The organism is Blautia sp. An46 (assembly GCF_002161645.1).
Classification (GTDB): domain Bacteria; phylum Bacillota; class Clostridia; order Lachnospirales; family Lachnospiraceae; genus Blautia; species Blautia ornithocaccae.
Map to the genome: position 1 here is coordinate 1 of NZ_NFIF01000024.1, position 51,605 is coordinate 51,605.

The window sequence follows — 51,605 nt, forward strand, 5'->3', positions numbered from 1 at the left end:
AAAGTCTAAATGAATAACTGAAGGAGGGATTCTCTCTCCATCAGAAGTTATTGTTTCCTTACCGTGTCTGTGGCTTCCATGATGCACCAAGTCTGATCATGAGGTATAATCACTGAGGCAGGGCGATTGACGACTCCTCCTTGGGACCCGGCCTTACGCCGGAGAAACCTCTTAGAAAGTCTGTCTGTCCATTCGGTGGTGATTTATGGTTTGGCTGGTTGGGAAGCCTCAGGCTATACCTGTATAAGCCGCTAGGTTGTGTATCCGCCTTATGGAAATGGATGCCTGCCGGAAAGGATTTTTATCATGCATTACAAAAGATTACTTTCATTGATTGACAGCGTTTCTTCTTACCTCTCTGTCGGCCTTGATGTTGGCGCCGATTTTACCTGGATGTCGATTGCTCTCCCCAATGGTTCTTTTATAGGGAAGCCTTTTAAGATCATCCATTCTGATCCCAGGTCCAGAGATCTCGCTGTCACAAAAATAAAGGAAGCGCAAGAGACGTATTCTCTCAAAAGCCGCTGCTTCCTTGAGTCTACCGGGATCTACCACATCCCGCTCCTGTGCTTCCTTCGTGATAAGGGTTTTGACTGCTCCGTCATTAATCCTATCATCACTAAGAATAGCACAAACATCAACATAAGGAAACTGCATAATGATAAATTCGATTCAAAAAAGGCTGCCCTTGTTGGCCTGAATGTTTCTCTCAAGACTTCCATCCTCCCGGATGATTCTGTTGTCGATCTGCGAAACCTGGTCCGTGATTATTATTATTTCAAGGACCTCCAGTCTGCTGTCGCCCTGAAGCTCACTGCGGAACTGAAAGTATCTTTTCCCGCTTACGCTAAGGTCTTCAGCAAAGTCACCACACAGTCTTCCTTAAAGCTGTTAAGCTCTTATCCTCTTCCTGAGGACATGCTTGCCGCCTCCAAAGAGGACATTGTGGATATCATCCGCAGTACCGCACGTTTTGGCGAAGCTTATGCCCTGCGTAAGTATGACGCCATCATCTCTGCCGCGCAGGATGCCGCTGTTTTCGGCAGGGCTCTTCCTAGCAATGCTGTCCGCATCCGTCTTTATATCGACACTTACCAGGAATACCAGAAGCATCTGGACGCGCTCCTGAAAGCACTTCATGAGACGGTAGAGAAACTGCAGGATACCTTGATCTACGACCAGATCTGCCTTCTGCAGTCCCTGTACGGGATCGGATTCTTAAGTGCAGTCGTCCTGGTCGCAGAGATGGGGGATTTTAAACTTTTTTCTTCCCCGAAAAAGCTTTACGCCTACTTTGGGCTTGACCCCGCTGTCAAACAGTCCGGAAAGCTCAATGGCGATAAAGTACATATGTCCAAGCGTGGCTCCAGCCTTGCCAGACGGGTTCTTCATATGGCCGCGCTCAATAACGTAAAGGTTGCTAAAGGAAGCGGCACACCTGTGAATCCTGTAGTTTACGACTACTTCACCCGGAAGTGTTCCTGCAAGAAAAAGCCGGTAGCAATGGGCGCTGTCATGCATAAGATCTGCAACATCATCTTTGCCATGCTCCGGGATAACAAACCTTTTGAGATCATCACTCCGGAAGAACACTGCAGACGCTTTGCTGCAGAGCATCCCGATAAGATCAGGAAAGCTGCATAATCAACACAGCATTCTGAATATTTAGTTTCTGACCAGTCCTATATTGGAGAATGGTCTGTTAAGGTTACCCTTTTTTGCTCTATTGTAATAAATTTAATCTTTTTCATATCACCTCTTGACATTTCTTAGCTGGACTTTCCATATATTTCCAGATTTTTCTGGGTTTCGTAAAGTCTGCAGTAGGCGCCTTTCTGCTTCATCAGTTCCTCGTGGGTTCCTGCCTCCCGGATCTCCCCCTGGTCCAGAAGGTAAATCCTGTCAGAAGCCGCCACATTGGACAGTCTGTGGGAGATAAGAAGGACAGTTCTGGTCTTGGCCAGTTCCCGGATCACTTCCATGATCAGATCCTCGCTTTCTGCATCTATGTTTGAAGTAGCTTCGTCAAAGATATATACCGGGGTGTCATGGAGAAGAGCTCTGGCAAGGGCCAGTCTCTGACGCTGGCCTCCGGACAGATTGGCTCCCTGTTCCAGAAGTTTTGTCTCAAGTCCCTCCTGAGCATCTAAAAATCCCAGCAGATTCACTCTGGAGAGCACACTCCTCATTTCTTCCACTTCAGCCTCAGGCTTTGCCATCTGCAGATTCTCTGCCACTGTTCCCTTAAAAAGGTAACTGTTATGCCGTACAAGGGTTATGTGGTCCATCAGTTCCCTTTCCTGGATTTGGGCCAGGGGCTTTTCTCCTATATGGATTTCTCCCTGATAGCCCTGAAGCTTTCCGGTAAGCAGACCGGCAATGGTACTTTTCCCACAGCCGGACTCTCCTACCAGAGACACAAAGGAACCTTGGGGAATAACCAGGCTGACCCCTTTCAGGATTTCTCTGTCCTCTTCGTAAGAAAACCGTATATTTTGCAGTTCTATATCAAAGTTCTCCGGAGACATTTTCTCTTCTCCCTTTTCTGGTTCCTCCAGATCCAGGAGATGAAAAATCTTGTCACTGGCTGTCATACCGTTCATGGCAATGTGGAAAAAGGATCCCAGAAGCCGCAGGGGAATAAAAAACTCTGAAGCCAGAAGAATAATGGCAAGGGTCCCGGAAAATTCCAGTCTTCCTACAAGAAATTCGCTGACAGCCACGATCATCCCCACTGCCGCGCCACCGTAAGCTACAATGTCCATAACGCTGGTAGAATTTAGCTGCATAGTCAGGACCTTCATGGTTATCCGTCTGAATTCCTGAGCTTCCTGGTCCATCTCCTCTGCTTTCTGCTCATCTGCCTGATAGATTTTCAAAGTAGTCAGGCCCTGGAGGTTTTCCAGGAAGCTGTCTCCAAGACCTGTATAAACACCCCAGTATCTGCTCAGCAGTTTTTTTGCAAATTTCTGTACTGCTACAATGGATATGGGAATCAAAGGCACACAGATCAGTAATACCAGGCTGGCCTTAAGGTTTACAAAAGATAAAATCAAAAAAAGAGTCAGAGGTGCCAGAAGGCTGTAAAAAAGCTGGGGAAGGTATTTTCCAAAATATATTTCCAGTTGTTCTACGCCTTCGGTGCTTAGCTGAACCACCTCTGAAGTAGATGTTTTCTCTTTATAAGAAGCTCCCAGCCTCAGGAGTTTTTCATAGATTTTCTTCCGCAGGATCCTCTTTACATCTACGCTGGCTTCATAAGAAGCCCTGGCCGCCATCCGCTCACAGAGAAACCGGACTGCCACAGCCAGAACAAGGAGGAAAACTGTCCTTCCCAGGGACAGTTCTCCCAGGGCCTGGGGCAGATTTTCGGCATCCACCACTTTACCCAAAAGCTCTGCAATGGAGAACACTGCAAGGATCTGAGCCAGAAGTGCGATCCACTGCCAGAGAATGTTATATACTATATATTTTTTTGCGTGAGACAGCAGTCTCACCAGTCTTGTCTTGATCATAAATATTCAGCCTCGTTTTTCTGCGGGAGATCAGGCAGATACACCTTCTCCCTCTCTTACTGTTTTAACTCTGAGGAAGAAGTACAGCAGATGGCATACCCATACCACCGCCAGACAGATCCTTCCTACAGGAACATTGCTCATCATGAGAAATCCTGCCGCCATTACCAAGGTAACCGTTCCCACAATGGTCAGTTTTGTTTTCATAGTCATAGCCTTCTTCTGTACAAAAGATTCCAGATGTTTCTTATACAGACTGGTCCCAATGAACCAGTCGTGAAGTTTTCTGGAGCTTTTGGCAAAACAGAAAACTGTAGCCATATAAAAAGGTACTGTAGGGAGAATAGGGAGGACCACTCCCACAGTTCCCAGACCCAGGCATATAAAACCAAGTATCATCCAAAATAGCTTTAATGGATTTTTCTTCATATTTTTCCTTTCTACCTTGTTAGAGTTTCTTCCTTAAAACTTCTAAATGGTTAGTTATATTTAACTTATAGTCTTAAAAAAAGCGCGGCTTCATAAATGAGTTAGCTGCGTCTACCTTGTATTTATATACCATATTCCCATTATCTTTGTCAATATTTTTCTGCCTCACTTGTGATTTCATCAATCATAATACACAGGATAAAGTCTGTTTTTTCCCCATAAACGATTCCAACATCGTGCTGCACTTCGGAAGTTTTTCTCTCTCCCTCCTTTCCATCTCTCTTCTCTGGAATTCCCGGTCCTGCTGTCTTTTCTTCCTTCTCTCAGAGTCTTCCATTTAAATCTCCCCGTTTCGATTTTTTAAAAAGCCTGCTGTTTTAAGTCCCCCTCTTAAAACAACAGGCTTCATAATCATGTGTACAGATTACTCCGCACCTTATGTTATGGTATTATGCCAGCATCATTCTGTCATTTGCAAATTCTCCGCCGCTGACTTCTTCAAATTTAGCCAGCAGGTCGGATACATGTAATTTCTTCTTCTCTTCTCCCGCTACATCATAGATCACTTTCCCTTCGTGCATCATGATCAGACGGTTTCCGTGGGCAATGGCATCCTTCATATTATGGGTTACCATCATAGCTGTAAGACTGTGTTCCTGAATGATCTTATCAGAAATCTCCAGTACTTTCGCTGCGGTCTTTGGATCAAGAGCCGCTGTGTGCTCATCCAAAAGAAGAAGCTTTGGTTTTTTAAGTGAAGCCATCAGCAGGGTAATGGCCTGCCTCTGTCCTCCGGAAAGCAGTCCCACCTTTGTGGTAAGACGCTCCTCCAGTCCCAGATCCAGTTCTCTTAATTGTTCTTTATAGAACTCTCTCTCTTTTCTGGAAATACTCCAGCGGAATCCTCTGCGCTCTCCTCTTCTGGCGGCAATAGCCATGTTTTCCTCAATGGACATGGTAGAGGCAGTTCCTGTCATAGGGTCCTGGAAAACTCTTCCCAGATAAACGGCTCTCTTATGTTCCGACAGCCGGGTAATGTCCACTCCGTCTACGATTATTTTTCCCTGGTCGATGGGCCAGACCCCGGCAATGGCGTTCAGGGTCGTAGATTTCCCCGCCCCGTTTCCACCGATAATAGTCACGAAATCCCCGGGATTCAGATTCAGATTTACTCCGTCCAGAGCTACTTTTTCATTAATGGTTCCTATGTTAAAGGTCTTGTGAAGATCTTTGATTTCCAGCATATATCCCATTATTTTGCCATCCTCCTTCTTACCAGATATTTTCCTTTGAGATAAGGTGCCGCCAGGAAACAGGTCACGACTACTGCTGAAAACAGTTTCATGTAGTCAGAGTCGATTCCCAGCCACATTACCAGAGCATAGGCAATGTAATATAAGATAGCTCCCACGAAAACGGATGCCAGCGTATAGGCAAAGGCAATTTTCTTTCCTGCACAGAGCTTTCCGAAGATGACCTCACTGATGATCACGGCGGCCAGGCCGATAACAATAGCGCCACGGCCTGCATTTACATCTGCAGCTCCCTGATACTGAGCATATACGCCTCCGCACAGACCTACCAGGCCGTTGGAGATCATCAGGGCGATAACTTTGCAGAAATTTGTATTGATGCCCTGGGCGCTTGCCATCTGAGGATTACATCCTGTGGCACGGATAGAAGCTCCAAGCTCTGTTCCGAAAAGCCAATATACAATAGCCACAAGGACAAGGCATCCCACGATCAGGCCGATGAAAAACAGATAACTATTATCAGATGTAACATAACGGGCAGAAGCTACCAGGCCTTTCTGTCCGATTCCCATACTCTGATTGGCCTTTCCCATGATTCCCAGATTTACAGAATAAAGAGAAATCTGGGTCAGAATACTGGCCAGGATCCCCGGGATTCCCAGGGCTGTGTGAAGAAAGCCTGTTACAAAGCCTGCGGCCATTCCTGCCAGGAAGGCAAAGATCAGAGACAGGGCAGGGTGCATGCCTCCCTGTATCAGCATTACCGCCACGGCTCCTCCTGTAGCCAGTGAACCATCTACCGTCAGATCTGCAAAATCCAGGATCCGGAAGGTGATGTATACCCCCAAAGCCATAATTCCCCAAATAAGTCCCTGGGCCGCATTACCCGGGAGAGACCGCACCAGAGCCATCGGGTCCAGTGCCATCAGCATTGTCATAGTCATGTCATTTATTCCTTTCCAGTGTATTTTTATGTTTTATCAATCTATCACATTTTTCAATACAGCAACAGAGGCCGCCGCATTAAACAAAATGTAAAAGTTTAATGCGGCGGCTCCCTGTCTGTTCTCAGACAGTCCGCTGCCTGCTTTAGCCGGCTGCGGCATATGAAAAACAATTTATTATTCTGTCTCGATAGCTTCGTAATCTTCCGGAATGGTAATTCCTAATTCTTCACAAATTGTAGGATTATACATTTTGGTTACTTCCGGAGCAGTCTGAATTTCCATAGTAGAAATATCCTCGCCTTCTGCCAAAACCTGATAAGCCATTTCGCCAGCTGTGTATCCGATATCATAGTAGCTGATTGACAGAGTAGCAATTCCACATCCGGAACAGATTCCCTGCTCTCCTGCGATTACAGGAATCTTTGCAGGCATACATACGTTATTTACAATCTGTGTATTGGATGCCATAGTATTGTCTGTAGGAATATAGATCGCATCGCAGGTTTCAATGGCGCTGGTCACTACTGTCTGGATTTCATTGGAGTCGGCTGCAGTATATTCTTCGTATTCAATTCCGTCTTCTTCCAGAGCTTCCTCAAAAAGCTGTGCCTGGTACTGGGAATTAGGTTCTGCAGAACAGTAAAGAATTCCTACTTTCTTGGTATCCGGCAGCAGCTCTAACAGCATATCCTCCTGCTGGTCGATAGGGGCCAGGTCGCTGGTTCCGGAAACATTTACTCCGGTAGCTCCCGTCCAGTCATCAATGCCAAGAGCTGTAGCATAGTCTGTAATAGAAGTTCCCAGGATAGGGATATCTGCCGTTGCCTGGGCTGCTGTCTGTAAAGGCAGCGTAGCGTTTGCCAGGATCAGATCTACATCTGCAGATACAAAGTTATTAATAATGGTAGAACACATAGCCTGCTCGCCCTGAGCATTCTGCTGATCAAATTCTACATTTCCTTCCCCGAAAAGTTCTGTACAGGCATCCATAAATCCCTGGGTAGCCTGATCCAGCGCATCGTGTTCCATCTGCTGGCAGATACCTATAGTATAAGTTTCGCCGCTTCCTGATGACTCAGAAGACGCGCTTTCCTCTGTACCGCTGCTCTCTGAGCCGGAATCAGAACTTCCTCCGCAGGCAGTCATTGCCATACCCATGGTCGCTGCCATCATGATCGCCAATATTTTCTTCAACTTCATTTTCATTTCCTCCCTGTTGCTTTATCACGAAAAACCGTTACGCTTTACTGCGCAAAAGTTCTAATGGTGCTATTATACACCCCAGGGCTATATTCGTCAACTTGAAATATATTTTTATACGATCTCGTCCAGCCAGATTCCCTGGATCTTCTGGATCTTATCTAAATCTGTTCTCATCTCTTCCGGCATATCCGACCACAGAGTCTCTGCTTCTTCGCAGCCAAACAGCCAGGCAGTTAAATCTCCGATATCTGCCTTCAATGTCCACAGCCTCTGGGCTGCCTGCAGCTCCTCCTGGCCTCCGCCCATGCTCAGACTGCTTCCATTTTCATCCAGGCTCCAGAGAAAGCTTCCTTCGTTTTCAGGAATCAGCTTGTCCTCTATTTCCAGCCGAAGAGTAAGAACCCCTGATTCCTTAAGACTAAAAACAGGGAGAAATTCTCTTACAGATGTGATCCTTCCCATAATTCCCTGGTTTTCTTCTTCCCGGACATGCCATTTTTCCTCTGCATACAGAAGTACATGTTTTTTCTCCTGGTCTTCTGCAAAGGCCTGAAGGCCCTGGATCTCTCCGCTGCTGTCCCTGAGGAAATACAGCTCTCTCTTTTCACTTTCCAATTCTTTTTTCATTCGACGTACATAGGCTTCGTCACGGCAGGTATAGACCTGGCTTCTCTTTGAAAGCCACTGTTCCATATATGCTCCGGCAGCCTCACAGTCTTCCCGGCTCTCTGACACCGGGATCTGCTCCAGCTTCTCCCTAGCATCAGAGACCATCTGCAGCTTCTGTCTTTTCCAGATAAACCGGAAATCAAAAGGACGGTAAATGGCCTCTGCCGCAGGCATCAGGAAAGTAAAAGGCCTCCCTTCCAGGTTCATGTCTCTTAACGCCCGGGTCAGCACCTCTCTCATATATCCCTTGCCTCTTTGGCTCTCTTCTGTGGCAACTGCCACGATATAGTCGGCCATCCCCGATTTCTCTCCTATATGGACTTTATAAGGATTTCTGTGAAGCATGGAGACGATCCTTCCCTCTTCTTTTTTCACCAGAATACGGTTGTCCCTGGTCTTCTCCTGATAATAAAAGTCCAGATAAGCATCTGTATCTTCCGGAAAACAGGATTTCCAGAGAGGAATCGTCTCTTTCTTTTCTTCCTGGGGAAGATATTCCGGCAGGTTTTCTGAAGCGGTATTCTCGATTTCTTCCGCCCATTTATAAGATTTTTGTCCGTCCAGAAGCTGTTCTACCAGATATTTTCTTGCAAAGTCTGCCGGATTATAGGACATCTTGGCCTTTCTCAGTCCCTCCAGTCCCATATCGTCTTCCCGGTTCACCCACTGGACCTCCGGGAATTCATGGAGCAGGAACATCTGATTAATAGCCTGATAAAGTCCCGGGATTTCCGGGTTGGCTTTTTCAATATGGATCACCGCCATATCCTCGATCTTGTTGTAGCTTCCCACAGAGAAGGCCTCTAACTGTCCATCTACATAAATTCCTCCCATGTGGATGTTCAGCTCACAGCAGTTTCTCAGAATGTCGTGGATTCCCCGGACTTCATAGTCTAAATGCTCCTCCTGGTCCTCGCCTTTCTGGATCCTCCAGCGGTCCAGGAATTTCCACATGTCATCTTTGTCATCGCATCCCAGAGTCCTGTATTCAAATCTTCCCTCATACTGGCGGAGAAATACATTCAGCCGGTTCTTTTTCTTATGAAGTTTCTTCCCTGAGAGTTTCCGCAGAGGCTCTCCAAGATACAGATAGTCTCTGGAATCCTCCTGCTCTTTTACAAAGTATTTCTCTTCCGGCAGGTTCAGATATTTTACCGCATACTCATCTGCCAGGTTGATCACAAGAGGATAACCCAGTTCCTCATTAAAATACTGCTCAATGGCATGGAATGCGTCCGGCAGGTCCTCCTCTTTACAGAGAGGCATGGCAGAAAAACATTTCCCGTTGTATTCCATAAGCCACAGCAATGCCCTGTTTTCCCAGATTGCATAACGGACATTATAAAATTCTTTCCAGATAAAGCTCTCCAGAAAAACACTGTCGCAGGTGTTGTTTTTACGCATGTTATAATAGGGCATCATCAGAGGACTGTCCTCCACAGTGATTTCCTTAAATTCTAAATTCACGATTTTGTCTCCTTATATTTTCTTTTATCCGGCCCGAAACTGGCCATTTTTGGTCCATATTAGTATATCATATTCTGGACATTTTTCAAGGAGCTGCCGCGGCAGCTCCTCTCTAGTTTTCTCAGAATATATGGAACTGTACTACCAGTGCTGCAAATACAATGGATACCATGGATAGAAGTTTGATAAGGATGTTAATGGAGGGTCCTGAGGTATCTTTGAAGGGATCTCCCACCGTATCTCCAACCACCGCTGCTTTATGCGCCTCGCTTCCTTTTCCTCCGTGGGCGCCGCCCTCGATATATTTTTTAGCATTGTCCCAGGCGCCCCCGGCATTTGCCATGAAAACCGCCATGAGAAAGCCTGTAGCCGTAGATCCGGCCAAAAGGCCGATGACCCCGTTATAACCCAGGATCAGGCCGGTGACCACCGGAGTAACAATAGCCAGCAAAGTAGGAAGGATCATTTCCCGAAGACTGGCCCTGGTACAGATATCCACACAGGTTTCATAATCCGCCTCTGCCTTTCCTTCCATCAGGCCTTTGATCTCTTTAAACTGCCTTCTTACTTCTATTACGATACTCTGAGCCGCCCGGCCTACAGAGGACATGGTAAGGGCCGCAAAGACAAAGGGCAGGCAGGCCCCGATAAAGATGCCGCACAGAACAGTAGGATTCATAATACTCATATCCAGCTCCACAGATGCCCCTCCTACTTCCTGTACCTTCTCCACATAAGAAGCGATCAGGGCCAGAGCTGTCAGAGCAGCAGAACCGATGGCAAAGCCTTTTCCTGTGGCGGCTGTGGTATTTCCCAGAGAATCCAGGGCGTCTGTCCTTACCCGTACCTCCGGATCAAGTCCTGCCATCTCTGCAATTCCTCCTGCATTGTCTGCTATAGGGCCGTAGGCATCTGTGGCAAGGGTAATTCCCAGAGTAGACAACATCCCAACTGCAGAAAGGGCAATCCCATACAAACCTCTGGTAGCTTCGATAAAACCTCCGGAACATACATAGGCTGCCATTACGCAGATGACCACGATCAAAATTGGAAGAGCTGTAGAAAGCATACCCAGACTCAGCCCTCCGATAATAATGGTGGCCGAACCGGTGGCTGATTTATCTGCCAGATTCTGGGTAGGCTTATACGTATCTGAGGTAAAATATTCTGTAAAAAATCCGATCAGCACTCCTGCCAGAAGGCCAGCCAGAATGGCCAGATAAAAACCGATAAATTCTCTTCCAAGAACCAGCCATACTAAAGGAAAGGCCACTACTGCTATTAAAATAGCGCTGGTATTGGTCCCTCTCCGCAGGGCTCCGAGAAGAGTGCTCTGCTTGGTACTTTCTCCGGTCTTCACCAGAAGGCTTCCGATGATAGAAGCCAGAACTCCCACTGCCGCCAGGACCATAGGAATTACCACTGCGTTTACACGATCCACAGACTCGATTTTATTGAAAGCGATAACTCCCAGGGCACAGGCAGAAAGAATGGAGCCTACATAGGACTCATAAAGATCTGCACCCATTCCAGCCACATCTCCTACGTTATCTCCTACATTGTCTGCGATTACCGCAGGATTTCTAGGGTCATCCTCAGGGATCCCAGCCTCCACTTTTCCTACCAGGTCCGCTCCTACATCGGCTGCTTTGGTGTAAATCCCTCCTCCCACACGGGCGAAAAGAGCCATACTGGAAGCTCCCATTCCGAAGGTGAGCATGGTGCTGGTAATATCCTCTATGGGAAGTTTAAAAACCAGGCGGAGCAGAAGGTACCAGATGGAAATATCCAGAAGTCCCAGTCCCACCACTGTAAACCCCATGACAGATCCTGCGGAAAAAGCTACGTTCAGTCCTTTGTTCAGCCCCTGCTGGCAGGCAGCCGCTGTCCGGGCATTGGCCCTGGTAGCGATCTGCATTCCCACAAAGCCGGAAAGACCGGAGAAGAATCCCCCGGTAATAAAGGCAAAAGGCACAAACCAGGTAAGATAGCCAAAAGCCGCCATAGCAAAAAGTATGACGAACATACCTGCGAAAAAGCAGATCAGTATCCGGTACTGCCTCCTGAGGTAAGCCATCGCCCCATGGTGAATAGAAGATGATATTTTCTGCATCTGCTCATTTCCCTGGGGAAATTTCAGCACTCTCGCTGCCCGGCTGGCCCCAAAAGCCAGGGCCAGGATAGAACCGAACAAAGTAAGTAACGCTAATTGGTTGTCCATAAAAAACCCCCTTTCAAGATACTATAACTATGTGCCATTTGTTTATATTATACTTCGTATTCTAAAAAAAGAACAGTATTTTCTGTAAATAATAAGGTAGCGATATCGTTTTCATTATATTTGGGATACTTTACAGAACAGGTATATTTTTTTACATAGATTTGAAATATTTTATATAGAAATCCCCCGCCATCTATAGTACCATTACTATGAAGGAGGAAAACAAATTATGAAATTCAAACTGAATGCTTTAGAGAAAAAATGGATCTTGTATGATGTGGGAAATTCTGCATTTACCCTTTTAGTTTCTACCATCATGCCGATCTATTTCAATTATCTGGCAGGAAATGCCGGAGTATCCGACGTAGATTATCTGGCTTACTGGGGCTACGCCGTATCGGTATCTACCGTGATTGTAGCCATACTGGGACCTGTGCTGGGAACATTTTCTGATTTCCCCGGCTGGAAGAAAAAAATCTTCCTGACCGTCCTGCTTATCGGCGCCCTGGGGTGTGTGTTCCTGGGATTCACCTCATCCTGGCTCTGGTTCCTGCTGGTATTTGTCATCGCCAAATCCGCCTATTCCCTGAGTCTTGTTGTCTATGATTCCATGCTTACGGATATTACAGACAAAGACCGGATGGACGAGGTATCCTCCCACGGCTATGCCTGGGGCTATATCGGAAGCTGCATACCTTTTATCATCAGCCTGCTTCTGGTATTGTTCTATGAAAATCTTGGCATTTCCATGGAGCTGGCTATGGGCGGCGCCTTTCTTCTCACCGCCATATGGTGGGTGTGTATGGCCCTGCCTCTGACTACCTCTTACAGGCAGAAAAACTTTACCCCTGTGACCAAAAGTCCTGTCTCCTCAGGTCTGAAACGTCTGGCCAGGATTTTTTCTGAGCTGAAAGAGAAAAAGAAAATCCTCTTTTTCCTGATCGCCTTTTTCTTCTTTATTGACGGGGTTTACACCATTATCGATATGGCCACCGCCTATGGAACCGCTCTCGGCCTGGATACCACAGGACTCCTTCTGGCTCTTTTGCTGACCCAGATCGTGGCTTTTCCCGCAGCACTGACCTTTGGAAGACTGTCCAGAAAAGCTCCGGCCTCCAGGCTGATCCTGATCTGTATCGGAGCCTATTTCTGTATTTCTCTTTATGGGATCATTCTCTCCAAACAGTATCAGTTCTGGATCCTGGCCGTATGCGTGGGAATTTTCCAGGGAGCTATCCAGTCTCTGTCCCGCTCCTACTTTGCCCAGATCATCCCGGAAGACAAATCCGGGGAATATTTCGGTATTTACGATATCTGCGGCAAAGGGGCATCCTTTATGGGAACCATGCTGGTATCCCTGGTAAGCCAGGTCTCCGGAAGCGTGAATCTGGGCGTGGGTGCACTTTCGGTAATGTTTCTTATCGGATTTCTGATCTTTATAAAAGCAGACAAAATCTAAAAAAATCATAAAAATCTGATAAAATTTTCCTGTTGACATTCTGCTTTTTTGAGATATAATGATAGCGAATTGAGAAAAGCCAATGCGAAGAACAGGACAAGACTTCCCAGGCAGTTATGTTTTCAGAGAGTCTCCGGGCGGTGTGAGGAGACAGCATAGCCAGGGCGGCTATCACCTGTGAGCAGTCAGGGTGAACGTGAAATCAGTAACCCGGACCGGAATTCCTCCGTTATAGGGAAACCTGTTAATTCAGCAGAAACTGAACGACGGGACTGAGAGACCGGTAAATCCGGTAATTAGAAGTGGTAACGCGGAGATCATATCATTCGTCTTCTGACAGAGCAATCTGTCAGGAGGCGTTTTTTTATTTCTGCAGGCAATAGGCCAGGCTTCCTGTACAGGAACTTTCAGGCAGATGGACAGCGCCTGGGACGCTATTTGGCTTGGATCAGAAAATAAGCAAAGGAGACATGAAATTATGAACACACTTGTAATCGTACTCATCGCCGCCGTATGTCTGATCGCAGCTTATGCTTTATATGGACGCTGGCTGGCGAAAAAATGGGGCATCGACCCCAAAGCAAAGACTCCGGCTGTCCTTCATAATGACGGACAGGACTATGTGCCTACAGACGGCTGGACCGTATTTGCCCACCAGTTTTCTTCCATCGCAGGAGCAGGCCCTGTTACGGGAGCTATCCAGGCCGCTGCCTTCGGCTGGCTGCCGGTCCTTCTGTGGATCATCCTGGGCGGTATCTTCTTCGGGGCTGTCACAGACTTCGGGGCCCTTTACGCCAGTGTAAAAAACGATGGAAAATCCATGGGACTTCTCATTGAGAAATACATAGGCAAGACGGGCCGTAAACTGTTCCTGGGATTCTGCTGGCTGTTTACCCTCATCGTTATGGCTGCCTTCGCAGATATGGTGGCAGATACATTCAACGCCTACGTGGTAACAGACGGCGTGCAGACCCTCTCTGAAAACGCCACTGTAAACGGCGCTGCCGGAAGTATTTCCCTGTTCTTCATCCTCTTTGCCGCAGTCTTCGGACTGGTACAGAAAAAGATGAAGTTTACCGGCTGGAAAGAAGTGGTCCTGGGATTGGTTTTTACGGTACTGGCTTTTGTATGCGGAATGAACCTTCCTGTGATCCTTGGCAAGGAAATGTGGATCTATATTGCTTTTATCTATATTTTCCTGGCAGCTGTACTTCCTATGTGGTTCCTTATGCAGCCAAGAGATTATATGTCCACCTTTATGTTTATCGGCATGATCGCAGGGGCGGTCCTTGGACTGATCTTTGCGCATCCTTCCATGAACCTTCCTGCTTTTACAGGATTCCAGAATGAAAACCTGGGAACTCTTTTCCCCATTCTGTTTGTGACCGTTGCCTGCGGCGCCGTATCTGGATTCCACAGCCTGGTATCCTCCGGCACCTCCTCAAAAACGATTTCCAATGAAAAGGATATGCTGAAGGTAGGCTACGGCGCCATGGTACTGGAAAGTCTTCTGGCTGTCATCGCCCTGTGTGTGGCAGGAGCCGCCGCCAGCGCAGACGGAACCGCCGCAGTGGGAACCCCCTTCCAGATCTTCTCCTCAGGAGTTGCAGGTTTCCTGGAAATGTTCCACATTCCTGTATTTGTGGCCCAGAGCTTTATGACCATGTGCGTATCCGCCCTGGCTTTCACTACCCTGGATTCCGTGGCACGTATCGGACGTATGTCTTTCCAGGAGCTGTTCAGTGTGGATGACATGGAACATGCCAAAGGCTGGAGAAAAGTCCTGTGCAACAAATATTTTGCCACTCTGATCACACTGGCATTCGGCTATATCCTGACACAGGTAGGCTACTCCAATATCTGGCCTCTCTTCGGAAGCGCCAACCAGCTCCTCAGCGCTCTGGTACTGATCACCCTCTGCGTATTCCTGAAAGTCACAGGCCGGGAACTGCGGACTCTGGTACCTCCTTTCGTGATCATGCTGGTGGTAACCTTTACTGCTTTGGTGCAGAGATTTATCGCTCTGGTCAATGCCTTTACAGCAGGAACGGGAGTATTTATGGTAGAAGGCCTCCAGCTTATAATCGCCGTGCTTCTGATGATCCTGGGCGTGACTATTGTAGTGACCTCCGGAAAGGAACTTCTGAAGAAAAAGGCAGCTGCCTGATCTTGGAAGTGATTCCTGTATAATTTACAAATTTTCAGCCTCTTTCATATAGTTCCTGCGGATTTCCTCCGGCACCAGGCTTCCTCCTGTTGCCCACAGGACATGAACGGCTCTGTCCATGGAGTCTTCAAGATGATTTTTTCTCAGATATGCTTCAAACTCCGGACTTCCCCAGATTCCCACAGGACCCTGAAATCCTGCGCAGGCACTGGGTTCCAGGAAGATATTCTGGGTATCCAGCAGATCTTTCATATAGCGGTACAGCTTTTCATCTTCCACAGTTACAGCTCCGCTTAAAAGAGGCTCCATAACTTTTCCCACAAAGGCGGAGGGCCGTCCTACGGCCAGTCCGTCTGCCTGGGTCTTTCCGGTAAGGCCCACATCTTCTACAGATATCCGGTCATGAAGCCCTGTAGACATTCCCAGAAGCATACAGGGAGCCTGGACAGGCTCTGCAAAAAAGCAGTGTACATGATCTCCGTAAATTTCTTTCAGGCCGAAAGTGATGCCTCCCGGCGCCCCGCCTACACCGCAGGGTATATAAACAAACAGAGGATGCTCCTGATCCACGGCTATGCCGGCTTCCTGAAGCTGATCTGCGATTCTTTTTCCCGCAGTAGCATATCCTAAAAACAGATCTTTTGAATTTTCATCATCCACAAAATAACTTTTCTCATCCCGGGCGGAAAGCTTTCTTCCCTGTTCCACGGCTTTTCCATAGTCTGACCGGTATTCCCGGACATCTACCCCATAGCTTCTCAGCAGATCTTTTTTCCACTGTTTTGCATCTGCGGACATATGTATGATCACCTTATATCCCAGAACAGCACTGATAATGCCGATGCTCAGTCCCAGATTTCCTGTAGATCCCACCTGAATGGTATAGTCTTTGAAAAATCTCTTTTTCTCCGGGTCACCCAAATGTTCATATCCCTCTCCCGGCTTCAGGAGTCCATGGGCTAAGGCCAGGTCTTCCGTGTGCTTCAGCACCTCGTAGATACCCCCTCTGGCTTTCACAGAACCTGCAATAGCCAGACGGTTGTCTTCTTTAAGGAACAGTCTGCCGCGGCACTTTTTCCCGTATTTTTCTTCCATCCGCTTTTTCATATAAGGGATTTCCGTAAGAGGGGACTCAATAAGTCCATTCCGCTCTCTGGTCTCCGGAAAATATTTCATGAGCAGAGGTGCAAACCGTTCCAGTCTTTTCCTGGCCTCTTCAATGTCCTCCTCTGTCAGAGGAAGATTCTCAGAGGCTTCCTGGAAAGGAATCTTCCCCGGGTTGATCCACAGGACTTCTTTTCCCTTTTTTATTTTCTCCAGCAAGGAATTGTCCTTAATCTGCATTTCCAAGTTTTCCATTCTTTTTCCTCCAGGCAATATGGGACATAATACGGCAGCTTTTCTGAAAGAAAGCTACTCCATAGGACAGCACTGTTTTAAATCCCGATGCCTCTATCTTTTTTCTATACTGCCTTTCCTGTATCTGTACCAGTGCTCTTTCGCATCCTCTCTCCAGTTCACTTTCCTTTCTGGAAACCTTTACCTCCAAAACTGCCGCCCGGCGTTTTACTTTGTCCTTTATTACCAGATCCGGTCTGCCCAGTCCGCTTTCATGGTTGGATTCTACTACATAACCAGCCCCGGAAAATAAGCCTGCCAGAAAGGCATGGTAAAAGCTTTCTGCATAGTCATGATAGCTTATGGTATCAAAAAGTAAATCCGAGATAAGCTCTGTCAGCTTTTCTGAATCCCCTTTCCACAATGCTTCGAAAAGTTCTTTTCTGTCACTATACATATTTTTTTCCTGCAGCCAGTTCAGCACGCTTTTTCTAAAAATATCCTGGATTTCCGCATTGGGAATCTTTAAGGTGATTTTATTTCTTTCCTGGGGCAGCTCTTCCTGTGTTTCCTCTTTCACCTTGGTAAGATAGCCGGTAAGATACAGCAGGCTCCAGAGATTTTCTTCTGTAGAAGTCAAAAAGTCATAGCTCACATTTTCATTGACAGATTCCCGGATGGCTTCGCCGTTCAGCAGCTTTTCAAATTTTTCTGTCACATCAAAATCCCTGCGTTTCAGGAACAATTCTATGATTTTATTGTCACTGGTATGCTCCCAAAAATTTTCCGGTTTTTTCACACCCTCTGTAAGAACCCTCTGCACATAATTCAGCACATCCCAGGGACAGTAGATTTCTATATTTCCGAATATATAGCCGTCATACCATTTGCGGACTGTTTCCTGACAGTCCTGGCATCCGGCTTCTTTTAAAAATTCAGCAACCTCCGGTCTAGTAAATCCAAAAAACTCGTCATAACGTATATCTGAAATCGTATCTGTTGTAAAGTTATTCGTTCCCGTAAAAATACTTTCCTTTGCAATGCGAAGGCATCCCGTGACCACGGCAAATCTCAAAGACTCATTGTCCTTCAATGCCGTACTCATCATTGTCTTGATCACTTCCAGCATCTTTTCATAATATCCATTGCTGCTGGCCTTTGCCATAGGTACATCATACTCGTCCAGAAGGAGTATCACTGGTTTTTTATAATATTCCTTCATCATTCTCATAAGGACAAGAAGGGAGCTCTGCACATCTGTAAAAGTCCCTGTCTGTTCCTTTAATCTGGTAAAAATCTGTTTGTATGCAGGGTTTACCCTGCTGCTCTCTTCCAGATACTGATGCTCTATGCAAATCTGAGAAAGAGTAAATTTCAGCAGCCCCATAGCATTTTCAAAAGTACTTCCGTCTACATCTTTAAAAGAGAGAAACAAAGTAGGCCACTGATTCATCCATTTCCGGCATAGTTCCTGATTCTGAGAAATCTTTAGGCCAGAAAATAAATATCTGCTGTCTTTTCGTATATCCAAAAAATTGTCCAGCATACTCATTCCCAAAGTTTTCCCGAAACGTCTGGGACGGGTAATCAGTGTTACTTCTGTTGCGTCTGTTTTCAGCAGTTCTTCTATCAGACCACTTTTATCCATATAGTAATAGCCGTTTTCCCGGATTTTTCTAAAATCAGACACGCCTACCGGAATCTTCAACTGTTTCAGCATACTACTCCTCCTTTCTATGCTAATCATAACACATATAGGAATTTCCTTACAGACAAATTTTCCCCAGACAAATACTTTACTCTTTCAAAAGTTTTCTCAATATCTCAGCAAACTCTTCAATGTAATAACTGGCATTCTCCTTCACCCAGAAAAGGCAGTAGTTCCGCTTTAACTGTTGTCCTTGCTCCATGACAGGCAGCCGTTTTACGCCTGTTCCGCAGGGAGGAAGAGTCCCTACCCTTTCAACAGGCAGAAATCCCCGGTTTCCTGCCACCATCAAACGGCCCTCCTCCAGATTTTCCGCAAATAAAAAACGTCCTCCAAAGCCCAGGGTATTTTTATAATAATCTTCTTCTATATTCTGCTGTTCTCTGGAAGATATCAGGATACAGGCCTGGCGCTTCAGTTCTTCCATAGTGACCGATTCCTGTTCCGCCAAAGGACTGCGGACAGAAAGTTCCGCATAGCAGCTGCATTTCAAAAGCTGAAAATTGGCATATTTATCGGAAAAAGCTCTCCTCTGATCTGTAAGGACCAGGTCGGCCCCGCCAAAGCGGAGAAGGTCATAGAGTTCCTCATGGGTCCCATTTACGATATGAATGGAAACCTCCGGATAAAGCCTGGAAAATTCTGCCACTGCCTGATGAAGCTCCTGGCCGCTGTAGCACCGCAGATATCCGATCTTAAGCTCCATCTCCTTATCCTTCCCTATGCGGAAAGTTTCTCTGAGGATATCCTCTACTTCATTCAGGATTCCCTTACTTTGTTCATAAAAATATTCTCCCGCTGGAGTAAGGGTAAACCTTCGGTTTTCTCTGTGTATCAGCTCTACTCCCAGTTCCTTCTCCAGAGACCGTATCTGCTGAGAAATGGCTGACTGGGAAATGTAGCACTGCTCCGCCGCCTCTGTAAAGCTGTTGCATTCCACCACGGAAATAAAATATTTCATCTGTCTGAACAGCAAAAAATCACCTGTCCTTTCCCCTATATCTTTTCATGATAAAGAACAAGTCCCCCTTTTCTCCTGTGTCCTGTATCCCACAGGCCTTTCAGGTCAACCCAGAAATATTTCCCATAAGTTACGATCTTTACCATACATTTATCTGCCTGTTTTTCATATCCCACAAGGAGAAACCAATGCCATTCAAACATATCATAGTCTGGATTTCTGTGACGGAGGGTGAGGCAGGGCACAGGGAATCCCTTGTCGATCTGCCCTATAACCGCCTTCTCTGCTATCTCCACAGGTTCTTCTCCGGACAGAGGCTCCATTTGGATGTCTCTGCAGCCCTGGTCTGCCAAAAATTGGCCATATCCTTCCATATAAATATCTAAGGTGTCAATACCGGACCACCTGGGACGGAGATAAGGTTTCATCTTCATTCCAAATTGCATATATTCTGTTTTTGTGATTTTCTGCCTGTCAAAAGGATACAGGTCTGTTCCTTTGTACAAGTCAAAGAAAATACAGCTGTCACATGCTGTGACAGCTGCACATCCTCCCAGGCGCATCATCCGGTCTGAAAACCATTCCTGACTGCCTCCCCAGGCCTCTTCTATTTTAAAATATTGAAGTTCTTTCTTCATGCAGCTGTCCTTTCAGGAATATTAAAAATATACTTTTCATATTTTATCATATTCTCAGACAGTTGTCACAGAAAACTCTTTCTTTCCCAAGTTCCTTTCTCTCATGATTTTTCCGGCTTTAATGGCCCGTAAAAGTAAGACGCCGTTGCTCCGCCGTCGACGAGAAAATCCGCTCCTGTAATGAAGGATCCTTTCTCACTCATAAGCAGCTCTGCCACATTTGCCACTTCATCTGCAGTTCCGGGACGTCCTGCCGGGCATTTAGCAAACATATTTTTGTAGAAATCTCCTCTTGGACCGTTAAACTCATCTATAGCAAGAGGCGTCACTATGATTCCCGGAGAAATGGAATTTATCCTTGCACCCTTTTCTCCCCATTTTACAGATTCTGCCATCACACGTTTCTCATTGCATCTCTTTGCCAGCTGATAAGCATGAAGAGTATCCCGGATATTCTCCGGCTGAAGGACTGCCAGATCCAGCAGTTCTTCTGTTGGGGTACAGGCCAGCAACTCATCTTCTTCAGGTGTAAGGGCAGGCATCCGATGTCCGGACTGGCTGGAAATGGTCACTCCCACACCCCCTTCTTTGATTACCTTTCCCACTTCTTCCAGCAGCACAGCAGTACCGTACAAATCCACCTTCAGAATGGCTTCCACAGGAGCCTGACTGGGAGATACTCCGGCAGCATTTACCAGCATGGCAATATCTCCATATTCCTGAGCCTTTGCTATAAGTCTTTTTATGGACTCTCTGGAAGAAAGGTCCATTTCCACAGCCTCTGTATCAAATCCTGCATCCTTCATGATCTTTGCAATAGTCTGGGCGTTTTCCGGCTTCTTGTCCCCGATAAGGATTTTCATTCCATGGCCCATTCTCCTTGCAATAGCCATACCGATCTGACCTGCTCCTGTTAAAATCATTACCTCTTTTTTCATGATAACCCTCTCCTGTCTCAAAATACTTTCAGATAATATGTTCTCCTCTGTACCAGCTTCTATTTTATGCTCATTTACCAATTTATCAATTTCATTTTCCGGCGTTATAGATAAGTAAAACTTATCTGAACTATTACACTTTAAGAATGGCTTTTTACCCTAAACCATAGACAATGCTCTCATTTCCGAGAGCAGTATTCATGGGTTCCAATGATAAAAATAATGACCAGAGTAATCCCTTCTGCCGCTGCTGCAGAGGCCCACACCCATGTTTCTCCCAGCAGAACCAGTACCAGGAATATGGCTGCGGCCTTAACAAGGATTCCCCTGCTTACAGCGATAATATTGGATTTCCATGTCTGTTTCGTTGAATAATAGTAAGCGGTAAAGATCAGATTCACTGCCATAAACACAAAGGATATAGCAAATATCGGCAGCGCACCGGAGGCCATCTCTACCAGCTCAGGTTCACTGTTGAAGAGTCTCACAACCGGAATACGGAAGAGAGCAAGAATCCCGTAAATCACCACAGATGCCCCCAGATTAATCTTCATTCCTGTCCGGAAATCTGTTTTCAGCTCCTCTTTGTCATTTTTACCAAAAGCCTGCCCCCATAAAGGCTGAAGTCCCTAGGCCACGCCGGATAGAACCCCATTTGCCAGAGAATAGATAAAACTCAGTACACTGAAAGTCGCCACACCCATATCCCCCAGCGTACCAGCCAGTACCCAGTTATAGCAGAATGCAGTGACAGGCGTATTCAACTGGGAAAAGCACTCTGGCACACCACGGTTGCATATTTTTTTAACTAATGCAAAGGAATGTGTAAATTTACCGATTCGCAGGTCTCCTTTTTTCCGGATAAAGTGACTGATCAGGATTACAAAAGAAAGGACCTGGCCCAGTCCGGAGGCGACTGCTGCTCCCATGATCCCCATCTTCATAGGGAAAATAAAAAGCCAGTCCAAAAAAATATTTGCCACAGCCCCTGCGCACATTCCCCCAAATGCCAGGCCCGGAGCGCCGTCATTGCGGACAAAAATGGCAAGACAGTTACTCAGAAGGAAAGGAATTGCAAATGCCGTGTAAAAAATAAATACTCTTTTGCCAGAGGAAGTACCCTTTCGCTGCTTCCGCACAATCGTGCAATCTGCTCCGAAAACGTCATTCCTATGATCAAAAGCAGGATAGAAAGCAGGAAAGTCAGCACCAGGGCAGTCATAAACGCATCGTTCGCCCCTTTCTTATCTCCCCGGCCCAGACGGATGGCAATCACCGTCGAACCTCCCATGGCGAATAAAGTAGAAATGGCTACTAATGCAGTGATAAAGGGTACTGTAATATTAACTGCAGCCAGAGCCAGGGCTCCCACTCCCTGTCCTACGAAAATCCCGTCCACAATATTATACAGATAGGTAACGCACAGTCCGCCTGCCGATGGAAGTATGTAATATAAAATCTGTTTGCTTCTTGAGTTCATAATGGTCCCTCCTGGTAAAATCATGTGCATTCAATATACGCTGTATAGTTACTTGACAGTCAAGTATGTAGAAGCATAAATTCCGTTGACTTTGAAAATCACTGGTGTTACAATAAAAAGCGCTTGTCAGAGGACTTGCAATCAATAAGATTGTTGAAGTGGGATAAGACCATTACTGGTTTTGTTCCACTTTTTTCATTGGATTTTAATGTTCCAGTGTACTTAGTTCCTCTGCAGAAAAGTAGAAAGGAAGGAAAATCATGGAAGAAAATATCAGCAGCAAAATGAATCATTCGGTAAAGCGTCTTGTGTTTTTGTGTCTGGGACTTATTATCATGGCCTTTGGAGTCGCCTTTTCTATTAAGGCCGGATTGGGTACTTCTCCCATTTCCAGTGTCCCTTATGTAACCTCTGAAATTTCCGGACTGTCAGTGGGAACAACTACTATTATCATGAATTTTATTTTTGTTCTAATGCAGATAGCAATTTTGCGGAAACAGTATGACTGGTTTCAGCTTTTACAATTTCCGGCAGCTATTCTATTTGGAACAGCAATTGACTTAGCCCAGCGTATCATACATCCAATTATGTGTTCCAGTTATTTTCAGCAATGGATATTCTGTATTTTAGGAACTTTTCTAATAGCATTCGGGGTCAGTCTGGAGGTGAATGCTGATTTGGTCACCACGCCTGGTGAAGGCGTAGTCCTTTCCATTTGTAAAATAACACCCATTAAATTTGGAAATATGAAAATGATATTTGACATCATTTTAGTCTGCATTTCTATTGTTTTATCATTTCTGTTTCTCGGTGAACTAAGTGGGGTAAGAGAAGGAACTATAGCTGCAGCTGTTTTTGTAGGGCAGATAACAAAGCAGACAAATAAACTGTTCCATTGACAATCTCAGTACAACACTGTATATATACCAGACAGTTTTTGAAAGGATCTTTTAATGAAAAAACAGGAAAAAGACAATTATCTGACCATCAGTGAGTTTTCCCGCATCTCTGAAATCAAAAGAAAAGCTTTGATTTTTTACGACAATACCGGGGTTTTTTCACCAAAATATACTGCCCCTAACGGTTACCGTTATTACACCCATGATCAGATTTATGTGATTGCTGTAGTTAATCTTTTAAAGGAACTGGGTATGCCATTATCTGAAATTAAAGAATATACAGCGAATATCTCTCCGGAAAATGCAATCTCTCTCTTAAAAGAGCAGGAAAGGAATTTAGTCAGTAAAATTGAGGAGCTCCAGTCCATTCAGGATATGCTTGGAATGAAACTGCAGAAACTGGAAGAAGGTGTTTCTGCCAGGGTTGACGGAGTTCAGATACAATACTTCAAAAAAGTTCCCATTTTCATCAGCGATCCTTTCCTGGCAGACCGTAAATCTATTCCTGATGATATATGGCTGAATTTTTATACAAAGTGTAAGCAAAATCATGTTTCTTTTGGCTATCCGGAAGGATATCTCATATAAGGAGAAACGCTTTCAAGTGGACATATATCGAAGGTTTCCAATATTATGGTTTATGTCAATGATATCCGGTATGCAAACAATATGATTTCTGAAGGATATTATGCAACTGCTTTTGGAAAGGGCGGGCTGGAAAATACAGAAGAAATATATGACCGTATATTTACCTTCATAAAAGAAAAAGATTGCCGCATTATAGGGGATGCCTATGAGGAACGTCTCATTGATGAAGTAGGCAGTTCACAAAAAGAGGGGCAGCTTACAAGAGTACGGATTCGTATAGAACAAATATCAGGCAGTTTGTACTCCATGTCCCGTTACAGCCTTTTTCCGGTTCTTTGTATGCGCAATATAGCCTTCTTTTACCAGACACTGGGCCTCGTCTTTCAGCGTTTCTTCATAAGGCCTGGTATGATATCCCAGTTCCCGTTCTGCTTTAGAATAATCAAACTGGTTATTCCTTGCAAGGTTGTACACTGCAAAATTTGTCAACAGAGGTTTCTCTCCGGTCTTTCTGGCCTTCTTCTCCATATATCTGGCAAGTACATAGGCCATACGGATGGGAACGTAAAAATAAGGAGCCTCCCATGCCCACCGGCATTTTTCCGTTCATGATCTTAATAACTGTACCTGTAGTCTCCCCCACCGCATAATCTTTTGGTCCCAGGATACCGCTGGGATGGACTACACAGGCCTTTAATTCTCTTTCCCTGAAAGCATCTAAAACCGCCTGGGTAGCCAGGGCTTTGGACTGACTGTAACAGCCCACCTGCCTGCTTTCATCAACAGGCGTAAACTGGTATGTCTCTCTGATAGGAGTGCCCTTAGGCTGTTCCGGAATTGCTCCTGTAGAACTTACATAGACCATCTTCCTGCACTCCGGATGTTTCAGGCACATCTCGATCATATTTTTCGTTCCGCCAACATTGACCTCCATCAGCTTCTGGTTAAAGTCTGGATTGGTGGTTACCATACTGGCACAGTGGATCACAATGGAGCTGTCCCCTTCAGGTATGGCAAAAAGCCTCTCCAGAGAATCTACATCACAGAGATCCCCTTCTGAAATCTCCACTTCCTTTGGAATATATTTCATAGATTTGTCTCCCGGAAGGACCAGAGCTCTTACATAGTCTCCCCGTTTCAAAAGTTCATCACATACATGGCTGCCCAAGAATCCTGCTGCCCCGGTTACTAAATATACTGTTTTTCCCATAGAAAAGACCTCGCTTTCTTATTTTTCAGTTTTATCACTTGATGAAACTATCATAAAGAAAGCACATTTCCGTTTTATTTACGTATTGTTTCCGTATTATTAAAACCGTAGTTTTGCCGCTTGTCCTGTGTTCCTGTGGAGACAATAGGCTCCACACCTACAGATTGTCTATTGTTATGAAAAAAGTAGCTATAACCCATTTTATAGGATATATAGCTACTCTAGATTTTGTAATAATATGTTTTTGGACAAATCATTAGTTGAATTATAATCGTGTCAGTACACTGGGACTTTATGCTTATTTTTGAATTTTCAACAGCTCTGTATATTGAGAACGGTCCTCTTCTTTTATCTTCAGGGCATCCATAGCTTCCTTAGCTGTCATATTCATGGTATCCATAAGATTTTTAATAGATTCTGTAAGTGCCTGCTGTATGCCCGTCTGTATCCCTTTCTGAAGGCCTATCTGAATGCCCTTCTGTTCTACACCTTCGCTTAGATTACACATATTTGACACCTCCTCTTCAAAGGCCTGACTCATCTGGATATGGAATTCTTCTTCTAAGACCTTCTTTTTCTCCTCTGCTTTGAACTCTGATGAAAACAACACAGAAAGGAGTTTTAATATCCCACATCCTATCTCTGCCTCGGGATTCCCCAGACAGATCATAAATACAGACAAAAGGTCATAGTTTTTCTGCTCCTCTTTTACCTGTCCGACAAAATTGTTTTCCGCCAAGGCATAGCTTGTAATGGTATGTTCCCGGTTCTTTGGGGGAGTGGTGCATATCCAGATAGAATACACCTTTTTAATCTTCTCATAATGACTGCCGGTAAAAACCGTCCCATACTGGCTGGAAATCATCCGGCAGCAATAGTAGACTCCTCTTTTCACCAAGGGATATCCGGGATAAAACTGGTTCTGGGCTTCCACGTTGAGGATCAGGCCTATTTTTTCTCTGTCAGGGCTTCCAGAGCTTTTATAGTCAGAAGGCACAGCAGCAGTAAAGCGGATATCAAAGGTAACTGTGCCTTCTGTTATCGTAGTGTCTTCCACTCCTGTTCCCTGTATCACAGGAGCGCTTTTTCTTTCGTCAGGTGCCACAGGAATCTCTCCGATCTGTGGTTTCTCTTCAATGTACTTTTCTGCAATCTCATTGATTTCGCAGTCCATGTACTCCCAAAGGCAGCTCTTCATGATCCATGTTAGTGTACTGTATCACTCACATTTCGCATAATGACTTGCCTGAACTTCCATCTGCGGCGTTGTCGTCAATCGGCGTAGCCACCACTACGCCTCATTCCTCCGCCTTGCAGAGTGAAAAGTTCATTCGTCGTCATTATGCTGAAAGTAAATGATACAGTACACTAGAATAATCTTTTCTGCCAGAAGGCGTTTGCAGGATGCGTCATAGTTTGCTTTTTCATCAGCGGTAGAAATGTTTTTTGCAATCGTTGTTTCCGTGATGAAGAGCCTCCTTTCTTTGAGACTATTCTAACATAGCACTGCGAAAGGCGTCTATTTGTAATATATTACAAAGATGTAATCTTTTTTCAAGGCGTTTTCTGTATAGAATTCTTACCCGCTCTGACATGGCATATATGTTCTCGGCATGAGGGGATAGCTTCTTTTTTCTCTCCCTCCGGGAAAATGATCTTAAGCACAAAGAAAAAAATCACCATAGACACTCCTCCTGTGATGATGGTTACACTCAGGAAAATCACGATCCATGCGATAAAATACCACATGGCCTGATATCCTACGTTTCCATGGCTTTTAAAGGTGATATTCCTCTGGAGAGCCTTCTTTAATATTCCTACCATATCATCAAAAAAGAAAAAAGGAATTTTTCTGCTCTATTCACCCATGTTAAATGAAACAGAACCCGCACTTCTCCAAAGCATACAGGGCCGCTCCTGCAGCTCCTACGATTTCCGGTTCCTCACAGATATAAAGACTGGCGCCAATCTTCTCTTCCACAGCCCGGACCACACCAGGGTTCTTGGCTACGCCTCCTGTCATCATGAAGTCCGGCTCCATGCCTACCCGGCGCAAAAGCCCGAAGGCTTTGTTGGCAATGGCGTGGCAGACTCCCTCTGCGATGTCTGCCTTCTCTTTATTGTTGGCGATCAGAGAGATTACCTCCGATTCTGCGAAAACAGAACACATACTTGTAATCTCAATCTTCTCTGTAGAAGTCAGGGCGATGGCTCCCAGCTCATCCAGGGAAACTTCCAGAGTCCGGGCGATCATTTCCAGAAAGCGGCCTGTTCCTGCGGCGCACTTGTCATTCATGACAAAGTCCTTTACCTCTCCCTTTTCGTTCAGATGGATGGCCTTACTGTCCTGTCCGCCGATATCCAGGATGGTGCGGATCTTTGGGTTAAAGTAGTGGGCCCCTTTGCCGTGACAGCTGATCTCTGTTACATTTTCATCTGCAAAATCAATGCTGACCCGTCCGTATCCGGTGGAAACGATCCAGGAAATATCTTCTCTGGAAAGGCCTGCTTTCTCCAGAACCTCCTCTAAGGCTTTCTGGGCGCTGACTCCGGATTTTGCCCCGGTGCGCACTACAGAAAATGCCCGGATCTTTCTGTCCTGGTCCATGATCACCGCATTGGTAGAGGTGGAACCGCTGTCTATTCCCATTACATACATTGTCTTGTCTCCCTTTCCTGTTTTTTTCGGCTGTGGTATGTCTGGAGTCAGAGACTCCAGAAAAGCTTCGATTCTGGTCCGTATCTGTCCGCTGCTCTGCCGGGTGTAATCTGTTTCCAGCAGGAGCATGGGGCGGTCCAGCCATTCCTTCACCCAGGCATATTCATAGGCATAATTGTCACAGAACTGCACTGTATGGTAGATAATACCGTCCACACTTCCTGCAAACCGACGGATCAGTTCATCCCGGTTAGATGCCAGTTCCATCCGCATACAGGGGAACTGGCTTAAAAGTCCCCGGACATAGCCGCCCAGGATTTCTTTTTCATCTGCCAGAATCTTTCTTCCAAGTCCGGTACAGGTCAGATCAAAGGCCACATTGGCCCCCTTCTCTTCCAGGATTTTTTTAATACTTTCGTTGGCTCTGGCACCGATAATACCGATATTGACAGAATTGTTTTTTATAGCGTACTGCTGTTCTTCCTGCCGCTCTTTCAGATATTCCAGAAACTTGTCTTCCTGGAATTTTTTCCCGGAAAATTTTTCATACTCCTGGATCATCACCCGGATCCGCTGCTCATAAAGAGCAATTCCCGCCTCTTTGGTAATCCTGGGGGTATCCAGCATATAGATAAACTTCTCAGGGAATTCTTCTCTCAGCACATCATACAGACGGCGGATACTGTCGCAGCAGGTAGTGAGGATAACGCCTTCATAGTCTTTTTTCATGACCTCTTCCAGAACTCCCTTGGCAAAGCTGCAGATATTAGGGTGCATTCGGATCTCCGCCTGGTTAAAATTTGCCACATCGGGCTCAATCCGCTCCATTTCCACTCCCATAGCCTGAAAAATCTCCACAGGAGCATACTTACAAATATATCCTAGCATATTTTCTTCTCTTCCTTCTCAACTGTCTCTTCTGTGTCTCCAGCTCCCAGCATTTCCAGAAATGCCTCCAGCCTGGTCTTGATCTGTCCGTCATGGCTGTTCCTCCGGTCAATTCCGTCTCCGTCCAGAATCAACATAGGAATGTCCATCTCCTGCAGCTTTTCTTTCAGAAGCACGCTGCCTCCGGAAGACTGCTTGCATCCCCAGTGGCAGAACTGAATCACGGCATCTGGCTGGAGGGTCCGGGCCAGTTCCCCTACCATTTCTGCTTTATGAGAATAGGAACCATTATAAAGATTCCGTATAATCTTCTTAGCCAGGGCATGAAATGGCTTTGCTTCGTCCATTTCTTCCATAGAATCCATAATAATGTCGCTGGCAATGATCTGATATTTCCGGCTGGAATTAAAATAGCTCTGAAGAGTTTCCTGATAGAAGGGCAGCAGATGTATCCACAGGATCTTCTTTCCCTCAAACTTAGGATAGTTTTTAATATCCTGGATTATAAATCGGATCAGATCCAGAAATTCCTGTCTGCCAATGAGAAGATGCATGCCCATCATCATATAAAGATGGCTGATCAGCTCTCCGGGATAGTATCTCTCGCTCTGGAGCTTAAAGAATTCCATCAGGGCTCTTCTGGTCTCATTCTCAATCCTTATGGCCTCCCGGAGCTTTTCTTCCTCGAATTTTCTGCCGAAGCGGCTTTCCAGCTCCCTGGCAAAATCTTTTAACTGCTCTGCCAGATACTCTACAGATTCTTCATCATCTCTGTAAGGAACGTCCAGGAAAGTAAAGGGTACGCCTTTCTTCTTCTCCAGATACCGGAAAGTATTCAGGTTTCCGTCACAGGAAAGAGAAGTGGTCACTGCATATTCCGGAACCGGAACTGCGCCGCTGTCAATAGCACCTACAAAGGTTTTGTGATAGGAGCACAGAGTCGGAGCAATCCCCGTATTCTGGGCATAGTCTATAAAAAAATCTTCCAGATGATAACCGCTGAAATAGCAGGAAAGACACTCAATAGAAAGTGTGTTAAGGCCGAAACATCCAATCAGTTCAGAAGGAGCAAAAATATTTCCCCATACATAACTGTCCGGTTTTCCTAAAGAATCAGCCACAAAAGACATCATCATGGCCTCCAGCTTCTGATATCCTTTGGAGATACCTTTTTTAGGAAGGAGCTTTGTACGGAGCTTGTTTGCCTTAAATCCAAGAAGCATCTTTTCCCAGCTTTCCCCGGGATGTTCCATTGTCTGTTCTTTTACATGATCAATGTATTTGTCTGCAATCCACATCCTATATCCTCCAGTCTTCAAATAGTCCATAGTCCTTGCAGCAGCAGGCCAGGCCTCCCTGCCTGTTGGGATAGCTTGGAACAGCTATTCTCCTGCCTGCAAAGAAAAATCTTACAGAATAATGGTATACCACATTTTTGCCGAAATTTCCAGGGGCATGTTCTGCCGCCCCCTCTGAATGGAGTGGCTTGTGTAGCTCATGTAAGTCACACTGGGCCGCAGTTGCCTGGCATTTTCTGCCTCCTCCCCCAAGATTTCCTCATTCCAGGCCGCAGTCACAAAAAATCCCTCAGTCGGACTGTCAGGAAACAGCTCGTCCAACTAAGGGATTCTTATTCTCTCATCTATCAGGGACTAAAATGGCTTTCTCCCACGGCCCCTGCTGTGCTAAAATCTTTTAATTTTTCTTGTGGTAGTTTTTTCAAACTCTGTGTCTCTGACGATCAGACTGTAAATCTTTTTCTGAGGAGCCGCCGTCCTGTTGTACTCATCAATCACTTCCTGAAGACTTGCCTTTACATCTTTGATCCTTTTTTTCTTCACATAATCCTGATCCGGATAAATCTCTGCCTCAATCACACCATTATGCTCGCGAACAAGGACTTCTCCTACCAGGCGGTTGGTGCTAAGGGCATTTTCCAGCTCTTCAGGAGAAACATTTTCGCCGTTTTTCGTGATAATGAGGTTTTTCTTTCTTCCAGTGAGATAGACAAAACCATCCTCGTCTACATAGCCAAGGTCGCCGGTCTTCAGCCAGCCGTCCTCCAGGGTCTCTGCCGTTTCCTCCGGCATCTTATAATATCCCTGCATAACGCTGCTGCCTTTTACCCAGAGTTCTCCGTCTACAGTCTTTGCCTGACAGTTGGGCAGCAGCTGTCCCACTGCATCTTTTCGGATATTCCATTTCTGAGTAGTGCTGATCACCGGAGAACACTCAGTCATGCCATAGCCCTGCTGGATAATAATATCATATTTCGCAAATAAATCTATATAGGAAGGATCCAGGTAAGCGCCGCCGCTGCAGATGGTATGGAACTGTTTTCCAAAGACCTGATTCTTTACGATCTTTGCAGGAAGAAGGGCGGCCTCCTCCAGCTTCTTTGCCATGGTCTCGATCATCAGAGGCACCATGAGGATCATCTCCGGCTTAAACAACTTAATATTCTTAGCCACACGCATGAGAGAATCATTGATGCAGATCACAGCTCCCAGAGATACCCCTTTCAGAATGTCCATACTCAGACAGTATGCATGATGAATAGGAAGCACCGTCATAATAACGATCCTCTCAGGGATCTTCATGTCTAGACAGGTAGCATTTTCCGCTACATTTCTGTGGGTCAGCATAACCCCTTTGCTCTTTCCGGTAGTTCCTGAAGTGAACATAATGGTACAAAGCTGATCAGGGTCCGGCATATAGTCAAAGCTTCCCCTGTGCTCTTCCAGCAGCTTCCAGAAAGCATAGGCCTGCTCATTATGGTCCTGCTGCTGCATAGAGATCAGGATTTTCAGCTGTGGACACCGCTCTTTTGCTATAGCTGCCACATCTTTTCTTGCCTCGTCATAGACCAGAACGGTGGAATCCGACCTGTGTATCAGGTCGCATACATCTTCTGCGGAAAGGTTTACATCCAGAGGCACCACCACGCTTCCGCTGTTCACTGTACCGAAATAAGCAGTCAGCCAGGGGTAAGAAGTGGTTCCGATGACTGCTATATGTTTTCCCTGCTCTCCCAGATCCCTGAGAACACAGGAAAAGCTTTCGCTGTCTTCTCTGAGCTGGGTATAGGTTTTCGATTCTATTTCATTTTTGCTTATTTTATAACGTATGGCATCTTCCGGCCCGTATTTTTGCTCTGTATTGACCAGAATCTGGCGGACAGTACTGCAAAGCATATTTCTTTCCATCCTTTCTCCGGGCAGGGTCAATTCCCGGCAGTGAGTTTTTCAAGATAATCTGCGGCTTCCTGTACAGTACGGATATTCATAGCGTCTGCCTGCTCTACCTCTACATCAAATTCATCCTCAATTTCTCCCAGCATGCTCATAAAATCATAGGAAGTAAATCCCAGATCCTCCATGAACCGGGATTCCGGACGGATGTTATCTTTTTCCACTTCTACATAACTGCAGATAATATCAACTAATTTTTCAAACATGAGCTTTTCTCCTTCTCAATTTATTTTATATCAGCTTGATGATCTCACCAATAGTCAGATCCGGGTTCTCTGTTCCTTTGAACATGATCTTGCACAGATAATAATAGAGATATTCCAGTTCTTCTCTGGACACTGCCTTGATCTGATGTTCAAAATTAAAGTCCAGTCCGTTGTCTTCCGGACGGTGCATAACCGTCAGATACATTCCCTGAGGGCAGGTTCCATTGGGATACCATTTTGTTTTATAGCGGATATCCCCCAGCTCTGTAAGGCCATTTTCCTGAAGGGTCATCGGCTGATAAGTAAGGGAGATTGGTTCATAGGTCAGGCCTGCATGAGGCTGGGGATAGATTTTGGAACGGTAAGCAAAGTATGCCGTAGGGTCATAATTTGCATGGCGGAAAATCTCATTCTGTTTGTCACGGATAGCATAGACTCCGTCAATAAATTTCATATCTTCGGAAAAGACTGTCCGGATAGGGAAGGAATGGATCCTTGTGCCGCCGGATTTTTTCTCCCGAATAGTAGCCCGCCTTGCAATGGCATTATTGATAGACACATCTTCAAAACCGTTCATCTTCTGGAAATATGTACGCAGTCCCATAAGGAGCAGACAGGCCAGAGACACATGATATTTTTCACAGAAATCCATAAGTCTCTTAGTAGGATCTGCTTCCAGATGAAAGATGTCCAGGGCAGACTTTGTATCGTCAGAAGCGTTAAATGCAGTGCGCAGTTTCGGGTCCTTAAACATGGCCCGGGCAGCCTCCAGCTTGTCTGTTCCATGGATGCCGTTGTAAATAGGCTCTCCTTTTTCTATCTCTCTCTGGAAAAATTCTATATCTCTTAACTGTGCCTTGCTTCCCGCTTCATAGGCAAGATCTTTCTTGAGCTGGTCGATGTAGGAAGCCATATCCTTCGGATAAGGAACTCCTTCATATTTTTCATTACAATAGAGCTCAATAATGTCTTTCATAAAGCAGATCAGAGACTGGGCGTCTGCAATCATATGATGTACCAGGAAATAGATTCCGTTAAATCCGTCAGGCATCTGGATCATAACGATCCGGCTCATCTGGGAATCTTCCATCTTAAAAGGTACTGTAGTCCACTGCTGCATGGTGGATTCAGCCTCTTCCATGGTTCCTTTAGAGAAATCTGCAAACTCAATCTTCATCTCTTCCGGGTCTGCCACATACTGATACCAGTTTCCCTCTTTATCTTTTGCAAAGCGGATCCGCATGCCTTCGCTTCTTGCATAAGCCTTATTAATGGATTTTGCCAGAAGGTCCCAGTCGATCTCGATTTCAATCGTCACGCTGGTACCGATATTCAGCACTGCTGCACTGGGGCAGAAAGGCAGGTAGTACAGATGGAATTTCTGTGCTACAGTCAACGGGTATACTTTGTGTCCTTTTCTTGTTCTCATCATTTCATTATTCCTCCGATAAATGAATCAAGGGCCTTTTCATATGCTGCCGTATCCTTATAATAGCTCTCTCCGTGGCCTGCATCTTTTACAATCAGTTTCGTCTTCGGCGCTGCGCAGTTTTTGTAGATTTCCTCACACATCCAGCAGGGAACAAAAACATCTTTTTCTCCGTGGATAAAAAGGAACGGCGTTTTTGCCCTGCGCACTTCCCTGGCGGCATTACACTCATCCAGGCCGTACCCGGCATTTTTCTTATTCAGCTTATCTGCGATCTGGATCATGGGAAAAGCCGGAAGATGATACATGCTGTGCAGTACATGGGTAAATACATCCTTTGCGGAGGTAAAGGCACAGTCAGAGACAATTCCCTTCACCTGGGACGGAAGTTCCATTCCTCCCATCATGCAGACAGTAGCGCCTCCCATAGAATTTCCGTGAAGAAGAATCTGGGCGTCCTGGCCGATCTCCTGGATCATCCATTTGATCCACTCCATTCCGTCATACCGGTCCATGGTACCAAAGCCAATATATGTTCCCTCACTTTCTCCGTGAGCCCTTTCGTCAATCAGCAGCATCCGGAATCCATGTTTCAGATAATAATAAGAAAGACTGCCGTAGTCATTCAACCCTTTGCTGGTATAGCCATGGAAACAGATGACTGCCTTTGTCCCTCCATCACCTTTGAAATAGGTGCCGTGGAGTTTCAGGCCATCTCTGGATCGGATCCATACCTCCTGATGTGGCTGTTCCATCATCCAGGCGCTTCTCTTGTGCATAATGGGAAAATATTGTTCCCAGTCCACACCGGACATCTTCATGGTACGTTCTGTCTTGGCATTATAGCGTTTCATGGTCCTTCTGTAAAAATATGCGGTACCGGCTGCTTCTGCCGCCGCCAAGGCTCCCAGAAGTCCTGCTGCTCCTTTCAGTAAATTACCCATTTTCTTCACCTGCTTTTCTGAACATCCTGTTTTCAGTTACTCAATTATTTTTTGCTGTTCTTCTTTTTTTTACTGTTGATCAGATCTTTCAGTTTTAAGGCTTTGTCAATATTGCCTTCCACTTTTAATTTTCCCAGAGTTACCGCAAGGATAGGATCGGCCTTTCCATCTGCGATCTTAAACAGGGTTTCTGCAGAACAGGTAAACATCGCATCTCTGTCAAAATATTCATAAGGTTCCACATACAGCTTTCCCTCTTTTACCTCAGCATAAAAAATCCCTTCTGCCTCGCCTGTGATATTGAACTGATATGCCAGATGTTCCTGAATGTCGCTTACATCTGCGTCCATCAGCATCCCTTTCACCTTTGAAAACATATCTGCGTAGGTCATAGCATCCTCCTTTTCGACCTTTTTCGGCCCGTTTCGACCAATGGTCATATTTCTTTTTATGTTAGATTAACACTTTTTCGGCCAGCGGTCAACTGGCGGTACTTGCAAAATATTCCTAGGTTTCTTTTGTTTTTTTGTAAGTTTTTATGGTTTGTCCTTTTCATCTGTATGTGTTATATTATCTTTATTATTACGGAAACTCAGAAAGGTGATGTATATGCCAAATCCGGTAAAATACCATAAGATCCTGGATGCCCTTCAGACGCTTCTGGAAAACCAGGAATTACAGAATATCTCGGTCAGTGAGATTGCCCACACGGCTGGGATTGGAAAAGGAAGCATCTACTATTACTTTCCGTCAAAAGATGCAATCCTCCAGGCATTGGTAGAACGCAATTATGAAAAGCCTCTTCAGACAGCAAAAGCTCTGGCATATCAAACCGAAATCTCTCCTTTTACAAGAATGGCGATGATATTCCAGGCCTGCAGGAATTCTTCCTCTGAATTTCTAAAATCAGAGGACAGCACAGACTCCAGCACCCAGTCCAAGATATTCCTTCATCAAAAATATGTAAATCACATTATCACTGAGCTGAAGCCTGTACTGGCGGAAATCATCCGGCAGGGCGTGGAGTCAGGAGAAATTCATTTTGATGACCCGGAATCTCTGGCAGAAATCGTGCTGATCGTTCTGACGGTAAAGATGGATAACACACTGGTTCCTTCTTCAAAAGAAGAAATCGAAACTACCATCAGTGCTCTGATCTCTCTTCTGGAACAAGGCACCGGCAATCCGCCAGGTTCCCTGAACTTTCTGAAGAGCTAGGGATAAAAAGAAAGGGCTGCCCTGCTAAACTTTAACTGTTCAGCGGGACAGCCCTTTCTCTATTTTCATATCTTTTTATTCTTCAAAAAGTCCTTTCAGCACTTTCACGCATCCCTCTACACCCAGGGTTGCTGAGTCAAGGACGATATCATAGTTTTTCTTATCATCCCATACTCTTCCTGTGTTTGCCCGAAAATAGGCAGCTCTCTTTTTATTATAATACTTCCTGGTGGAATCTATGTTCTGAGGGTCAATTCCATACTCTTTTTCAATCCTCTTCTTAACTGCCTGCTCATCACTGGAATAAATGAAGACCTTTGCCACACCTCTTTGATTTTTCAGTGCATATGCGGCACAGTGTCCCATAAAAATCCCCGGTCCATTCTGGGCCAGACGTCTGATCTCAAGCTGCTCGTCCAAAAATACTTTTCCCTCTTCCGGCAGCATGTTAGCATCCCCTGCCTGAACACGATTCATAAGGAAAAGAGAATACATCAGGCTTCCTGTAGCCTTCTCCTCATACTGATTAATCCGCTCTACAGAAATACCACGTTTCTGGGCTACAGTTTCAAGGATTTCCCGTCCGTAGCAAGGCACATTGCAGACCTTTGACAGTTCTTTTCCGATAGTCGATCCTCCACTTCCATATTCTCTTTCAATTGTAATATATCGATATTTCATCCTTATACCTCCTCTATCTTCTAACAGTTAAGCCACATCCGTTGATTAATTCTCACAAATATAATAATGGCTTCCTGTTGATTGTTCATCACTATAGTATTATAATTTAAAAAAGCGATTACAACAATAGACACAGGTTTTTATTTGTGGCTTATTATACATTTTTCAAAAATTGTGGTATAAAGGAGCAGTGCCAAAAGATGAAACAGCATTCAAAACAGGATCTGCGGTTTATAAAAAACGAAAATCTTATACGTGAAACCTTTCGAAAGATGATCTGCGAAATGGATTATTCCAAAATCTCCATTAAAGAGCTTACCCAGAGAGCTCAGATCAACCGAAAAACTTTTTATCTCCACTATTCTTCTCTGGATCATCTTCTGGCTGTACTGCAGCTTGAAATTATGGACCCTGCTGTCCAGATGATAGCAGAGACAAGTTTTCCGGAAGATATAGAGATCATTATCCGGAGAAGCTTTAAAATCATGGCCTCCCTAGATAATGTGGACAAAATTGTCCTTTCTACAAAAGGAGACTTTCCGGAAAAAAAGAGCCCTTCCGATCTGATCCAGGAGCAGCTGTTCAAAAAATATGACCATATTGCGAAATACGGACCTTTTGAGAGCAGCCTTATCATCACCTATTTTTCTGTCTGTCTGGGTGTGATCTTCCGTCAATGGGAAGCCAATGGCCAGCAGCAGATCCCTATGGAAGATATGATTCCTCTGACTACCAATTTGATCCTTCATGGAATGGAGGGGGTGGGGCTGGTTAGGAAGGATTCTTGATGATTACTGAAGTGTTACGTTTATTGCGCACCATTTTTAAAATGCCGAATTTATTTTATAGTGTAATTTGTGTTTCTTGCTTTTCCATTCTGTTTTAGCAAGTTGTTTTTTACCATTTTTCTGATGACTCTGGTAGCCGTGGATGCACTTACTTCCAGTAATCCGACAACGTCATTTTTGGTAATAATTCCATGTGCTCGGATATATTCTAATATTTTCTTTTCTTCATCACTTAATTGTTTTTCCGACTCTACAAAAGAGTTTCTGCTGATTTTTTCTTGAAGCGCAGATTCACTTTCCAACTATGATAAGTTTGGTGAATACCTCGATTAAAAAAGCAAATAACATAGAGTGTGTTTCGCACTAAAATGGTGTTGAATTTATTTTTTTACTTTAGTTTTTAGCACCTCCAGAATATCCCCGTCAATACAGATAGACCTCTCTGCAATCTCTCTTGGCGCTGCCGCGTCTCCATAATTTATGCAGACATAAACCGCCTTGGGATTCTGTGCCGTCATCTGCCAGAAAGGATACTTGATGATCACCGGGGTGTTATATCCCACCCCCAGCTCCAGAAACAGGATTTTCTTTCCCTGATGTTCTCGGATATACCTGCTGTACCGCTCCGATGCTTGATACCAGCCTTTATCCTGAACAAAGGTATCATCGGAACGAAGGTTCATGGTAAGGGGCTTTCCGCAATGAGGGCAGCGGGGCACCAGTTCCGTGGGAATCCGCATCTGTTTCTGCTGCCGGACCATTTCACTGATGACCTCCTCATTATCCCAGGTCTCCTGGCAGCAGGGCTCTGAGCACTGGAACAGTCCGTAGTCTCCCTGGGTATAAAAAAGCCGTTCTTTCTCAAATCCCGCTTTCTGAAAGCAATGGTCCACATTGGTTGTCAGGATAAAGTAATCTTTCTCTTTCACCAGCTCCAGCAAGTTTTCATACACCGGCTTGGGCGGGTCCATATACCGGTTCAGATAGATATACCGGCTCCAATAGGCCCAATGTTCCTCCAGGGTTTCATAAGGGTAAAAGCCCCCGGAATACATATCATGAAAACCATACTTTTGAGCAAAATCTGAAAAATATCTCTGGAATCTCTCTCCGGTATAGGAGAATCCCGCAGAGGTAGAAAGCCCTGCTCCTGCACCGATGATCACTGCCTCCGCTTTCTCCAGCGCCTTCCTGAACCTCTGGATTTTCTGAAAATCCGATTCTTCCTGATCTTTTCTTAATATATTTGGAAACATCATTCCCTACCTCCCAGTCTTTTCACTGCAGATACCGGACACTGCTCGAAACAGCTTCCGCAGTGAAGGCAGTGCTCCTGCTGTATCCGGTAAGGCTGCCCGGCCTCTATACATCCCTGAGGACAGTGCTCTATACATGTCCCACAGCCGATACAGTCTTCTGTGATCTGATACCCTTTCAGTGTAACATTACCCTGTCCTATTGTATAGCTTTCCCGGAAGATTGGCCGGACTCCCAGGTTAAAGTACTCTATAGCCCCGTCTCGGATTTCAAATACAATACCTATTTCTCTTGTATTTCCCGGATATACATTGGCTAGATAGGGCTGCTCCTGAAAAATCTTCTCTATCCAATGGTCCTGTTCATCCCGGGGCGCCGGCAGTGCCTTTGCGCTTAAGCGTATCATCTCCTTGTATCTGGTATAAGCCAGTATCTGTACCCTGCCGTCTTCCAGAAGCTCCCGGCAGAAATCTTTTCCCCGGGCAGTGAAAAAATACAGAGCATCTGGTTCATAATGGATGGCGCTGATATTTCTTATCTGAGGATTGCCCTGGGAATCCACTGTGGCAAAAGCCAGGACTCCCACATATTGTAATTTTTTTAAACATATTTCTGCGTTCATTTGTTATCCTCCATATATACAACAATTTTTCCGTTGACTTTATGTAGAACACTTCAAAGATCGGGTTATCTGCTGTTTCATACTGCCCTTTTACGATAGGGTTGTTCATAGCCCCTTCTTTTACGGCCATGTTGTCTTCAAAAACTGCTGTTCCGTGGATACGGATCCATGCATAAGTGGGATCCGACACACATACTTCAACTTCAGGATTTGCCTGCATATCTTTGTAAACATCTTTTGTGTTATTCGTGCAGAACCAGAGTTTTCCCTCCTGCTCAAAGAGAAACATAAAGGGCCTTACCTTTGCCTTGTTATCTCTTCCCACGGTTGCCAGATACTGTACTGGGTTTGCCTGTAAAAATTCTACTACTTTGCTCATAATGAATTCTCCTTTTCTTTTTGTTGTAATATTCGTTGTTTCATCTTGCAATATTAAAATAGCATTCTTTTATTGTAATATCAATAGTTACATTAAAGTTTTTATTATTTTTTGAGCAAACATTTCCTTGAAGAATCCCTTCCAGGCAATAATGGCAATAACATATCACCGTGTCTGTTTTATATTGTCTGCAGGTTTCCGAGCCTGCAGTTCAACGAGTCAGTCAAACTGCCGGATCACTCTACAGGGATTGCCAACTGCAACACTGTTTTCAGGAATGAAACGTGTGACAACGCTGCCGGCTCCAATCACACTGTTTTTTCCAATGGTGACTCCCGGAAGTATAATGCAGCCTCCGCCAATCCACACATTATCTTGTATTTCAACAGGACGTGCAAATGTCTTGAAAAAACATTCAGGTCCTGTTGTATTCTCAAAAATCAATCTTTCCTGAGGCAATACCGGGTGAGAAGATGTATAAATCTGTACATTAGAAGCAATTAACACATAGTTGCCTATTGTTATCTCTTTGTTATCTACAAATGTACAATTCATATTAATGATCACATGATTGCCAATATAATATTCTTCCCATAGTCACAATGAAACGGCGTATCAATGGCAACATTCTCTCCTATGCCGCCTAATAATTCGGCAAGAATGGCCCGTCTTTCCTCTGTATCTTTATAGTCGGTAGAATAATACATTCTAGTTAATTTTCTTGCATTTGCAATACGATTTAAATCTTCCTCTCTTGCGGTATCAACCAAATCTTCTTGTATGTAATACACAGTCATTCTCCTTTTTTATTTAAAAGTATTTTCGACTACTCCAGGAAGCTGTTTATAAATAGAACCACCTATTTTTTCTTCAAACAGCATCTTGATTTCTAAGATTTTTTTCCAACGTGCAACGGTTACGGGTGGCGTTCCGTAACGGATCGCAACATCCACAAATCGTTTTTCCAAAAGACAAAATCCAGATGGAAGCGCCAGTGCATCGCACAGCTGTACAAGTCGGTCATAATCATCGTAAACAGCATTTTTTATAAAATGCTTCATAAATAAATAGTCCTGGTCAGATACGTCAAATGTTCCAATAGAGGTTTCTATATCCTGTATCATAAAGGCATGGGAAATACAGATCTGTGCCGCCTTTTTCCAGCCCCGTTCCATGCAAAAGCGATATCCGTCTATTAAGTGCTTCTCCGAAGTCACTCCGGCGTATCTCCCGATGTCATGGAGCAATCCAAAACAATATGCCTGATCCGCAGATAAATCTTCACATTGTGCGGCAATATTTTTACAGGCAAGAGCCACAAAACGGGAATGTTCTATCCATTTTCCCGGATTTAATTTCCCTGCCCATTCTAATTCTGTTTCTGCTATTCTACAATTCAGTTCCAATTTCATACTCCTTTCTGGCAACCATCTACCTGTAATCATTATAACGCCTGTGATATATCGTATAATATATTTATTCTGTCTTTTTTTCTCTCTATTCTGCCGTTTTTACCAGACAACGTCCCGATTATACCAGGATTCCCCAGAGCCGGGAATCCTGGTTTACAATGGACCTGTAAAGAAGTTCAGAGTCAGGAACGGAAGAGAGGAGGAAGAAGACCTGGATAAAAATGAAAAGGACAAAAAGAAGCTGTTCTACAGGGAGGCCCTTCTTTCTTCTATTGAAGAATTGAAGGGCTGTGTAGATTATATTGACTGGAAACAGGATTTTTATGATGACGTGCTTTCCGGAAAGCGTCCTTATATCAGCAATCTGATCCCGGCAGAGTAAATCTATGCCGGGTGGAACCGGTATCCTACGCCCCAGATGGTCTGGATCAGCTGGGGATTAGAGGGATCCTCTTCAATCTTATCTCTCAGATTATTGATGTGGACCGTAACCGTAGCCATATCCCCAACAGCTTCCATGCCCCAGACCCGGTCAAAGATCCGCTCTCTGGTAAAAGCAATGTTCGGATTTCGGGCAAAAAGCATCAAGATCTCAAATTCCCGGCCAGTAAGCTCTAAAGGACTGCCTTTCTTTAGTACCTTGTAGGACTCTGGATAGATTTCCAGGTTCCCCGCTTTCAGACAGTTTTCCTTCTTTCTTTCCTTCAGTGACCGATGAATCTGGATGTGGGCCTTTACTCTGGCCACCAATTCCATAGGACTGAATGGCTTTACCACATAATCATCTGCTCCCAGTCCCAGGCCTTTAATCTTATCAATATCTTCTTTCTTCGCAGTGACCAGAAGGATCGGAAGATCTGATTCCTGCCGTATTTCCCGGCAGATTTGGAATCCATTTTTCCTGGCAGCATAAGATCCAGGATCACTGCATCATAATTGTCTTTTTTAAATTTCAGCAGACCCATATTTCCGTCAGAAGCAATTTCCGCTTCCATTCCTTCTGCCAGAAGATAATCTCTTTCCAGGTCTGCGATCAATTCATCGTCCTCAATGATTAAAATTTTCTCCAATATTCTGCCTCCTGTTTTCAAATCTGGATGATTCCCAGCAAATTCAATCCCAGTACGCCAGCTCCCATAAGGATACGGTACCAGCCGAAAATCTGGAAATCATGTTTTTTTACATAATCCATCAAAAACCGGATAACTGCCAGAGATACCAGGAAAGCTGTCACCATGCCTGCAGCCAGTACGGTCAATTCCTGGGAAGAAAAAGACAGCCCATGGTGCAGGACCTGGAGCAGGCTGGCCCCCAGCATTACAGGTACCGCCAGATAAAAAGTAAATTCCGAGGCTGCTGGCCTGGATACCCCAATAAGGAGGGCTCCCAATATGGTAGCGCCCGATCTGGAAGTTCCCGGAAAGACAGCGGCGATAAGCTGAAAAACTCCGATGAGCAGCACTGCCGGTATGGTAAGCTGATCCACCGAAGTCATTTTAGGACTTCTTCCCTTATTCCATCTTTCAATGACAATAAATCCCACACCGAAAATGATCAGGGCTGAAGCCACCGTTCCGCCATGATAAAACAGTCGTTCAAAAACACTGTCAAACAAAATCCCTGCCACAGCGGCAGGAATACAGGCCAGAAGGATTTTTCCCCACAGGATCATTTTGTCTTTTTCGATTACCGGTTTTGTCCGATCACGGAACTGAAAAGGAAAGAGCCTGTTCCAAAATACCAGGACCACCGCCAAAATGGCTCCCAGCTGGATCACTACCAGGAAAAGGCTGACAAAGTCAGGGGAGCCTTCCAGCTTTACAAAAGCGTCCAGAAGGATCATGTGTCCTGTACTGCTTACAGGCAGCCATTCTGTGATTCCCTCCACAATTCCGAATAAAATTCCTTTTAATATTTCCATTTTTTTATTCCTCTCTGAATCCCTTCAGTGTACAAGGGGCCAAAAGCCTTTTATAGAAAGCGGAAAAATGTCCCTATACACTACCCCAGCAAAGCCATGACTACAGTTCCTGCTGTAAGAAGAACAAGGCCCAGGGCTTCTCTCCTGATCAGTTTTTCTCCGAAAACAAAGTAGGAAAAGGCCACTGTCACCAGAACACTGAGTTTATCCACCGGAGCTACGATGCTGGCAGGCCCCTCCTGAAGAGCTCTCCAGTAGCACATCCAGGAGGCTCCTGTGGCTACTCCGGACAGACAGATAAAGGCCAGCTCTTTTCTGGGAATCTTCCGGACCTCTTTTCCTTTTCCCTGGACCCCTACCATCACCCAGGCCAGGATCAGGACCACGCAGGTACGGATGGCAGTTCCCAGATTGGATTCAATATCAGAGATGCCTATCTTTCCCAGGATGGCCGTAAGACTGGCAAACAAAGCAGATCCGGCTCCATAGAAAAGCCAGCCCATCCCTTCCTTTTTTTCATTTTCTCGATTGTCCTTCTTCTCGATCATCAGAAAAATCCCCAGGGCAATGCCCAGAACCGCCACTGCTTTTTCCCAGAAAATTCCTTCTCCCAGGAAGATCAGAGCCAGGAGAATAGTAAGGACTGTACTGGATTTATCCAGAGGGACCACCTTGTTAATGTCTCCTATCTGAAGAGCCTTAAAATAGCACAGCCAGGAGGCTCCTGTAGCTGCCCCTGAAAGAATCAGAAAAACCAGTGTGCTCCCCTTTACGGAAGAAAGCTGTTCCCAGGAGCCGGCGAAAAATACCATAATCCAGGAAAAAATCAGAACTACCACCGTCCGCACCGCAGTAGCCACTGTAGAGTCTGTCTTTCGGATTCCGCATTTTGCCAGAATAGAAGTCACTCCTGCAAAAAAAGCTGAGCCTACAGCAAACAAAAGCCACATAAAAATTCCCTCTCTCCTCTTTTTCTTCAAACAGCCTCCCATATTCCAGTCAGGGCAGAGGCCTTCTTTTCATTCTATGATCAGGCAGCCGGCACTGGTTTACAAATTCAGCCGGTATCCGGCGCCCCACACGGTTTCTATGATTTTAGGATTTCTGGCGTCGTCTTCAATCTTTTCTCTGAGCCGGTTAATATGAACAGATACCGTAGCGCCGTCAGAAATATAGTCATAGCCCCATATTTTTTCAAATAATTCTTCTTTGGAAAAGACAATATTGGGGTTCTCTGCCATAAAACGGAGAAGCTCAAATTCCCGGTTAGGCATCCGGATCTCCTGATCCTTTTTCCATACCTTCCAGGTCTTGGGCTCAATAATAATATCCTGGACCAGGATTCTTCCGGCACTTCCCAGTCCCTCTTCTTTTCCTTTTCCTGTAAGCCGGGCGTATCTGCGCAGATGAGACCGGACTCTGGCTACCAGCTGAGAGGGGTCGAAAGGCTTGGTAATATAGTCGTCTGCCCCAAGACCCAGCCCTCTTATAACATCTACCGACTCTGTCCTGGCTGTTACCATGAGAATGGGGATATCGATTTCCTCCCGGATTCGCCGGCAGATATCATATCCGCTCAATCCAGGAAGCATGATATCCAGCAGCAAAAGATCATAGGAGTCCCTTATAAGCTCCGGGATTACCTTATCACCTCTGTCCACAATCCTGGCCTCATAACCATTGCTTTCCAGATAGTCCTTTTCCAGCCAGGCAATTTTTTCATCATCTTCTGCGATCAATATTCTCTCCATCCTCGCTCCTTTCCGGGAAATACAGGGTAATCTTCAGCCCCTGGTCATTTTCCGCCTTTACCCCGCCATGATGACGCTCCATAATATATTTTACAATGTAAAGCCCCACCCCGCTGCCTTTGACAGTTCTGGCCTCATCACAGCGATAAAATCTCTCAAAAATCCGGGGCAGTTTTTCCTGGACCACTCCTGGCCCATTATCTTTCCATTCCAGAGCCACCCAGGGTTCCGCCCGAAAAATCCGGACGTTGATTCTGACCGGACGTTTCCCGGCATATTTTATGCTGTTTTCCAGCAGGTTATCGAAAATCCTTGGTATTTGCTCAATGTCTATGGAAATCTCAGGAAGCCCTTCCTCTTCCAGAGCAAAAGTCAGCTGTACCCTTTCCGGATCCATCACTGCTTCTTTCTGAGCTATATAAGCAGAAGTAAACTCCGCCAAATCTACCTTTACCATATGAAAAGGAAGCTGGCCGCTTTCCACTCTTGAAAAGTCAAAAAGCTTCTTCAGAAGAACATTCATTTCCTCCGTAGATTCATAGGCAGTCCGAAGATAGAGTTCCTTCTTCTCATCTGTATCTGCAATGCCGTCCAGCACTCCTTTGATATATCCCTGTATAGAGGTAAGCGGCGTCCGCAGGTCGTGGGAAATTCCGGTAATCATATCTGTTCTGGCTCTTTCGTTCTTTTCTCTCTGTCTCTGGTCCTCCAGAATGGTATCCTGCATGGCATTAAAGGTCTGACAGACATGTTCAAATTCTGTCTCCCCCTGATATACGATCTTCTCTTCCAGATTTCCCTGCTGTACCCGCTGTGCAGCCGCTACCAGTTTTCCCACCGGCTCCATGACTACCCGGCTCATCCGCCGGGTAAAAAAAGAAGCCAGAAAAAGAAGGACTGCAATTGCTCCTGTTCCTGTCAGGAGCAATATAATGAGAAAAGTAAGAAAAAGAGGCCTCAAAGAAGAGGAGAGCCGGCTTTCCTCCGGGAAATAGACAGCCACCAGAACAGCCTTTTTTTCTTCTACATATTTTCCTGCTACTGAAGCATTCCCACAGAAATAAATCTCTGTCTCTCCGCTGCTTTCCTCTTCCATAGTGAAATGCTCTGCCAGATCTTTCATATTTTCGCTTTCATCTCCCCAGACAACTGTCCCCTGAGAAATCAATGCGGTCTGGTAACCCCACAAAGACAGCTCCCTGCTTAAAGCATCTTCCTCACCAGGCTGCGAATTCCTCACCAGCCTGGCGGCCTCTTCTATATGGCTGTCCAGTCTGCTCTGATCCAGAGAATGAATCTGGCTTTCAAAAGAGTCCTCAAAAATTATCAATACACCTACCAGAATCAGCATTAATGCCACCAGGGCAGAGAACAAAATCATCATATTGGAACGGAACATCCGCTTTTTTAACGACATGTCTTTTCCTCACTTTATACTTTTTCTACCATCATACATCAGCTTTTCCCCTTTTTCCATATACATTTTAGATTCCAGAAATCCTCTTTCCTTCTTTCCCCGAAAGATTCCTCTTCACTCCTTCCAAAATCAGGAGCAGTACCCAGGAGGCCAGAACACTCACAGCCAGGAATATGAACATTGCCGGCTGAAAACTGGCGACCTCAAAAAGCTGGGGCAGTATCAGCAGAGCGCCAAAGGTACCCAGAACCATTGTAATTGGTGTGGTATAAAAAAAGTTGACAGCTTATTCTCAAGGATTTCATAATAAAACCAAGAGAATAAGGAGGTATTCAAAGTGGCACGTAAATATGACCATGAATACAAAGTACAGGCAGTAAAACTTGCCAAGGAAATCGGCGGCGCTAAGGCTGCTAAAGAATTAGGAATCCCAGAAGGAACCATCCATACCTGGCTGAAAGCTGTTAGAGCCGGTAAGCTGGATATCGGGGAAGGCTCCCATACTCCCACCAGCGCAATGAGCCTGGCAGAAGAAATTACCATGCTGCGCAAACGGGTAAAGGAACAGGATAAGGAAATCCGTCGCCTGAAGGAAGAAAACGAATTCCTGGAGGAAGCCAGTGCTTTTTTCGCCGCCAGCCGTCGGAAGTCGGCAAAAACCAGAGAATGATCTTTCTGGCCCTGAAGACAGAAGACGGCAGGATTACCGGGAAAATCTCGTTTTACTGCAGAATGCTTGGGGTCAGCCGCCAAGGCTTCTATAAATATCTCGCAAATAAAGACCGTCCCTGGAAGTACCAGGATTTGGCAGATGCCATGAAAGAAATCGTCAGTGAAGATGAATGTAACGATACTTATGGTCGAATCCGGATGTACCAGGCATTGTTGCTGAAACAGCCGGAAGGAGTGCATATTCCCAGTGAGAGAACCGTATACCGAGTTATGGATCAGATTGGCCTTAGCCATCGACCTAAGAGAAAACCCAACGGGATCACAAAGGCTGATCGTGAAGCCATGAAATCGGATGATCTGCTAAAACGGGATTTCCGTTCTGATACCCCATTAGAAAAATGTATTACGGATATCACGGAGATTCCGGCATCCAATGGGAAACTGTATGTATCTGCGATTTTTGACTGCTTTGATCTTAGTGTCCTCGGTCTGGCAATGGAAACAAATATGAAAGCCGATCTATGTATCCATACATTGGAAAACGCCCTGACTGCCTATCCTGCGTTGGAAGGCGCTATCATCCACAGTGACCGTGGGACACAGTATACCAGCGAGTCCTACCGTCAGACCATCCGGGAGCATCATATCCATCAAAGCATGAACAGTGCCGGAGGGCGCTGCCATGATAATGCACGCTGCGAGAGCATGTGGGCCAGAATGAAGACGGAGCTTCTTTATGACCGTTATGACACAAAGCAGATGGAAGTAGAAGAACTAAAGGTACTTATCTGGAGATACTTTCTCAGCTACTGGAACAACCGGAGGATCTGCTCTGCCAATGGCGGCCTTCCTCCCATGGTAAAACGCAGGCAGTACTATGAGGCTTTGGAGGTGGCTGCATAGTCAGTGATATCCTTGAGAAAAATGTGTCAACTAATCTTGACAATATCAAATGCAGATAAATCCCCGAAGGAGATTAAATGGTACACAGCTTTTGATAACAGCAGTCATGGAAATAATGATCAAAACCAGATACATAAGGGTCTGTCTCTGAGCAACGGTAAAAGGACCCAAAAGGCTGACCAATATGATCATTCCCGTCACTGTCAGGCCAAAGGGAAGGGCATTCATAAGAGCTGTTTTTAAAAAACTTCCTTTTATCCTTCTAGTGTCAGATTCCACAATGGTAATAAAGGATGGATAAGCTTCTATACATGCGTCAATCAGGGTAATCTGTATAGGAATAAAGGGGAAGGGCACATTGGCCGGTAGTGTAAAAAACTTTGTGGCTTTGGTAAAAAATGGCTCCTTTTTGGTAAGAATTACAGATATGACAATTCTTATCGAAAAGGAGTTTATTTATGGCAGTAGCAAAAGACCAAATCCGACAGATTATTACAGAAAACAACATTACCAGTGTGGCTGATGTTTACTCCCTTCTCAAAGACAGCTTCAAAGATATATTGCAGGAGCTTCTGGAAGCCGAGATGGATGCAACTCTGGGCTATGAAAAAAATTGTAAGGGTGATCTTAAGAGCGATAATAAGAGGAATGGCCACTCTCCCAAAACACTCAAAAGCCAGTACGGGGAATTCCTGAATATTCTGCGGTGGCGGAGCCACCCAATCTCCTGGAATAGAGCCATGGAATCCGTTATCGAGAGCCAATCGTCCGATGGTGGGAGCCATGACCCGTGTCGTGGCTCCCAGTAGGATGATTTAGTTTTTGATCATCCTTTTCCTTTGCCGCATTGAAACATCCCCGTCAATCCGCATGGTATAGGCAGATGGGATGATACGGTCAAGGATGGAATCGGCAAGGGCACTGCCTCCTAATCTTTCGTGCCAGCCTTCCGGCATGAACTGGGAACAGAAGATGGTGGAGACCTGGCCGCAGCGGTATTCCATCAGTTCCAACAGATCCCTTTGCTCCTGCTCGGAAGCAGGGATCAAAAGGAATTCATCAAGAATCACAAGTGGAAGCTTTTGAAACTGCTTCATCACTTGATGATATTTTCCCTGTATCCTCGCTGCTTCCAGTTCGCTGAACAGTTCCGGCAGACGGATATATCTGGTCTTATATCCGGATTGGCAGGCGTTGACTCCCAGTGCATTAGCAATAAAGCTTTTGCCGGTACCTGTAGCCCCGATCAGGATGACATTCAGCCCTTGGCGGATGTAGTCATTATCCGCCAGGCTCTCCAGAAGATCCCGGTTCAGGTGCCGGTCCGGCAGATAATCAATGTTTCCAAGAAATGCAGATGAGTCAGAGAACTTCGCGTTCTTGATCAATCTTTTGATATTGTTATTATGCCGGGAATCGTATTCCGCATCAACCAACAGCATGAGACGTTCATGGAAGGACATGGAGCCGTATTCAGCTTCCTGGTCGATCTGTTTTTCATAAGCTTCCGCAAAGGCAGGCAGCCTCATGGACTTTAACTTTTTCACCGTATCATTTTTCATGGCTGCCACCTCCGTAATAAGAAGCCCCACGGACCAGGGCATAGCTTTCGTCATGGATAGCCTCAAAGGATTGGTTTGATGGGCCAGCAGCCTTGTCATTGCCAGATTCCAGGATCAGGCGGATATTCTTATAACGCGGGCTGGGGATCCGCTCCAAAGCTGCTTTGCAGGCATGTTCCAATCTTTCCGGAGTATATTTATCAGCCAGTTTCAGGAGAGACAGGCAACCCTTATAAGCCTGCTCTTCGATCCGGTAGGAATCAAAGATCCCCTGGATCACCTGATGGGTTGACTCACCGATACCAGATGCCCACTTAAGGAACCTTGCCTTATCCCATTCACTGTACAGCTGATGGTTGACAGGCATGTGCTCCGGGATCGTGGAATACTGCCCGCGGCGTCCATAAAGACGTTTGTGGCTGCAGATCCGATTCCCTTTGTAATAAACCTCAATGCTGCTCTTGGTGTACCGGACATCCACTTTCTTGCGCACATACTCATAAGGGACCGAATAGTTCTGAAAATCTATGGCAATGTGGTAGTTCAGCTGAACGGTAGCGGATTTCCATTGGGCAAACTCATATGGATATCTGGGAAGCGGCTGTAAAAAGGGAAGTTCCTCTTCCAGAAATACAGAGTGACGGGAACCGTCTTTTTTCTGGAAAGGAGCCTCATTGAACCGATCCAGTTCCTTTCGGATCGCTGCATTCATGGTATGGATGTCAAAAAATTTCCGGTTCCGCAGACGGGCAATGATGTGGGAAGTCAGATTCCCAACACTCCCTTCTACAGCTGCTTTATCACGCGGGGCCAATACCCGGGCGGGAAGCAATGCAGTGTGATAGTGATCCGCAAGCTCCTGGTAAGAGCGGTTTACGACTGGATCCTCGTATTTTCTGTTGCTGAGGATCCCAACCTTCAGATTATCCGGGGTCAGGATCCTGGTGACACCGCCGAAGAACTCATACATAGCGATATGCGCATTGATCCAGTCCTCCTCTTTCATGGTACGGCATGCCTGCGCATAGCAGTACATGCTGAAAGGCAGCGTCGCTACAAACAGATAAACCTTGCTGCTGTTCCCAGAGATCTTATCATAAAGGGGCAGCGCGGTCCCGGCCCAATCGACCATCAGTTTGTCACCAGGTTTATGCTGGATATGCATGGTAAGCTTATTTTTCGAAACATAATCCTGATATAACTTGCAGTATTGGGAGTAGCCGTATGGCGGTTTTCCGGCATCCCGGCAGGTATCAACATACTCCTGCCATAACAGCTTTAATGTTACGCCGCTTTTCAATAATTCCTTATGAATATAAGGAAAATCCGGCGTGACCAATGTTGGGAGCAATGCTTCTTCTGGAAAAAGTGTATTGTGGATTTCCATTTCTTCCATGGATTCCAGTGCATCTTTCGATAACTGGTGATCTGAGGCTGCTTTCGCCACCTTAGCAACCGTATTCCTGGATACGCACAAGGTACTGGCAATGCGCCGTTGGCTATAACCATCCAGCAGCATATGTAAAATTTGTTTTTCTTTGGACATTTGATCGTCCTCCTCTCAAAGTATTACGGATTCATCCGTTAGGATGATTGTATTGCTTCAAGAGGTGGCTCTCAACAGCGGATTGCCCTTATAATTCAGGTGGCTCTATCGTTCGGAATGGATGGCTCTCTGTAACGGATTGAATGGCTCTGAAGCCACGGAATACTCAATTCCAGATCGATGTTCCCCGTGACCGCAATGGTGAGTTTGAACCAAAGCTGATCCCTAAATATCAGCGGGATATTTCCGGGATTGAGGAGAAAGTGATCTCTCTCTATGCCCGTGGAATGAGCACAAGGGATATTCATGACCAGCTGCAGGAACTTTATGGGATTGAACTTTCCGCCGAAATGGTCAGTAAAATCACGGACAAGATCCTTCCGGAAGTGAAAGAGTGGCAGTCACGTCCGCTGAACCCTGTATATCCGTTTGTTTTTATGGACTGTATCCATTACAAAGTCCGGGAAGACGGCAGAATCCTCAGCCGTGCTGCTTATATTGTACTGGGAGTTACGGTGGAAGGCTATAAGGAGATTCTCAGTATTACCGTAGGAGCGAACGAGACCAGTAAATTCTGGCTTGGAATGCTCAATGACCTGAAAAACCGGGGTGTGCAGGATGTTCTGTTCTTCTGCGTAGATGGTCTTCCCGGATTTAAAGATGCAATTCAGGCTGTTTTCCCACAGGCACAGATTCAGCGCTGTGTGATTCATATGCTGCGCAATTCCTTTAAATATGTGAATTATAGCGATCTGAAGAAGTTTTCAGCAGACTTCAGGGCAGTCTATAATGCGCCCAATGAATCTGCGGCTCTTTCGGAATTGGAAACGATCAAGGAGAAATGGGGAAAGAAATATCCCTATGCGATCAGTAACTGGGAAAACAACTGGGAAGATGTGAGTTCTTTCTTCCAGTTTTCCGGAGATATCCGCAGAATTATGTATACCACAAACATCATAGAAGGGCTGAACCGTCAATACAGGAAAGTCACAAAGACAAAGAGTGTGTT

48 protein-coding genes, 7 pseudogenes and 1 other annotated feature are annotated in these 51,605 nt (G+C 45.4%); of the genes and pseudogenes, 12 read left to right on the forward strand and 43 right to left on the reverse strand.

All coding sequences use genetic code 11. From position 1 onward, the window contains the following. Positions 1-306: 306 nt before the first annotated feature. Entirely contained in the window at positions 307-1,644 is a 1,338-nt protein-coding gene (locus B5G00_RS16070) for an IS110 family transposase (RefSeq protein WP_087274670.1), read from the forward strand. A 125-nt stretch (positions 1,645-1,769) separates the two neighbouring features. Here B5G00_RS16070 and B5G00_RS16075 read toward each other — a convergent pair whose 3' ends face one another. The 8 genes and pseudogenes from B5G00_RS16075 to B5G00_RS16105 all read right to left on the reverse strand — a co-directional run bounded on the left by B5G00_RS16075 (position 1,770) and on the right by B5G00_RS16105 (position 11,704). Then, positions 1,770-3,515 carry an ABC transporter ATP-binding protein/permease gene (locus B5G00_RS16075; protein ID WP_087274589.1) on the reverse strand — a complete coding sequence of 582 codons (1,746 nt, stop codon included), beginning with the start codon at positions 3,513-3,515 and terminating at the stop codon, positions 1,770-1,772. Positions 3,516-3,545: 30 nt separating this feature from the next. Further along, entirely contained in the window at positions 3,546-3,944 is a 399-nt protein-coding gene (locus B5G00_RS16080) for a YbaN family protein (RefSeq protein WP_087274591.1), read from the reverse strand. A 449-nt stretch (positions 3,945-4,393) separates the two neighbouring features. Beyond that, complete coding sequence (locus tag B5G00_RS16085) at positions 4,394-5,188, reverse strand: ABC transporter ATP-binding protein (RefSeq protein ID WP_191386038.1); 795 nt, start codon at positions 5,186-5,188, stop codon at positions 4,394-4,396. A gap of 8 nt (positions 5,189-5,196) precedes the next feature. Next, positions 5,197-6,135, reverse strand: a complete 939-nt coding sequence (locus B5G00_RS16090; protein ID WP_087274672.1) for an ABC transporter permease — start codon at positions 6,133-6,135, stop codon at positions 5,197-5,199. A 183-nt stretch (positions 6,136-6,318) separates the two neighbouring features. After that, positions 6,319-7,344, reverse strand: a complete 1,026-nt coding sequence (locus B5G00_RS16095) for an ABC transporter substrate-binding protein (RefSeq protein ID WP_087274595.1) — start codon at positions 7,342-7,344, stop codon at positions 6,319-6,321. Between the two features lie 114 nt (positions 7,345-7,458). Then, positions 7,459-8,121: a sterol carrier protein domain-containing protein gene (locus B5G00_RS19990; protein ID WP_442856359.1), complete on the reverse strand. Its 663-nt coding sequence runs from the start codon at positions 8,119-8,121 to the stop codon at positions 7,459-7,461. Between the two features lie 36 nt (positions 8,122-8,157). After that, a pseudogene (locus B5G00_RS19875) lies at positions 8,158-9,438 on the reverse strand (GNAT family N-acetyltransferase); the annotation flags it as partial. Between the two features lie 166 nt (positions 9,439-9,604). Next, complete coding sequence (locus B5G00_RS16105; RefSeq protein ID WP_087274599.1) at positions 9,605-11,704, reverse strand: sodium-translocating pyrophosphatase; 2,100 nt, start codon at positions 11,702-11,704, stop codon at positions 9,605-9,607. 229 nt (positions 11,705-11,933) lie between these two features. Between B5G00_RS16105 and B5G00_RS16110 the strand changes: the two genes are divergently transcribed. Both B5G00_RS16110 and B5G00_RS16115 read left to right on the forward strand, forming a co-directional pair. Next, positions 11,934-13,163: an MFS transporter gene (locus B5G00_RS16110; RefSeq protein ID WP_087274601.1), complete on the forward strand. Its 1,230-nt coding sequence runs from the start codon at positions 11,934-11,936 to the stop codon at positions 13,161-13,163. A 78-nt stretch (positions 13,164-13,241) separates the two neighbouring features. After that, positions 13,242-13,500 (forward strand) — a binding site (T-box leader). A 141-nt stretch (positions 13,501-13,641) separates the two neighbouring features. Further along, positions 13,642-15,330, forward strand: coding sequence for a carbon starvation CstA family protein (locus B5G00_RS16115; protein ID WP_087274605.1), 1,689 nt, complete (start codon positions 13,642-13,644; stop codon positions 15,328-15,330). 24 nt (positions 15,331-15,354) lie between these two features. Here B5G00_RS16115 and B5G00_RS16120 read toward each other — a convergent pair whose 3' ends face one another. The 8 genes from B5G00_RS16120 to B5G00_RS19410 form a co-directional block, all read right to left on the reverse strand. After that, complete coding sequence (locus B5G00_RS16120; protein WP_087274607.1) at positions 15,355-16,689, reverse strand: D-serine ammonia-lyase; 1,335 nt, start codon at positions 16,687-16,689, stop codon at positions 15,355-15,357. Continuing rightward, entirely contained in the window at positions 16,664-18,388 is a 1,725-nt protein-coding gene (locus tag B5G00_RS16125) for an AAA family ATPase (protein ID WP_242971391.1), read from the reverse strand. Before B5G00_RS16125 ends, B5G00_RS16120 begins: the two co-directional genes overlap by 26 nt. Before the next feature lie 76 nt (positions 18,389-18,464). Next, on the reverse strand, positions 18,465-19,352 hold the full coding sequence (locus tag B5G00_RS16130; RefSeq protein ID WP_087274608.1) for a LysR family transcriptional regulator: 888 nt from the start codon (positions 19,350-19,352) through the stop codon (positions 18,465-18,467). 20 nt (positions 19,353-19,372) lie between these two features. Next, the gene (locus B5G00_RS16135; protein WP_087274611.1) at positions 19,373-19,975 is read right to left on the reverse strand and encodes a hypothetical protein; all 603 of its coding nucleotides are present in this window, start codon (positions 19,973-19,975) and stop codon (positions 19,373-19,375) included. 101 nt (positions 19,976-20,076) lie between these two features. Beyond that, the gene (locus B5G00_RS16140; RefSeq protein WP_087274614.1) at positions 20,077-20,913 is read right to left on the reverse strand and encodes an SDR family oxidoreductase; all 837 of its coding nucleotides are present in this window, start codon (positions 20,911-20,913) and stop codon (positions 20,077-20,079) included. Between the two features lie 179 nt (positions 20,914-21,092). After that, on the reverse strand, positions 21,093-21,491 hold the full coding sequence (locus tag B5G00_RS19400; protein ID WP_242971397.1) for an MATE family efflux transporter: 399 nt from the start codon (positions 21,489-21,491) through the stop codon (positions 21,093-21,095). A 51-nt stretch (positions 21,492-21,542) separates the two neighbouring features. Next, the gene (locus tag B5G00_RS19405) at positions 21,543-21,896 is read right to left on the reverse strand and encodes a hypothetical protein (RefSeq protein ID WP_442856357.1); all 354 of its coding nucleotides are present in this window, start codon (positions 21,894-21,896) and stop codon (positions 21,543-21,545) included. Between the two features lie 74 nt (positions 21,897-21,970). Beyond that, positions 21,971-22,393, reverse strand: a complete 423-nt coding sequence (locus B5G00_RS19410; RefSeq protein WP_242971393.1) for an MATE family efflux transporter — start codon at positions 22,391-22,393, stop codon at positions 21,971-21,973. A gap of 260 nt (positions 22,394-22,653) precedes the next feature. On the opposite strand from B5G00_RS19410, the gene B5G00_RS16150 reads away from it, so the two are divergent. Beyond that, positions 22,654-23,292 carry a YczE/YyaS/YitT family protein gene (locus tag B5G00_RS16150; protein ID WP_087274616.1) on the forward strand — a complete coding sequence of 213 codons (639 nt, stop codon included), beginning with the start codon at positions 22,654-22,656 and terminating at the stop codon, positions 23,290-23,292. 54 nt (positions 23,293-23,346) lie between these two features. Then, positions 23,347-23,880, forward strand: coding sequence for a MerR family transcriptional regulator (locus B5G00_RS16155; RefSeq protein ID WP_087274618.1), 534 nt, complete (start codon positions 23,347-23,349; stop codon positions 23,878-23,880). 288 nt (positions 23,881-24,168) lie between these two features. Here the strand turns inward: B5G00_RS16155 and B5G00_RS19690 are convergent, their stop codons facing one another. From B5G00_RS19690 to B5G00_RS16210, 12 genes and pseudogenes are all read right to left on the reverse strand, one after another. Beyond that, entirely contained in the window at positions 24,169-24,369 is a 201-nt protein-coding gene (locus B5G00_RS19690; RefSeq protein WP_330396388.1) for a hypothetical protein, read from the reverse strand. Further along, entirely contained in the window at positions 24,332-25,090 is a 759-nt protein-coding gene (locus B5G00_RS16160; protein WP_330396389.1) for an NAD-dependent epimerase/dehydratase family protein, read from the reverse strand. The genes B5G00_RS19690 and B5G00_RS16160 overlap by 38 nt, the downstream gene beginning before the upstream one ends. A 298-nt stretch (positions 25,091-25,388) precedes the next feature. Continuing rightward, the gene (locus B5G00_RS16165) at positions 25,389-26,264 is read right to left on the reverse strand and encodes a hypothetical protein (protein ID WP_087274621.1); all 876 of its coding nucleotides are present in this window, start codon (positions 26,262-26,264) and stop codon (positions 25,389-25,391) included. A gap of 380 nt (positions 26,265-26,644) precedes the next feature. Then, positions 26,645-26,890, reverse strand: a pseudogene (locus B5G00_RS19995) (hypothetical protein); the annotation flags it as partial. Between the two features lie 70 nt (positions 26,891-26,960). Beyond that, positions 26,961-28,637, reverse strand: a complete 1,677-nt coding sequence (locus B5G00_RS16175) for an acyl-CoA dehydratase activase (RefSeq protein WP_087274627.1) — start codon at positions 28,635-28,637, stop codon at positions 26,961-26,963. Next, positions 28,631-29,935 (reverse strand): 2-hydroxyacyl-CoA dehydratase subunit D, encoded by a 1,305-nt coding sequence (locus B5G00_RS16180; protein ID WP_162613518.1) that lies wholly within the window; start codon positions 29,933-29,935, stop codon positions 28,631-28,633. Before B5G00_RS16180 ends, B5G00_RS16175 begins: the two co-directional genes overlap by 7 nt. Positions 29,936-30,046: 111 nt before the next feature. Further along, the gene (locus B5G00_RS16185) at positions 30,047-30,214 is read right to left on the reverse strand and encodes a hypothetical protein (protein ID WP_162613519.1); all 168 of its coding nucleotides are present in this window, start codon (positions 30,212-30,214) and stop codon (positions 30,047-30,049) included. Between the two features lie 108 nt (positions 30,215-30,322). Further along, positions 30,323-31,831, reverse strand: a complete 1,509-nt coding sequence (locus tag B5G00_RS16190; protein WP_087274676.1) for an AMP-binding protein — start codon at positions 31,829-31,831, stop codon at positions 30,323-30,325. A 29-nt stretch (positions 31,832-31,860) separates the two neighbouring features. Continuing rightward, positions 31,861-32,094: an acyl carrier protein gene (locus B5G00_RS16195; protein ID WP_087274632.1), complete on the reverse strand. Its 234-nt coding sequence runs from the start codon at positions 32,092-32,094 to the stop codon at positions 31,861-31,863. Positions 32,095-32,119: 25 nt separating this feature from the next. Next, positions 32,120-33,523: a condensation domain-containing protein gene (locus B5G00_RS16200; protein WP_087274678.1), complete on the reverse strand. Its 1,404-nt coding sequence runs from the start codon at positions 33,521-33,523 to the stop codon at positions 32,120-32,122. Beyond that, a complete protein-coding gene (locus B5G00_RS16205) occupies positions 33,523-34,467 on the reverse strand; it encodes an alpha/beta hydrolase (protein ID WP_087274634.1) in 945 nt (314 codons plus the stop codon). Before B5G00_RS16205 ends, B5G00_RS16200 begins: the two co-directional genes overlap by 1 nt. A gap of 44 nt (positions 34,468-34,511) precedes the next feature. After that, positions 34,512-34,859 (reverse strand): SCP2 sterol-binding domain-containing protein, encoded by a 348-nt coding sequence (locus tag B5G00_RS16210; protein WP_087274636.1) that lies wholly within the window; start codon positions 34,857-34,859, stop codon positions 34,512-34,514. Between the two features lie 217 nt (positions 34,860-35,076). On the opposite strand from B5G00_RS16210, the gene B5G00_RS16215 reads away from it, so the two are divergent. After that, positions 35,077-35,685, forward strand: coding sequence for a TetR/AcrR family transcriptional regulator (locus tag B5G00_RS16215; protein WP_087274638.1), 609 nt, complete (start codon positions 35,077-35,079; stop codon positions 35,683-35,685). 75 nt (positions 35,686-35,760) lie between these two features. Here B5G00_RS16215 and B5G00_RS16220 read toward each other — a convergent pair whose 3' ends face one another. Next, positions 35,761-36,366, reverse strand: a complete 606-nt coding sequence (locus B5G00_RS16220; protein WP_087274641.1) for a cytidylate kinase-like family protein — start codon at positions 36,364-36,366, stop codon at positions 35,761-35,763. Between the two features lie 200 nt (positions 36,367-36,566). Between B5G00_RS16220 and B5G00_RS16225 the strand changes: the two genes are divergently transcribed. Beyond that, positions 36,567-37,154 (forward strand): TetR/AcrR family transcriptional regulator, encoded by a 588-nt coding sequence (locus B5G00_RS16225; RefSeq protein WP_087274643.1) that lies wholly within the window; start codon positions 36,567-36,569, stop codon positions 37,152-37,154. A 50-nt stretch (positions 37,155-37,204) separates the two neighbouring features. Here B5G00_RS16225 and B5G00_RS20000 read toward each other — a convergent pair whose 3' ends face one another. From B5G00_RS20000 to B5G00_RS16255, 6 genes and pseudogenes are all read right to left on the reverse strand, one after another. Continuing rightward, positions 37,205-37,456 (reverse strand): winged helix-turn-helix transcriptional regulator, encoded by a 252-nt coding sequence (locus B5G00_RS20000; protein WP_087274645.1) that lies wholly within the window; start codon positions 37,454-37,456, stop codon positions 37,205-37,207. 78 nt (positions 37,457-37,534) lie between these two features. Beyond that, positions 37,535-38,410: an SIR2 family NAD-dependent protein deacylase gene (locus B5G00_RS16235; protein ID WP_087274680.1), complete on the reverse strand. Its 876-nt coding sequence runs from the start codon at positions 38,408-38,410 to the stop codon at positions 37,535-37,537. Continuing rightward, positions 38,410-39,033, reverse strand: a complete 624-nt coding sequence (locus tag B5G00_RS16240) for a 4Fe-4S binding protein (protein ID WP_087274647.1) — start codon at positions 39,031-39,033, stop codon at positions 38,410-38,412. Before B5G00_RS16240 ends, B5G00_RS16235 begins: the two co-directional genes overlap by 1 nt. 34 nt (positions 39,034-39,067) lie before the next feature. Further along, a pseudogene (locus B5G00_RS16245) lies at positions 39,068-39,412 on the reverse strand (pyridoxamine 5'-phosphate oxidase family protein); the annotation flags it as partial. Between the two features lie 219 nt (positions 39,413-39,631). Beyond that, positions 39,632-40,209 (reverse strand): annotated as a pseudogene (locus B5G00_RS20005) (sugar O-acetyltransferase). A 9-nt stretch (positions 40,210-40,218) separates the two neighbouring features. Beyond that, positions 40,219-40,818 carry an HDOD domain-containing protein gene (locus B5G00_RS16255; protein WP_242971394.1) on the reverse strand — a complete coding sequence of 200 codons (600 nt, stop codon included), beginning with the start codon at positions 40,816-40,818 and terminating at the stop codon, positions 40,219-40,221. Positions 40,819-40,867: 49 nt separating this feature from the next. On the opposite strand from B5G00_RS16255, the gene B5G00_RS19415 reads away from it, so the two are divergent. After that, positions 40,868-41,206: a hypothetical protein gene (locus B5G00_RS19415; protein WP_242971395.1), complete on the forward strand. Its 339-nt coding sequence runs from the start codon at positions 40,868-40,870 to the stop codon at positions 41,204-41,206. A 2-nt stretch (positions 41,207-41,208) separates the two neighbouring features. On the opposite strand, the pseudogene B5G00_RS16265 reads toward B5G00_RS19415, so the two are convergent. From B5G00_RS16265 to B5G00_RS16285, 5 genes and pseudogenes are all read right to left on the reverse strand, one after another. After that, positions 41,209-41,894 (reverse strand): annotated as a pseudogene (locus tag B5G00_RS16265) (response regulator transcription factor). Between the two features lie 17 nt (positions 41,895-41,911). Beyond that, positions 41,912-42,745 carry an undecaprenyl-diphosphate phosphatase gene (locus B5G00_RS16270; RefSeq protein WP_087274654.1) on the reverse strand — a complete coding sequence of 278 codons (834 nt, stop codon included), beginning with the start codon at positions 42,743-42,745 and terminating at the stop codon, positions 41,912-41,914. 80 nt (positions 42,746-42,825) lie between these two features. Continuing rightward, positions 42,826-43,695, reverse strand: a complete 870-nt coding sequence (locus tag B5G00_RS16275) for an EamA family transporter (RefSeq protein WP_087274682.1) — start codon at positions 43,693-43,695, stop codon at positions 42,826-42,828. A 99-nt stretch (positions 43,696-43,794) separates the two neighbouring features. Next, positions 43,795-44,496, reverse strand: a complete 702-nt coding sequence (locus tag B5G00_RS16280) for a response regulator transcription factor (protein WP_087274658.1) — start codon at positions 44,494-44,496, stop codon at positions 43,795-43,797. Next, positions 44,468-45,913 (reverse strand): HAMP domain-containing sensor histidine kinase, encoded by a 1,446-nt coding sequence (locus B5G00_RS16285; RefSeq protein ID WP_087274660.1) that lies wholly within the window; start codon positions 45,911-45,913, stop codon positions 44,468-44,470. Before B5G00_RS16285 ends, B5G00_RS16280 begins: the two co-directional genes overlap by 29 nt. Before the next feature lie 337 nt (positions 45,914-46,250). Between B5G00_RS16285 and B5G00_RS16295 the strand changes: the two genes are divergently transcribed. Together B5G00_RS16295 and B5G00_RS16300 are read left to right on the forward strand one after the other, a co-directional pair. After that, positions 46,251-46,583, forward strand: a complete 333-nt coding sequence (locus tag B5G00_RS16295) for a transposase (protein WP_087178456.1) — start codon at positions 46,251-46,253, stop codon at positions 46,581-46,583. After that, entirely contained in the window at positions 46,580-47,488 is a 909-nt protein-coding gene (locus tag B5G00_RS16300; RefSeq protein WP_087274664.1) for an IS3 family transposase, read from the forward strand. Before B5G00_RS16295 ends, B5G00_RS16300 begins: the two co-directional genes overlap by 4 nt. 45 nt (positions 47,489-47,533) lie before the next feature. Here the strand turns inward: B5G00_RS16300 and B5G00_RS16305 are convergent, their stop codons facing one another. Then, positions 47,534-47,845 carry a hypothetical protein gene (locus tag B5G00_RS16305; RefSeq protein ID WP_242971396.1) on the reverse strand — a complete coding sequence of 104 codons (312 nt, stop codon included), beginning with the start codon at positions 47,843-47,845 and terminating at the stop codon, positions 47,534-47,536. Between the two features lie 101 nt (positions 47,846-47,946). Here B5G00_RS16305 and B5G00_RS16310 point away from each other — a divergent pair. Next, positions 47,947-48,180, forward strand: a pseudogene (locus B5G00_RS16310) (transposase); the annotation flags it as partial. Positions 48,181-48,303: 123 nt separating this feature from the next. On the opposite strand, the gene istB reads toward B5G00_RS16310, so the two are convergent. Together istB and istA are read right to left on the reverse strand one after the other, a co-directional pair. Beyond that, entirely contained in the window at positions 48,304-49,050 is a 747-nt protein-coding gene (gene istB / locus B5G00_RS16315) for an IS21-like element helper ATPase IstB (RefSeq protein WP_087177670.1), read from the reverse strand. Continuing rightward, positions 49,040-50,596, reverse strand: coding sequence for an IS21 family transposase (gene istA, locus B5G00_RS16320; RefSeq protein WP_087274668.1), 1,557 nt, complete (start codon positions 50,594-50,596; stop codon positions 49,040-49,042). The genes istB and istA overlap by 11 nt, the downstream gene beginning before the upstream one ends. 152 nt (positions 50,597-50,748) lie before the next feature. Here istA and B5G00_RS16325 point away from each other — a divergent pair. Continuing rightward, positions 50,749-51,605: pseudogene (locus tag B5G00_RS16325) on the forward strand (IS256 family transposase); the annotation flags it as partial.

Bases quoted from the DNA above. Each gene is read 5' to 3' on its own strand.
- B5G00_RS16070 (WP_087274670.1), top strand. From the start codon at position 307: ATGCATTACAAAAGATTACTTTCATTGATTGACAGCGTTTCTTCTTAC.
- B5G00_RS16075 (WP_087274589.1), bottom strand. From the start codon at position 3,515: ATGATCAAGACAAGACTGGTGAGACTGCTGTCTCACGCAAAAAAATAT.
- B5G00_RS16080 (WP_087274591.1), bottom strand. From the start codon at position 3,944: ATGAAGAAAAATCCATTAAAGCTATTTTGGATGATACTTGGTTTTATA.
- B5G00_RS16085 (WP_191386038.1), bottom strand. From the start codon at position 5,188: ATGCTGGAAATCAAAGATCTTCACAAGACCTTTAACATAGGAACCATT.
- B5G00_RS16090 (WP_087274672.1), bottom strand. From the start codon at position 6,135: ATGACAATGCTGATGGCACTGGACCCGATGGCTCTGGTGCGGTCTCTC.
- B5G00_RS16095 (WP_087274595.1), bottom strand. From the start codon at position 7,344: ATGAAGTTGAAGAAAATATTGGCGATCATGATGGCAGCGACCATGGGT.
- B5G00_RS19990 (WP_442856359.1), bottom strand. From the start codon at position 8,121: ATGGTCTCTGATGCTAGGGAGAAGCTGGAGCAGATCCCGGTGTCAGAG.
- B5G00_RS16105 (WP_087274599.1), bottom strand. From the start codon at position 11,704: ATGGACAACCAATTAGCGTTACTTACTTTGTTCGGTTCTATCCTGGCC.
- B5G00_RS16110 (WP_087274601.1), top strand. From the start codon at position 11,934: ATGAAATTCAAACTGAATGCTTTAGAGAAAAAATGGATCTTGTATGAT.
- B5G00_RS16115 (WP_087274605.1), top strand. From the start codon at position 13,642: ATGAACACACTTGTAATCGTACTCATCGCCGCCGTATGTCTGATCGCA.
- B5G00_RS16120 (WP_087274607.1), bottom strand. From the start codon at position 16,689: ATGGAAAACTTGGAAATGCAGATTAAGGACAATTCCTTGCTGGAGAAA.
- B5G00_RS16125 (WP_242971391.1), bottom strand. From the start codon at position 18,388: ATGCTGAAACAGTTGAAGATTCCGGTAGGCGTGTCTGATTTTAGAAAA.
- B5G00_RS16135 (WP_087274611.1), bottom strand. From the start codon at position 19,975: ATGAAGAAAGAACTTCAATATTTTAAAATAGAAGAGGCCTGGGGAGGC.
- B5G00_RS16140 (WP_087274614.1), bottom strand. From the start codon at position 20,913: ATGAAAAAAGAGGTAATGATTTTAACAGGAGCAGGTCAGATCGGTATG.
- B5G00_RS19410 (WP_242971393.1), bottom strand. From the start codon at position 22,393: ATGAACTCAAGAAGCAAACAGATTTTATATTACATACTTCCATCGGCA.
- B5G00_RS16150 (WP_087274616.1), top strand. From the start codon at position 22,654: ATGGAAGAAAATATCAGCAGCAAAATGAATCATTCGGTAAAGCGTCTT.
- B5G00_RS16155 (WP_087274618.1), top strand. From the start codon at position 23,347: ATGAAAAAACAGGAAAAAGACAATTATCTGACCATCAGTGAGTTTTCC.
- B5G00_RS16160 (WP_330396389.1), bottom strand. From the start codon at position 25,090: ATGGGAAAAACAGTATATTTAGTAACCGGGGCAGCAGGATTCTTGGGC.
- B5G00_RS16165 (WP_087274621.1), bottom strand. From the start codon at position 26,264: ATGGACTGCGAAATCAATGAGATTGCAGAAAAGTACATTGAAGAGAAA.
- B5G00_RS16175 (WP_087274627.1), bottom strand. From the start codon at position 28,637: ATGCTAGGATATATTTGTAAGTATGCTCCTGTGGAGATTTTTCAGGCT.
- B5G00_RS16180 (WP_162613518.1), bottom strand. From the start codon at position 29,935: ATGTGGATTGCAGACAAATACATTGATCATGTAAAAGAACAGACAATG.
- B5G00_RS16190 (WP_087274676.1), bottom strand. From the start codon at position 31,831: ATGCTTTGCAGTACTGTCCGCCAGATTCTGGTCAATACAGAGCAAAAA.
- B5G00_RS16195 (WP_087274632.1), bottom strand. From the start codon at position 32,094: ATGTTTGAAAAATTAGTTGATATTATCTGCAGTTATGTAGAAGTGGAA.
- B5G00_RS16200 (WP_087274678.1), bottom strand. From the start codon at position 33,523: ATGAGAACAAGAAAAGGACACAAAGTATACCCGTTGACTGTAGCACAG.
- B5G00_RS16205 (WP_087274634.1), bottom strand. From the start codon at position 34,467: ATGGGTAATTTACTGAAAGGAGCAGCAGGACTTCTGGGAGCCTTGGCG.
- B5G00_RS16210 (WP_087274636.1), bottom strand. From the start codon at position 34,859: ATGACCTACGCAGATATGTTTTCAAAGGTGAAAGGGATGCTGATGGAC.
- B5G00_RS16215 (WP_087274638.1), top strand. From the start codon at position 35,077: ATGCCAAATCCGGTAAAATACCATAAGATCCTGGATGCCCTTCAGACG.
- B5G00_RS16220 (WP_087274641.1), bottom strand. From the start codon at position 36,366: ATGAAATATCGATATATTACAATTGAAAGAGAATATGGAAGTGGAGGA.
- B5G00_RS16225 (WP_087274643.1), top strand. From the start codon at position 36,567: ATGAAACAGCATTCAAAACAGGATCTGCGGTTTATAAAAAACGAAAAT.
- B5G00_RS16235 (WP_087274680.1), bottom strand. From the start codon at position 38,410: ATGTTTCCAAATATATTAAGAAAAGATCAGGAAGAATCGGATTTTCAG.
- B5G00_RS16240 (WP_087274647.1), bottom strand. From the start codon at position 39,033: ATGAACGCAGAAATATGTTTAAAAAAATTACAATATGTGGGAGTCCTG.
- B5G00_RS16270 (WP_087274654.1), bottom strand. From the start codon at position 42,745: ATGGAAATATTAAAAGGAATTTTATTCGGAATTGTGGAGGGAATCACA.
- B5G00_RS16275 (WP_087274682.1), bottom strand. From the start codon at position 43,695: ATGTGGCTTTTGTTTGCTGTAGGCTCAGCTTTTTTTGCAGGAGTGACT.
- B5G00_RS16280 (WP_087274658.1), bottom strand. From the start codon at position 44,496: ATGGAGAGAATATTGATCGCAGAAGATGATGAAAAAATTGCCTGGCTG.
- B5G00_RS16285 (WP_087274660.1), bottom strand. From the start codon at position 45,913: ATGTCGTTAAAAAAGCGGATGTTCCGTTCCAATATGATGATTTTGTTC.
- B5G00_RS16300 (WP_087274664.1), top strand. From the start codon at position 46,580: ATGATCTTTCTGGCCCTGAAGACAGAAGACGGCAGGATTACCGGGAAA.
- istB (WP_087177670.1), bottom strand. From the start codon at position 49,050: ATGAAAAATGATACGGTGAAAAAGTTAAAGTCCATGAGGCTGCCTGCC.
- istA (WP_087274668.1), bottom strand. From the start codon at position 50,596: ATGTCCAAAGAAAAACAAATTTTACATATGCTGCTGGATGGTTATAGC.